This window comes from Paractinoplanes ferrugineus, assembly GCF_016862195.1.
GTDB lineage: Bacteria > Actinomycetota > Actinomycetes > Mycobacteriales > Micromonosporaceae > Actinoplanes > Actinoplanes ferrugineus.
Map to the genome: position 1 here is coordinate 110,662 of NZ_BOMM01000057.1, position 51,577 is coordinate 162,238.

Annotated in this window: 45 protein-coding genes (1 of these 45 cut by a window edge); 13 read left to right on the top strand and 32 right to left on the bottom strand. The window is 70.9% G+C overall.

The features are described from left to right. Positions 1 to 1,312, top strand: the 3' portion of a protein-coding gene (locus Afe05nite_RS32790) for a PAS domain-containing protein (RefSeq protein ID WP_203821141.1). The gene continues 383 nt to the left of window position 1, outside the view; the window shows 1,312 of its 1,695 coding nt (coding positions 384-1,695); its start codon lies beyond the left edge, outside the window; it ends in the stop codon at positions 1,310 to 1,312. 99 nt (positions 1,313 to 1,411) lie between these two features. Here the strand turns inward: Afe05nite_RS32790 and Afe05nite_RS32795 are convergent, their stop codons facing one another. The 4 genes from Afe05nite_RS32795 to Afe05nite_RS32810 all read right to left on the bottom strand — a co-directional run bounded on the left by Afe05nite_RS32795 (position 1,412) and on the right by Afe05nite_RS32810 (position 5,313). Further along, positions 1,412 to 1,687: a GlsB/YeaQ/YmgE family stress response membrane protein gene (locus Afe05nite_RS32795; RefSeq protein ID WP_203821142.1), complete on the bottom strand. Its 276-nt coding sequence runs from the start codon at positions 1,685 to 1,687 to the stop codon at positions 1,412 to 1,414. Positions 1,688 to 1,766: 79 nt separating this feature from the next. Further along, complete coding sequence (gene lepA / locus Afe05nite_RS32800) at positions 1,767 to 3,647, bottom strand: translation elongation factor 4 (RefSeq protein ID WP_203821143.1); 1,881 nt, start codon at positions 3,645 to 3,647, stop codon at positions 1,767 to 1,769. Positions 3,648 to 3,876: 229 nt separating this feature from the next. After that, positions 3,877 to 4,755 carry an MOSC domain-containing protein gene (locus Afe05nite_RS32805; RefSeq protein ID WP_239118360.1) on the bottom strand — a complete coding sequence of 293 codons (879 nt, stop codon included), beginning with the start codon at positions 4,753 to 4,755 and terminating at the stop codon, positions 3,877 to 3,879. 24 nt (positions 4,756 to 4,779) lie between these two features. Continuing rightward, positions 4,780 to 5,313, bottom strand: a complete 534-nt coding sequence (locus tag Afe05nite_RS32810; RefSeq protein ID WP_203821144.1) for a DUF4240 domain-containing protein — start codon at positions 5,311 to 5,313, stop codon at positions 4,780 to 4,782. 150 nt (positions 5,314 to 5,463) lie between these two features. Here Afe05nite_RS32810 and Afe05nite_RS32815 point away from each other — a divergent pair, with 150 nt between their 5' ends. Together Afe05nite_RS32815 and rpsT are read left to right on the top strand one after the other, a co-directional pair. Continuing rightward, positions 5,464 to 6,324: a phosphotransferase family protein gene (locus tag Afe05nite_RS32815; protein ID WP_307835664.1), complete on the top strand. Its 861-nt coding sequence runs from the start codon at positions 5,464 to 5,466 to the stop codon at positions 6,322 to 6,324. 124 nt (positions 6,325 to 6,448) lie between these two features. Further along, positions 6,449 to 6,715, top strand: a complete 267-nt coding sequence (gene rpsT, locus Afe05nite_RS32820) for a 30S ribosomal protein S20 (protein WP_203821146.1) — start codon at positions 6,449 to 6,451, stop codon at positions 6,713 to 6,715. Between the two features lie 200 nt (positions 6,716 to 6,915). Here the strand turns inward: rpsT and Afe05nite_RS44150 are convergent, their stop codons facing one another. The 5 genes from Afe05nite_RS44150 to Afe05nite_RS32845 form a co-directional block, all read right to left on the bottom strand. Next, positions 6,916 to 7,401, bottom strand: a complete 486-nt coding sequence (locus Afe05nite_RS44150) for a hypothetical protein (RefSeq protein WP_239118361.1) — start codon at positions 7,399 to 7,401, stop codon at positions 6,916 to 6,918. Further along, the gene (gene holA, locus Afe05nite_RS32830; protein WP_203821190.1) at positions 7,398 to 8,381 is read right to left on the bottom strand and encodes a DNA polymerase III subunit delta; all 984 of its coding nucleotides are present in this window, start codon (positions 8,379 to 8,381) and stop codon (positions 7,398 to 7,400) included. Before holA ends, Afe05nite_RS44150 begins: the two co-directional genes overlap by 4 nt. 196 nt (positions 8,382 to 8,577) lie before the next feature. Further along, on the bottom strand, positions 8,578 to 9,129 hold the full coding sequence (locus Afe05nite_RS32835; RefSeq protein WP_203821147.1) for a GNAT family N-acetyltransferase: 552 nt from the start codon (positions 9,127 to 9,129) through the stop codon (positions 8,578 to 8,580). Between the two features lie 21 nt (positions 9,130 to 9,150). Further along, positions 9,151 to 11,589: a ComEC/Rec2 family competence protein gene (locus Afe05nite_RS32840; RefSeq protein WP_203821148.1), complete on the bottom strand. Its 2,439-nt coding sequence runs from the start codon at positions 11,587 to 11,589 to the stop codon at positions 9,151 to 9,153. After that, positions 11,586 to 12,473, bottom strand: a complete 888-nt coding sequence (locus Afe05nite_RS32845; RefSeq protein WP_438869306.1) for a ComEA family DNA-binding protein — start codon at positions 12,471 to 12,473, stop codon at positions 11,586 to 11,588. The genes Afe05nite_RS32840 and Afe05nite_RS32845 overlap by 4 nt, the downstream gene beginning before the upstream one ends. Before the next feature lie 861 nt (positions 12,474 to 13,334). Between Afe05nite_RS32845 and Afe05nite_RS32850 the strand changes: the two genes are divergently transcribed. Beyond that, positions 13,335 to 14,129 carry a putative protein N(5)-glutamine methyltransferase gene (locus Afe05nite_RS32850; RefSeq protein ID WP_239118362.1) on the top strand — a complete coding sequence of 265 codons (795 nt, stop codon included), beginning with the start codon at positions 13,335 to 13,337 and terminating at the stop codon, positions 14,127 to 14,129. Between the two features lie 35 nt (positions 14,130 to 14,164). After that, positions 14,165 to 15,334 carry a DUF1444 domain-containing protein gene (locus Afe05nite_RS32855; protein ID WP_203821149.1) on the top strand — a complete coding sequence of 390 codons (1,170 nt, stop codon included), beginning with the start codon at positions 14,165 to 14,167 and terminating at the stop codon, positions 15,332 to 15,334. Positions 15,335 to 15,373: 39 nt separating this feature from the next. Here the strand turns inward: Afe05nite_RS32855 and Afe05nite_RS32860 are convergent, their stop codons facing one another. The 7 genes from Afe05nite_RS32860 to pepN all read right to left on the bottom strand — a co-directional run bounded on the left by Afe05nite_RS32860 (position 15,374) and on the right by pepN (position 22,494). Continuing rightward, positions 15,374 to 16,225, bottom strand: coding sequence for a DegV family protein (locus Afe05nite_RS32860; protein ID WP_203821150.1), 852 nt, complete (start codon positions 16,223 to 16,225; stop codon positions 15,374 to 15,376). A gap of 48 nt (positions 16,226 to 16,273) precedes the next feature. Next, entirely contained in the window at positions 16,274 to 16,699 is a 426-nt protein-coding gene (locus tag Afe05nite_RS32865) for a hypothetical protein (protein WP_203821151.1), read from the bottom strand. A 49-nt stretch (positions 16,700 to 16,748) separates the two neighbouring features. Further along, complete coding sequence (locus tag Afe05nite_RS32870; protein WP_203821152.1) at positions 16,749 to 17,378, bottom strand: histidine phosphatase family protein; 630 nt, start codon at positions 17,376 to 17,378, stop codon at positions 16,749 to 16,751. After that, the gene (gene rsfS / locus Afe05nite_RS32875) at positions 17,375 to 17,764 is read right to left on the bottom strand and encodes a ribosome silencing factor (protein ID WP_203821193.1); all 390 of its coding nucleotides are present in this window, start codon (positions 17,762 to 17,764) and stop codon (positions 17,375 to 17,377) included. The genes Afe05nite_RS32870 and rsfS overlap by 4 nt, the downstream gene beginning before the upstream one ends. 39 nt (positions 17,765 to 17,803) lie before the next feature. Continuing rightward, positions 17,804 to 18,409: a nicotinate-nucleotide adenylyltransferase gene (gene nadD / locus Afe05nite_RS32880; RefSeq protein WP_203821153.1), complete on the bottom strand. Its 606-nt coding sequence runs from the start codon at positions 18,407 to 18,409 to the stop codon at positions 17,804 to 17,806. Positions 18,410 to 18,491: 82 nt separating this feature from the next. After that, a complete protein-coding gene (locus Afe05nite_RS32885; RefSeq protein WP_203821154.1) occupies positions 18,492 to 19,997 on the bottom strand; it encodes an ATP-binding protein in 1,506 nt (501 codons plus the stop codon). Between the two features lie 34 nt (positions 19,998 to 20,031). Beyond that, positions 20,032 to 22,494, bottom strand: a complete 2,463-nt coding sequence (gene pepN / locus Afe05nite_RS32890) for an aminopeptidase N (protein ID WP_239118363.1) — start codon at positions 22,492 to 22,494, stop codon at positions 20,032 to 20,034. A 214-nt stretch (positions 22,495 to 22,708) separates the two neighbouring features. Between pepN and trpS the strand changes: the two genes are divergently transcribed. Next, on the top strand, positions 22,709 to 23,671 hold the full coding sequence (trpS, locus tag Afe05nite_RS32895) for a tryptophan--tRNA ligase (protein WP_203821155.1): 963 nt from the start codon (positions 22,709 to 22,711) through the stop codon (positions 23,669 to 23,671). On the opposite strand, the gene Afe05nite_RS32900 is transcribed toward trpS, so the two are convergent. From Afe05nite_RS32900 to Afe05nite_RS32950, 11 genes are all read right to left on the bottom strand, one after another. Beyond that, on the bottom strand, positions 23,660 to 24,112 hold the full coding sequence (locus Afe05nite_RS32900) for a GNAT family N-acetyltransferase (RefSeq protein ID WP_203821156.1): 453 nt from the start codon (positions 24,110 to 24,112) through the stop codon (positions 23,660 to 23,662). The genes trpS and Afe05nite_RS32900 overlap by 12 nt on opposite strands. 57 nt (positions 24,113 to 24,169) lie before the next feature. Continuing rightward, positions 24,170 to 25,675, bottom strand: a complete 1,506-nt coding sequence (obgE, locus tag Afe05nite_RS32905; protein ID WP_203821157.1) for a GTPase ObgE — start codon at positions 25,673 to 25,675, stop codon at positions 24,170 to 24,172. A gap of 69 nt (positions 25,676 to 25,744) precedes the next feature. Then, entirely contained in the window at positions 25,745 to 26,002 is a 258-nt protein-coding gene (gene rpmA / locus Afe05nite_RS32910; RefSeq protein WP_203821158.1) for a 50S ribosomal protein L27, read from the bottom strand. 14 nt (positions 26,003 to 26,016) lie between these two features. Next, positions 26,017 to 26,331, bottom strand: a complete 315-nt coding sequence (rplU, locus tag Afe05nite_RS32915) for a 50S ribosomal protein L21 (protein ID WP_203821159.1) — start codon at positions 26,329 to 26,331, stop codon at positions 26,017 to 26,019. 149 nt (positions 26,332 to 26,480) lie between these two features. Beyond that, positions 26,481 to 26,987 carry a hypothetical protein gene (locus tag Afe05nite_RS32920; RefSeq protein ID WP_203821160.1) on the bottom strand — a complete coding sequence of 169 codons (507 nt, stop codon included), beginning with the start codon at positions 26,985 to 26,987 and terminating at the stop codon, positions 26,481 to 26,483. A 113-nt stretch (positions 26,988 to 27,100) separates the two neighbouring features. Then, positions 27,101 to 30,361 carry an Rne/Rng family ribonuclease gene (locus Afe05nite_RS32925; RefSeq protein ID WP_239118364.1) on the bottom strand — a complete coding sequence of 1,087 codons (3,261 nt, stop codon included), beginning with the start codon at positions 30,359 to 30,361 and terminating at the stop codon, positions 27,101 to 27,103. A 150-nt stretch (positions 30,362 to 30,511) separates the two neighbouring features. Then, positions 30,512 to 31,249, bottom strand: coding sequence for a TIGR03936 family radical SAM-associated protein (locus Afe05nite_RS32930; protein WP_203821161.1), 738 nt, complete (start codon positions 31,247 to 31,249; stop codon positions 30,512 to 30,514). Positions 31,250 to 31,281: 32 nt separating this feature from the next. Continuing rightward, positions 31,282 to 33,225, bottom strand: coding sequence for a TIGR03960 family B12-binding radical SAM protein (locus tag Afe05nite_RS32935; protein ID WP_203821162.1), 1,944 nt, complete (start codon positions 33,223 to 33,225; stop codon positions 31,282 to 31,284). Between the two features lie 22 nt (positions 33,226 to 33,247). Further along, on the bottom strand, positions 33,248 to 33,589 hold the full coding sequence (locus tag Afe05nite_RS32940; protein WP_203821163.1) for an STAS domain-containing protein: 342 nt from the start codon (positions 33,587 to 33,589) through the stop codon (positions 33,248 to 33,250). Then, positions 33,586 to 36,084 carry a SpoIIE family protein phosphatase gene (locus Afe05nite_RS32945; RefSeq protein ID WP_239118365.1) on the bottom strand — a complete coding sequence of 833 codons (2,499 nt, stop codon included), beginning with the start codon at positions 36,082 to 36,084 and terminating at the stop codon, positions 33,586 to 33,588. Before Afe05nite_RS32945 ends, Afe05nite_RS32940 begins: the two co-directional genes overlap by 4 nt. 15 nt (positions 36,085 to 36,099) lie before the next feature. Further along, a complete protein-coding gene (locus Afe05nite_RS32950; RefSeq protein WP_203821164.1) occupies positions 36,100 to 36,897 on the bottom strand; it encodes an alpha/beta fold hydrolase in 798 nt (265 codons plus the stop codon). A 153-nt stretch (positions 36,898 to 37,050) separates the two neighbouring features. On the opposite strand from Afe05nite_RS32950, the gene Afe05nite_RS32955 reads away from it, so the two are divergent. Next, positions 37,051 to 38,412, top strand: coding sequence for a hypothetical protein (locus Afe05nite_RS32955; protein WP_203821165.1), 1,362 nt, complete (start codon positions 37,051 to 37,053; stop codon positions 38,410 to 38,412). Between the two features lie 17 nt (positions 38,413 to 38,429). Further along, positions 38,430 to 39,881: a cryptochrome/photolyase family protein gene (locus Afe05nite_RS32960; RefSeq protein WP_203821166.1), complete on the top strand. Its 1,452-nt coding sequence runs from the start codon at positions 38,430 to 38,432 to the stop codon at positions 39,879 to 39,881. Here the strand turns inward: Afe05nite_RS32960 and Afe05nite_RS32965 are convergent. Continuing rightward, positions 39,878 to 40,552: a lysophospholipid acyltransferase family protein gene (locus Afe05nite_RS32965; protein ID WP_203821167.1), complete on the bottom strand. Its 675-nt coding sequence runs from the start codon at positions 40,550 to 40,552 to the stop codon at positions 39,878 to 39,880. The two genes, Afe05nite_RS32960 and Afe05nite_RS32965, sit on opposite strands and share 4 nt — an antisense overlap. Before the next feature lie 290 nt (positions 40,553 to 40,842). Here Afe05nite_RS32965 and Afe05nite_RS32970 point away from each other — a divergent pair, with 290 nt between their 5' ends. From Afe05nite_RS32970 to Afe05nite_RS32980, 3 genes are read left to right on the top strand one after another with little or no spacing between them, the layout of a single operon-like run. After that, positions 40,843 to 41,820: an ABC transporter ATP-binding protein gene (locus Afe05nite_RS32970; RefSeq protein ID WP_239118366.1), complete on the top strand. Its 978-nt coding sequence runs from the start codon at positions 40,843 to 40,845 to the stop codon at positions 41,818 to 41,820. Then, a complete protein-coding gene (locus tag Afe05nite_RS32975; protein WP_239118367.1) occupies positions 41,817 to 42,587 on the top strand; it encodes an ABC transporter permease in 771 nt (256 codons plus the stop codon). Before Afe05nite_RS32970 ends, Afe05nite_RS32975 begins: the two co-directional genes overlap by 4 nt. Continuing rightward, positions 42,584 to 43,369 carry an ABC transporter permease gene (locus Afe05nite_RS32980; RefSeq protein ID WP_239118368.1) on the top strand — a complete coding sequence of 262 codons (786 nt, stop codon included), beginning with the start codon at positions 42,584 to 42,586 and terminating at the stop codon, positions 43,367 to 43,369. The genes Afe05nite_RS32975 and Afe05nite_RS32980 overlap by 4 nt, the downstream gene beginning before the upstream one ends. A gap of 1 nt (position 43,370) precedes the next feature. Here the strand turns inward: Afe05nite_RS32980 and ndk are convergent, their stop codons facing one another. Beyond that, complete coding sequence (ndk, locus tag Afe05nite_RS32985; RefSeq protein ID WP_203821168.1) at positions 43,371 to 43,805, bottom strand: nucleoside-diphosphate kinase; 435 nt, start codon at positions 43,803 to 43,805, stop codon at positions 43,371 to 43,373. Positions 43,806 to 43,942: 137 nt separating this feature from the next. Here ndk and Afe05nite_RS44690 point away from each other — a divergent pair, with 137 nt between their 5' ends. Further along, the gene (locus Afe05nite_RS44690) at positions 43,943 to 46,498 is read left to right on the top strand and encodes a VOC family protein (protein WP_275407529.1); all 2,556 of its coding nucleotides are present in this window, start codon (positions 43,943 to 43,945) and stop codon (positions 46,496 to 46,498) included. 1 nt (position 46,499) lies between these two features. On the opposite strand, the gene Afe05nite_RS32995 is transcribed toward Afe05nite_RS44690, so the two are convergent. The 3 genes from Afe05nite_RS32995 to Afe05nite_RS33005 are packed head-to-tail and all read right to left on the bottom strand — an operon-like array spanning position 46,500 to position 50,826. Beyond that, positions 46,500 to 46,853, bottom strand: a complete 354-nt coding sequence (locus tag Afe05nite_RS32995) for a DUF4233 domain-containing protein (RefSeq protein WP_203821169.1) — start codon at positions 46,851 to 46,853, stop codon at positions 46,500 to 46,502. Further along, complete coding sequence (locus tag Afe05nite_RS33000) at positions 46,850 to 48,175, bottom strand: bifunctional folylpolyglutamate synthase/dihydrofolate synthase (RefSeq protein WP_203821170.1); 1,326 nt, start codon at positions 48,173 to 48,175, stop codon at positions 46,850 to 46,852. Before Afe05nite_RS33000 ends, Afe05nite_RS32995 begins: the two co-directional genes overlap by 4 nt. Continuing rightward, complete coding sequence (locus Afe05nite_RS33005) at positions 48,172 to 50,826, bottom strand: valine--tRNA ligase (protein ID WP_203821171.1); 2,655 nt, start codon at positions 50,824 to 50,826, stop codon at positions 48,172 to 48,174. Before Afe05nite_RS33005 ends, Afe05nite_RS33000 begins: the two co-directional genes overlap by 4 nt. Positions 50,827 to 50,903: 77 nt before the next feature. Between Afe05nite_RS33005 and Afe05nite_RS33010 the strand changes: the two genes are divergently transcribed. Next, positions 50,904 to 51,533, top strand: coding sequence for a hypothetical protein (locus Afe05nite_RS33010; RefSeq protein WP_203821172.1), 630 nt, complete (start codon positions 50,904 to 50,906; stop codon positions 51,531 to 51,533). Positions 51,534 to 51,577: the final 44 nt, after the last annotated feature.

Here is a 51,577-nt window from a genome sequence, read left to right on the forward strand (position 1 = left end):
GATCGCCGTCGCGGTCCGCCTGAGCCTGGCGGCCGGCCGCAATGTGTCGGCCGGACTGCTGCTCACCGGCGCGGTCGGCATGCTTGTCGGCGACGTCCTCTACCCGATCTGGCCCAGCGCCCTCTCCGAGCTCGGGTACGCCGTTCTCTACCTGGCCTGGGGCCTGGCCGCGCTGCACCCCTCGATGCGGCGGCTCACCGAGCCGATGCCGCCGAGCCCCTCGCAGTGGCGCGGCCACTGGGCGGCCCTGCTGTGCGCCTCGGTCGCGACCCCGCCCTTCGTGTTGCTCATCGAGGCGCTCAACGGTCAGGTGCGAGACGGCGTGGTGATCGCGATTGTGGGTGGCATCACACTGCTGCTGACGATCACTCGCCTCGGTGACTCGAGCGTGCAGAACAGCCGAGCGGCCGCCCGCGAGCGGGCTCTACGGACAGCCAGTGGTGCCCTCGTCGCCGCTGCCGACCAGCCGGCCGTCGAGGAGGCGGTGCACGCCGCGGTCGCCCGGCTGATCCCGGCCGGCGCCAGGCGTGAGGTGCTTCTCGCCACCGATGATCGCCAGCTGGCCGAGGCCGGCGTGCCGGCTGAAGCGCCGGCCCAGATTCCCCGCCCGCGCGGTCGGGCCGCCGACCCCGGCTCGTCGGCGACCTCGGCGGGCTCGCGCCCGCGCAGCTGGGTCGCCGCCAAGGACGGCGACCACGGCACGCTGGTCTGCCCATTGTGGCTGGAACCGATGGCCGTGGCCCGGCCGAGCGGCGGCGCCCTGATCCTGACCGCCCGCCGTGATGTGCTGGCCGTCACTCGCGACGCCTTGGAGGTGCTGGCCGGCCAAGCCGCCATGGCCCTCGACCGGATCATGCTGGTCGAGGCCGTGGGCCGCCGGGACAGCGACCACTACCTCCGCACTGTGATCAGCAACACAGCCGAACTGATGCTGGTGATCGACGAGGACCAGCGCATCCGCTACGCGAGTCCGGCCCTGCGCGAGGCGCTCGGCGAGGATGAGCTGTCTCCGCTGGCCACGTTCACCGACCTGGTGCACCCCGACGACCAGGGCCCGGTGCGCCGGGCGTTCCTCTCCAGCGGCGACGGCAAGCTCTTCTGCGCGCTGCGCCGCTCCGACGAGACCCAGATCTTGGTCGAGGCCACCTACCGTGACCTGCGTGCGGATCGTCTCGTCCAGGGCTACGTGGTCACCATGCGAAACGTGACCGCCTCGCACGACCCGCACGAGCAGCATCCGCACCGCGACCACGTGGACGAACTGCCGGCCTGGGTCAACCGCCGCAGTGCCCAGCACAAGTTCCGCTACTGACTTCGCGGCGTACCCCACACACGTCGAAACCCCGGACCTGTACAGGTCCGGGGTTTCGCATCCGCGGCATCGCCGGGGATTTCGCTGCGCTCGCGGTAATTACCGCGTGAGGCGGCGACGCGAGCCGACGCCGGCGACCAGGGCGACACCGATCGCGGCCAGAACCACCTGGAACAGGATCTCGATCCAGTCGATGCCCTTGGTGTCGGCAACACCGGTGGCGCGGGCGATGACCGTGCCGAGCAGGGCAGCCACAACACCGATGACCATGGTGAGCCAGATCGGGATGTTCTGCTTGCCGGGGACGACCAGGCGGCCGAGGGCGCCGATGACGAGGCCGACGATGAGCGCCGTGATGATTCCGGTGACAGTCATGGTGTTCCTCCAGGGGGATGAAGCTTCGTTGCGTCCGTCGAACTCCAGATTCCCCAACCTTCGGAAAAACCAAACCGACTTATTTCTTGGTTGCTCCCTTGGTGTCCCCGGAGTCGGATGTCGACAGGGCGGCGATGAAGGCTTCCTGCGGAACTTCGACGCGGCCGACCATCTTCATCCGCTTCTTGCCTTCCTTCTGCTTCTCGAGCAGCTTGCGCTTACGGGTGATGTCACCGCCGTAGCACTTGGCAAGAACGTCCTTGCGGATCGCCCGGATCGTCTCCCGGGCGATGATCCGGCTGCCGATGGCCGCCTGGATCGGCACCTCGAACTGCTGCCGCGGGATGAGTTTCTGCAGCTTGGCGGCGATGGTGACGCCGTAGTTGTACGCCTTGTCCTTGTGCACGATGGCGCTGAACGCGTCGACCGGCTCGCCGTGCAGCAGGATGTCCACCTTGACCAGTTCGGCCATCTGCTCGCCGGAGGTCTCGTAGTCCAGCGACGCGTACCCCTTGGTCTTGCTCTTCAGCTGGTCGAAGAAGTCGAAAATGATCTCGGCGAGCGGCAGCGTGTAGCGCAGCTCCACCCGCTCCGACGACAGGTACTCCATGCCTAGCAGGCTGCCGCGCCGGCTCTGGCACAGCTCCATGACCGCGCCCACGTATTCGTTGGGCACCAGCACGGTCGCCCGCACCACCGGCTCGTGGATCTCCGCGATCTTGCCGGTGGGGAACTCGCTCGGGTTGGTGACGACCCGCTCCTCGGCGTCCTCGGTCAGCACCCGGTAGACCACGTTCGGCGCGGTGGAGATCAGATCCAGGTTGAACTCGCGCTCCAGCCGCTCCCCGATGATCTCCAGGTGCAGCAGGCCGAGGTAGCCGACGCGGAAGCCGAAGCCGAGCGCCAGCGACGTCTCCGGCTCGTAGACCAGGGCGGCGTCGTTGAGCTTCAGCTTGTCGAGCGCGTCCCGCAGCGCCGGGTAGTCCGAGCCGTCGATCGGGTAGAGGCCCGAGTAGACCATCGGCTTCGGGTCTTTGTAGCCGCCCAGCGGCTCGGTGGCGGGCCGGATGTTGCCGGTGACGGTGTCCCCGACCCGGGACTGCCGCACGTCCTTCACGCCGGTGATCAGGTAGCCGACCTCGCCGACGCCGAGCGCGCCGGCCTTCTCCATCTCGGGCGAGACGACGCCGATCTCGAGCAGCTCGTGCACCGCACCGGTGGACATCATCTTGATCCGGTCGCGGGCCTCGATCCGCCCGTCGATCACCCGGACGTAGGTGACCACGCCCCGGTAGACGTCGTACACCGAGTCGAAGATCATCGCGCGGGCCGGCGCCTGCGCGTCCCCGACCGGCGGCTGGAACTGCCGCACGATCTCGTCGAGCAGGTGATCCACGCCGACCCCGGTCTTGCCGGAGACCCGCATGACCGTCTCCGGCTCGACCCCGATCAGTTTCGCCAGTTCCTCGGCGTACTTCTCGGGCTGCGCCGCCGGCAGGTCGATCTTGTTGAGCACCGGGATGATGTGCAGGTCGTTCTCCATCGCCAGGTACAGGTTGGCCAGCGTCTGCGCCTCGATCCCCTGCGCCGCGTCGACCAGCAGAACCGCGCCCTCGCAGGCGGCCAGGCTCCGCGACACCTCATAGGTGAAGTCGACGTGGCCCGGCGTGTCGATCATGTTGAGGACCGCGGACGCGCCCTTCTGGTCCCCCTCCCGAACCGTCCAGGGCATCCGCACGGCCTGCGACTTGATCGTGATGCCGCGTTCCCGCTCGATGTCCATGCGGTCGAGGTATTGGGCGCGCATCTGCCGCGGGTCGACCACGCCGGTGATCTGCAGCATCCGGTCAGCCAGCGTCGACTTGCCGTGGTCGATGTGAGCGATGATGCAGAAGTTACGGATGCGACTGGGGTCGGTAGCCCCGATCACATTCACACCAGGGTCGAGCGGTCCAGGCACGTTCGTCCGTTCTTCTCAAGCGAGGTAAGCGCCGTCACACCGGCCGAAACACCGCCGGCCCGGCGCCAAAGTCCCACCGACAACCGTGCCGGCTACTCCTATCGTCCCACGCCCCCGCGCACAGCCCGCCCACACCCGTTGCGAACCCGCCCCGCGCCGGCCGACAGCCCGCCACCCCCGGCACCCGGCCGCACGGGGCGACCTTCAACCCGGCCGCACGGGGCGACCTTCAGATCGCCTCCAGCGGCGCGTGCGGTAGCGGTGGCAGCTCGACGGTGACCACGTCGCCAGGCCGCACCACGCCGCTTCGCAGCACGACCCCCATCACCCCGGCCTTGCGCACGACGCCGCCCCGCTCGTCCTTTCCGAGCACCTCTTTGAGCAACCCGTCGCGAAACCCGTTGATCTGCCCGCACGGATTCCGCAGCCCAGCCACCACGACCGCCGGCCGCGGGTCGTCTGGCCGATCCCGCGCAACCGCCGCCGCGATCGCAACCGCCGCTCCGGGGTTCCCCCGGTCGGGCTCGGCCGCCGCCGCGACTTCAAGCACCGCCGCCAACGGCCCACCCGCACCAGTGCGAGTCGCCCTGCTCGTCGCGGCCGCCGTCTCCCCAGCGGCCTCAGCACCTTCGCCGCCCGCCGCGGCCGCCGCCTTCGGAGCGGCTTCGGCGCTGTTGCCGTCGGCTACGGCCCCGGCGTCGGTGACTTCGTTCGCGCCCCGGCTCCCGGGCGGCCCGAAGCGCAGGATCGTTCCCCGCGGCAGCGCGAGCAAGTCGATGCCGCTGGTCGTGACGTTCTCGCCGAGGTCGCCGGCCTCGACGTCGTAGCCCTTCTCCCCGACCTGGTCGAAGAGCTCCCGCTGAATCAGGTGCACCTGCCGGAAGTTCGGCTGCGTCGGATCGTTCCGCACCCGTCCGCGGTGCTTCACGTACAGCCCGGCGTGCACGTCGCCTTTCACGCCGATCCCGGCGATCAGATGGATCTGCTCCCGGACCGGCTTGGTGAACGCGTAGGTGTCGACACAACTGACCGACGTGACAGTCCCATGTTCAGACTCCATGCAGTCAGTTAAAACGAGTCGCGCTCGTTGCCGCGACCACGTTCCCATCCCGCGAGCCGGGCCAGGCCGCCGTCAGTCGGGCGGCTCGAGGAACAGAGCGGACAAACGCGGCAGCCGCTTCTGCATCTCCTCCTCGTTGTCGAAATCCCACAGATCGGCCGATTCGGGCCTGGTCGCCGGCGTCTCCCAAGCCGGCAGATCGGACCCGGTCGCCTGCTGATAGGCCTCCGCCGCGACGGACAGCACCTCTTCCGCCTCGAAGACCGCCCCGTTGTCGGCCGCGGCCCGCACCGCCGGCATGTCAGCGAGCGAATCCGGCGACTTCACCGAACGCGCCACGGTCTCCCGTCCGTGCGCGATCAGCCAGCCGCGAAAACTGTCGAAACCCTCCTCGGAGCACCCACCGTGGATCACGTAGGCGGCGGCCCAGAGATCCTCGGTGCCGGAGGCGACCATCACCTTGTCGAGGTGGCGGGCCCACGCGACGATCTCCTCCGGGTCGCGGGTGGCGAGGTCGGCCGCGGCGCGTTTGGCCACCTCGGCCGGGGATGCGGGCCGATCGGCGGTCGCCCGGTCGATGACCGCCCAGAAGTCGTCGGTTCTCATGGGCAGAATCCTGCCAGTCGGGTACGACAAAAACCGGGACGGCAGGATGGTCGGGTGCGGCCGATTTCACTTCCCGATGTCGCGTACGGCGCCACCGCCGTGCGCCCGCAGTGGTCCGACCTGCCGGAAAGCCTGCGGAACGCGATAACCGTGCGCCTCGGCGCGCCGATCGCCGCGGTGCGAAGCGCCGGTGGCGGCTTCACCAGGGCCTTCGCCGCCCTGATCACGACGCAGGAGGGCGCGAAGGTCTTCGTCAAGGCCGCGCCCCGGCAGGATCCGAACTCTCACTGGTATGCCCGCGAGGCTGCGATCACGACCGCCCTCCCCCGCGAGGTCGATGCCGCGCGTCCCCGGTGGACGATGGATCATTCCGGCTATTTCGTGCTTTGTCTTGAGGCGATCGACGGCCACGTGCCGACCCTCCCGTGGCAGCCGGCCGAGCTCGAGGCGACGCTGACGGCCTGGTCGACCGCTGCCGAGGCGCTTCGGACGCCGACCACGCCCGACCTACCGCCGATAGCGGAGATCATCCGAGGGGAAATGTCCTGGTGGTCGGAGATCGCGGCGGGCCGGGAACGAATGCCTCGCACCGCCCGGAACACCGTCGCGCCCGCCCACTTGGGCGAACTCGCTGATCTCGAACAAACCCTTCCCGAACTGGTCAAAGGTCCGGGAATGATGCATGGCGACCTACGCATCGACAACGTCATGATCGACAACGACGGCCGCGCCCACCTTTGCGACTGGACCTGGCCCACCCTGGGCGCCCCCTGGTTCGACGCGATCACGCTGCTGATCAGCGCTTTCGCGAGCGGGCTGGACGCCGACGCGTACCTGGCACCCTGGGGCGCGCCGCCGCCGGGGGTGGACGGCGCCCTGGCCGCGCTGTCGGGATATTGGCTGGTTCGCGCGGATGGCGGTCCGAGCAGCGCCTCCCCGCACAGTCGTCAGCACCAGCGGTTCAGCGGCGAACAGGCGCTGAGCTGGCTCGCGGACCGTCGCGGCTGGTAGCCGTTTTGGCGGGCAGCGGCGGGGCTGGTAGTCTGAATCCTCGCGTGTGGTGATGCGCTGCTGTTCGCTGCCTGCTCCACCGCTAGAGACGGATTCCGAAAACCTAGTTAGGACAGGCTGTCGCGTGGCGAACATCAAGTCTCAGATCAAGCGCAACCGGCAGAACGAGAAGGCTCGGCTGCGCAACAAGTCGGTCAAGTCGTCGCTGAAGACCGTGATCCGCAAGCTCAACGAGGCCAGCGAGGCCGGCAACGTCGAAACGGCCACCACGCTGCTGCGTGACGCCTCGCGCCAGCTCGACCGGGCGGTCAGCAAGGGCGTCATCCACAAGAACCAGGCGGCCAACCGCAAGTCGGCCATCGCCAAGCGGGTCGGCTCGCTTTCTGCCTGATTCAAGGCACGTGGCCAGCACCAAGCGGGCCATGTAAGCAGGTCTTCGACCACCCGGGCACCGCCGGACACATGTCCGCGCCGGTGCCCGAGTCGTTTCCGGGCCCAGCGAATGCGGCAGGCACAGCACGTCTCACGTCTCAAGCCCGGAGGCCTGAACCCCACGGCCTCAGGTGGCGGATTCTGCCCGCTTGGCCGCGTCTACTCGTAGCGACGAGTGGCGGACTGGCGGACCCGCTGCTGCTGCGCCTCGGCCTGCTCGGCCCACGGGCGCATGATGGGCGCGCCCTGGTCCCGCTTGATCATTCCCGGCAGCCGGGTCGTCGCTTCGCCCGACCCGGCCGGCGGGGCAGCTTGGCGGAGCACCTCATGGTCCGGCCGGGAGACGCCTGGGCCGGTTTCGGTGGCCGCGCGCAGGGGCTGAGCCCGGGGGAACGCAGCCGGTGACGACGGGCGGCTCAGGGCACCGGCGATCACGTCGTTGAGCTTGACCATCAGGGCCACGATGGTCGGCAGCACCAGGACACCCCACCAGCTCACCAGCTCGGCCAGGGCCAGCAGGATGCCGAGGGCGATCGCGCCTTCGAGGAACACGAAGCACAGGAAACCGCTGGGCGCCACGTGCCGCAGGCTCAGCATCCGGGCGTAAAGCGGGCGGTGGGCCGCCTCAGAATGTGGAGACCTCATCGCACACCACCCCCGTGACGAGCCGCCGCGACGGCGAAGACGGCCTTTTCCAGGGCGAACCCTCGATCTTCCGCGCCACCTTTGACGGCGGCGTTGCAGTCGGCGGCCGCCCGCATGGCATCGACCAGGCCCTCGGGCGTCCAGCCCCGGCTGCGCTCCTGGGCCCGCTGGATCTTCCAGGCCGGCATGCCCAGCGAACTGGCCAACTGGTAGGGATTGCCCCGGCCGGCCGCGGCGACCTTGGCGACCGTGCGGACGCCGTCGGCGATCGCGTCGGCGATCGGCACCGGGTCGACGCCGACGTGCAGGGCCCAGCGCAGCGCCTCGAGCGCGCCGGGCACGTCGCCGATCATCGCGGCGTCGGCCACGGTGAATCCGCTGACCTCGGCGCGGCCCTTGTAGTAGCGCGCCACCACCGCTTCGGTGATCTTGCCGTCGGTGTCCGCGAGCAACTGGGAACAGGCCGCCGAGATCTCCCGCAGATCGTTTCCGACCGAGGCGAGGAGCGCGGACGCGGCCGCCTCGTCGCACCGGCCGCCGTTGCGCCGGAACTCGTCCCGGACGAACGCGATGCGCTCGCGGTCACCCTTGAGTCTGGCCGCGGCCACCACGGTGGCCCCGGCCGAGCGCAACCCGTCGGCGAGCGCCTTACCCTTGGCGCCACCCAGGTGCGCGACGATCAGCGTCACCTCGGGGTCGGGATTCTTCGCATATGCCAACAGCGCCGTGATCAGGTCTTTCTTCGCATCCTGTCCACTGCGGATCACCAGCACCCGCCGGCCGCCGAACAGCGACGGGCTCAACATCTCGGCGACCTCACCGGCGAAAAGCGCACCGCCCTCGTATTCCCGGATGTCGGCGCCCGGATCGGCCGACCGGGCCGCATCGACCGCCGAGGTGATCGCGCGAGCGGCGAGAAGCTCCTCGTCGCCGAGGACGAGCACTAGCGGATCGGGAGGTGCGGTGTTCACGCCCGATATCGTCGCACGGGGGGCTGACGTTTCCGCGAGGCTCACTCCTTCGCGCAGATGGTCGATCACCGAACGCGAAAGCAGACATATTGGCGCCTCGCCATGTCCGCCGAACCGTAGAGTCGCTCGATCAGGCTGAATGTCTGCGCCGGCCATCGAACACCCGGCAACTACCATTGACCACGCCGAATGCCGACCAATCCGGCTAACCCGGGCGTGTCGGCAGCTCGGCGGGCAGCATCGACCCGATCCACGCGTCCACCCGTACGCCTCGGTGCCGCAGACGCTGCCGCAGCGTCGCCTCCAGACGGAAGCCGGCCTTCTCCGCGACCCGCCGGGAAGCGACGTTGCCGACCTCGGCCCGCCACTCGATCAGCTCCAGCCCGAGCCGCTCGAACCCCCACCCGCACAGCATCAGCACCGCCGCCGTGGCGACACCTCGCCCGCGCGCCGCCGGATCGAGCCAGTACCCGATCTGCGCGACCCCCTGGCCGAGGCCGGCCAGCCCGAACCCGACCCGCCCGAGCCGCTCCCCCGCGCCGTCCTCGATCACGAACTCGGCGCGCGAGTCGTCGTCCCAGCCCGCGATCGCCATCTTCCGGACGAAGTACTCGGCGTCGGCCATCCGGTACGGGTTCGGGATCTCCAGGAACCGCTGCACGGCGGGGTCGAGCGACACCTCGTACACCCATGGGATGTCCTCGGCCTCGAACGGCCGCAGCGTCAGCTCCCCGGCCTTGATCTTCTCTCGTTCCACCCTCGCATTGTGGTCGGCCGGTCAGCGGTCCGGCGGATCGCCTCGGGCCACCACCGCGAGGCCGTGCCCGGTGGCGACCGCGGCCAGGTCGCCCGACTGATCGGTGCGCAGAACCCGTGCCCCGCCACGGGCGAGCCGCGCCAGGAGGGACTCGTTGGGATGTCCGTAGTCGTTGTCCTTCCCCACCGAGACGAGCGCCACCGCCGGATCGATGGCGTCGACGAATTCCGGGGACTGGTAGCTGCTGCCGTGGTGCGAGACCTTCAACACGTCGGCTCGCAGCGCCGCCGGTCCCAGATGCCGCAGCAGTTCGTCCTGTTCCTCGGTCTCCGCGTCGCCCGGCAGCAGCACCGTCTCGCCGCGCACTTCGGCCCGCAGGACCAGTGAGTTGTTGTTCGGATCGGAGTTGGTGCCGTGCAGCGGCTCGAACGGTCCGATCGCGGTCAGCCGCAGCCCGCCCACCTCGTACGACCAGCCCGGACTGATCGTGTGCAGCGGCAACGACCCGGCCGCGGTGGCCACCGCGGCACGCCCGGCGGGCGGTTCGGGCCAACCGGGCCCGGCAACCGCATTCACCGTACGGCCACGGAACACCCCGGCCACCCCGCCGATGTGGTCGATGTGGAAGTGGCTGGCCACGAAGAGCACCACCTGCCGTACGCCCAGTCGCCGCAGACAGTGATCGACCGGTTCCGGCTCGGGCCCGGCGTCGACGACCACGGCCCGGGACGGTCCCGCCGGCAGCACGATCGCGTCGCCCTGCCCGACCGCGCACGCCACCACGATCCAGTCGGCCGGTGGCCACCCCGAGGCGAGCAGCCGGACCGGCATCGCGCCCAGCATCCCGGCCACCGCCACCACCAGGGCGAGCCGCTTGAGCACCGGCCGGCGGGTGGCGAGCAGCAGGGCCACCGTGATCACGGCGAGCAGCAACGCCCCCCACACGCCGTCCGGCCAGGGCAGCGCGCCGGCCGGCACCCGGGCGCCGTACCGTGCGACGACCACCAGCCACCTTGTCGGCCAATCGCCGAGCCAGGCCGCGAACTCGGCGCCGCCCGCCCACACCGGCGACAACACGGCCGCGCCCACGCCGAGCAGCGTGGCCGGGGCGATGGCCGGCACCACCACCAGGTTGGCCGGCACCGCGACCAGGCTGATCGTGCCGGACAGCCCGGCAATGACCGGCCCGCAGGCCACCTGGGCGGCAGCCGGGACGGCCAGCGCCTCGGCCGCCCCGGGAGGCCAGCCCCGCCGGCGCAACGCGTCCCGCCATACCGGTGCCAGCAGGAGCAGTCCGGACGTGGCCAGCACCGACAGCGCGAAGCCCGGGTCGGCCGCGAGCTCCGGGTCGTACAGGATCAGCGCCGCCACCCCGGCCGCCAGCGCCGGCAGAGCGGCCCGGGGTCGCCCGGACGCGAGACCGATCAGGCCGATCGCCCCCATCGCCGCCGCCCGAACCACACTTGGCGACGGTCGAGCCAGGATCACAAAACCGATCAGCACCACCGCGCAGACCACCGCCTGCGTCACCGGCCCGGCCCGCGCCCGCCGCACGAGGAAGAGCACAACCCCCAGGATGATCACGACGTTCGCGCCGCTCACCGCCATCAGATGGGTCATTCCGGTGGTACGGAAGTCGTCGCTCAGCGCCGGGTCGAGGCGACTGGTGTCGCCGACGACCAAGCCCGGAAGTAGCCCGCCGGAGTCGTCGGGCAGCGGCTCGCAGGCACGCTGCAGCCCGGACCGGAGCACGCCGGCGGCCCGCTGCGCCCAGGAGGGACGGCCGAGCAGCTCCGGCGCGTCCTTCACCGAGACGACCGCCGCTCCCAGATCCCCACCCCGCGGTGGCAGCAGCTTGCCCCGCGCGGCCACCCGCTGTCCGGGTAGCAGTCCTCGCCAACCGGGGTCGCTCCCGAGGACGATGGCCCGCGCCTCGAGCCGCAGCGGAACGGAATCCTCCGCCCCGACGACCCGCAGATCCACCGCGACCAGGTAGGTGGGTGGCATGACCGGCGATCCACGGATGGCCCGTGGATCGTCGCGCACGACGGCCTCGACCCGAACCGGATCACCGGCCCGAACGAGCGCCACCAGCGGCCCCGACTCACGCGCTGTGACCCGCACTCCGGTCACCGCGGCACCGCACCCGGCGCCGAGCAGCACCGTGAGCCCGATCCACCGCATCGCCACCGCCCCGGTCCCCGACGCCCGCTTCCCCACGCGGGCGACCACAACTCGCTCCCGTGCGGGCACGGTTCTCCGGCGGACAGCTGGTGTCTTTGCGGCGGTCGGTTCGATCGGGTGACGAGCCGCGATGACGGCGAGCACGGCCGCGCCGGCGAGCGCCGCGACTCCGAGCAGGATGCCGGTCCGGGCCGACAAGTAGAGGGCGGCCAGCGATGACAGCCAGGTAGCCAGCGCGAACCCGGCAAGCCTCAGGTCCGGCGCTCCGCGGCTCACACCGTCACCAGGTCTTTCAGCTGCTCGTAGCGCGCATCCCCGATGCCGTCGACCTTCCGCAGATCGCTCACCGCTTGGAAGCCGCCCTGCGCGTCCCGGGCGTCGAGGATGCGTTGAGCCAGGACCGGACCCACCCCGGGCAGGGTGTCCAGGTCGGCAAGGGTGGCGGTGTTCAGGTTGACCAAGCCGCCCGCGGGCGCCGCCCCGCCCGTCGCGGCAGGACCGGTGGGCAGGACGACACCGGGTGGCGGTGTGACGCCGACCAGGATCAGCTCGCCGTCCACCACCTTGCGGGCCAGGTTGAGCAGGGCCACGTCGACACCGGGATCGGCGCCACCGGCCGCGGTCAGCGCGTCGGCCACCCGGGCGCCCGACGGCAGTCGCACCAGGCCCGGCCGGCGGACCTTGCCGCCGACCGCGACCACCACCTCCCCCGACGCCGGGGCCGACGCACCCGGTGCCGCCGGTGCTCCAGCGCCCGGGCCGCCCCCGTGTTCGGCCGGCCCGGGCGCTGAAACGGTCGTCCCGAACGACGGCGGTGCGACCGTGTCGACCCGCGGTCGCGCCCGCCACGCCAGGAAGGCGGCGATTGCGATCACCACCACGGCCACCGCCGCCAGCGCCTTGACACCGCGGCGCCCCGGATCGAACGCGCCGAAGCCGAACCGCCGCCCCTCCGCTCGATCACCCCCGAAGGCACCCGCCGTGCTGAGGGCCGGCTCGTCCGCATCGGCATAGAGATCCGCATCGGCCGGGCCCGGCGAGACCGGCCAGGACGATTCCCCACTGCCCGGCCAACCCGCCCGGCCCGGTTCCCCACCGCCGAGCCGGGCCGCCCTGACCGACTCCGCACCGGCGGCCCGGTCTGCCCGGGCCGGCCCCACGCCCGCGGATCGGCCCGACCACGCCGGCTCCGAGTCGCCGGACGGAGCGGCTCGGGCCCGCTCCGGGGCGGGCGGCGGTTCGGGCAAGACCCAAGCGGGTGGGGGCAGGGGACGTTGCTCCGGGCCGACGGGCCGGACGGTCGGGGCCCGGTACGGCCGGAACGGCTCGGCGTCGTCCATCAGATCTCCGAGATGAGAGGGGAACGGATCAGTGGCGCTGTCGAGAGGCGTGTCCGGTGGGGCCGTCGAGCGATCGACCGGCAGGACTCCGGCCGTCGATCGGTCGACCGGCACCGTCGCCGGGGTGGGAGCAGCCGGCATGGTGCGGGCCGGCGGCCGGTCGATCGGGACGGCTCCCGGTGGTGACGCCCACGGCGTACCGGGTGGATATCCGCCGGCGACCTCGGATGGGGACGTCCGCGCCGGCGCGCCGGGTCGGGCTCGCGGGGTGTCGCCCAGCACCACGCGGGGCGTTTCGCCGAGCTCGATGCGCAGTGGTGGATCCTCCTCCGCAGGTGGGTCGGGCAACGGGTCGAGGTCGACGTCGTCGGGCCAGCCGGTGACGACGTCCGACCAGTTCAGCGGTTCACCGACCGCGGACAGGTCGCCGAGCGCCGCCTCGTAGCGGGAACTGGCTGCGGAGTCCGGTGGCCGCGCGCGGTCATCGGAGGCGGTGGCGGTCTGGTCGCGTACCCGATGTGGCGTCGCGGCCATGACCGACCGCAGCCTTTCCGCTACGACTTGGTCCTCTCGCACGTCAGGCACGCTAGGGAGTTCGCCGGGCCGGCGCTCCGAGCCCTGTGGACAACCCCCGATTGTGGATAACTCCCACCGTCGGCCCTTCTGTGCTAAAGACTCCGTGTGACAGTGGGGATTCCGGCTTCGGTGATGGCCGAGACGATCATGCGGCTACGTACCGCGGGCTGCGTTTTCGCCGAGGACGAGGCGGCCGTGCTGGCCGGCGCGGCGACCGGCGAGACCGAGCTGACCGCCCTGGTCGAACGGCGTGCGCTGGGCGAGCCGCTCGAGCAGGTCGTCGGCTACGCCGACTTCGCCGGGGTCCGGGTGCGGCTCCGCCCGGGTGTCTTCGTTCCGCGGGTACGCAGTGAGCTCCTGGTCCAGGTCGCGGCAGCGACGAGTCGTCCCGGGGATGTCGTGGTGGATCTCTGCTGCGGCTCGGGGGCGCTCGGCCTGGCCGTTCGGCACCGGCAACCGGCGATCGACTTGTACGCGGCCGACGTCGACCCGGTGGCGGTCGCCTGTGCCCGGGACAATCTGGACAGCCAGGTCTTTCAGGGTGATCTCTTCGACGCGCTCCCCGCCTCACTTCGCGGTCGGATCGCGGTGCTGCTGGCGAACGTGCCGTACGTCGCGACCCGGCACATCCCACTGCTCCCGGCCGAGGCCCGCGACCACGAGCCGCACACCGCGCTGGACGGCGGCGACGACGGACTCGAGATCTTCCGCTCCGTCGTCGCCGGCGCGGCCGACTGGCTGGCCCCGGGCGGGATCATGCTCTCCGAGATCACCGAGGCGCAGTCGGAGCCGGCCAGCAAGGTGATCTTGGACGCGGGACTCGCCCCTGATCTGCGATCCGATGAGGATCTCGAAGCATTGGTCGTCGCGGGGAGGAAACTTGTCACCCGGTTGCGATAAGGTCGGCGGCCTTCAGGGAGAGAAGAGGCGTCGCGGTGGGCCTGCTGCGGAGGGTTGCCCGCGCACGACTGGCCGGTCTGGTCATCCGGCGGTTGCGACGCGCGGGATTCAACGACGCCAAATACGACGCACGCGGTTTCCGGGTTGGCTTCACCGCACCCGGTGACGAGACGCCGACGATTCTGGAGCTTGCTCCGCTGCTGGTCAGGCGGGGTGGGCGCCGGCGGGAGCGGGTCGATCGGTTCGTCGCCGGGCTGGTTCGCACGCCCGAGTTGCCGCTGAACTGGGCGGAAGCGCGGCCGTTGCTGCGCCCGGTGCTACGCGGCGGCACGCCGGGAACGCTGCTCCGCCGTCCGGTCCTACCGTTTTTGTACGAGTTCGTGGTGGTCGACAGCCCGGACACGATGACCTATGTCGGTCCGGAACAGCAGGCGAGTTGGGGGGTGAGTGCGGAGGAGGTCTTCGATGCGGCCCGGGCGAATCTGACCGGGGCGGTGCTTCATGGGGTCGCGAACGAGCCGGTGGTGGTGCGGTTCGTGGACAACGGCGACGCCTACTGGACGTCGCACCTGCTCCTGCAGCACTGGCTCGAACGGCTCGCCGGGCAGGTGGGCGGGGCACCGGTGGCGTTCGCGCCGGAGCGCGGCACCCTGCTGGTCACGGCCGACCGGAGCGATCACCTGGGCAAGTTGTTCGCGCAGGCGGAGGAGATCTACGCGACGTCCTCCCGGGCGATCACCCCAATGGCCTACACGAGCGACGAGAACGGCTGCACCGTGCCCTACGCAGCCCCGCCGGGCCATCCGCTGCACCACGCGGTCGCCCGCGCGGAGCGGATCCTGGCCGTCCAGGAGTACACCCGCCAGGCTGCCCTTGCCACCGCCCAGCCGGACACGGACGGCGCACCCCGAGCAAACGCCCCAGCAAACCCCGGTCCGGCGGGCCCCGGCCTCGCGGACGCCGAAACGACGGGCTTGGGGACAGGGCAGCCGGACTTCGCGGAGCTGCGGCTGGTGGGCTCGGACGAGCACGGGTGGCGCACGCGGGCCATCTGGGATCGGGACGAGCCGACACTGCTGCCTACGGCCGACGAGGTGCAAGTCGGCGCGGATGTGTGCACGTGGACGGAGTTGGGCGCCCGCATGCGGAAGGCACCGGGGCACGAGCCGACCCGCTGGTCTGCCGACAGCTGGCCGCGCCGCTGAAGCAGCGCCACCCACGAAGACATCCGCAAGCCGAGTGGCTCAGGGGCGACGGTGGACGACGACGCCGGCTACGCCGGGGCCGACGTGGGCGGCCACTACGGCGCCTATCTCGGTTACGTAGCAGTCGCGTAGGCGGTCGGGCAGGCGCATGGCTACGGCGTCGGCCAGGGCGTTTGCCCGCTCGGGGGCTTCCAGGTGGTGGACGGCGATGTCGACGGCGCCCTCGCCGGACGCCTCCACAGTCAGGTCGACCAGTTTGGCCAGGGCCCGGCCGGCGGTGCGGACCTTGTCCCGGACCACGAGGGCGCCGTCGACCACGTGCAGGATCGGCTTCACCGACAGGGCGGTTCCCAGCAGGGCCGACGCCGCCCCGATGCGGCCGCCCCGGCGGAGGAACTCCAACGTGTCCACGTAGAAGAGGATGCTCACGCGGGCGGCGTGGTCGGCGGCTTCCGCCCGTACGGCAAGGAGGTCTTTGCCGTCCCTTGCGGCCTTGGCCGCCGCCAGTGCCGCGAAGCCCAGACCCATGCCGATGGTTTTGCTGTCGACCACGTGGATCTTGTCGGCGCCGAACGACGCCGCGGCCAGGCAGGCCGCCTCGAAGGTGCCGGACAGCTTCGCCGACAGGTGCACCGAGACGATGCCGTCGACGCCCTCGTCGAGGAGGCGGCGGTAGGTTTCGGCGAACTGGGTCGGAGCGGGCCGGGACGTGCTGACGGCGGAGCGGCGGGCGGTCAGCGCGCGGGCCACCTCGGCGGGCTGGATCTCCAGGCCCTCCAGGCCCTCGGCACCGTTGATCACCACGGTCAAGGGCACGACGGTCAGGTCATACGAGCCGCTCAGTTCGGCGGGCAGGTACGCGGTGGAGTCGGTGACGACCGCGACGGGCATGCGGGCACGTTAACCGATAAGCGTCCGCCCGGCCGCATGGGAGCCGGATCAGGCCGGCGTGACCGAGGTGACGATGAACGGGACGCCCTGCTGGCAGGTCGACTTCATGGTCGGCTCGGACCGGCCGGTGAGGGTGACTTTCTTGCCGACGGCGGCGGCCGTGTCGGTGCGCATCGCCGCGTCGCCGAAGAGCAGCAGGTGGGTGCCTTTGCTGTCCTGGACGAGCAGGCAACCGGGTTCGACGCCGGCTTCGACAGTGCCGCTGACGGTCTCCGGGCCGGTGGTGCCCGGCGCCGAGGAGGCGGCGGCCGGACCCGAGGAGGCCGGACCCGAGGGGAAGGCCGGACCCGAGGAGGAGGCCGGACCGGCGGCGGAAGCGGAAGCCGCGGCGGAGGCGGACGGGGAGGTCTGGTTGGCGCAGCCGGCGAGGCACACGATGAGGCCCAGCACGGCGGCCGATCGACGGGTCAGCATGATGGTTGGACGCTACCGGATCATGCGCGGTTCCGGGTGGCGGGAAACCTCAGACCGGTGGGGGCACGGGGCGGTCGGTGAACGGGCCGACGTTGTACGCCGCGACCTGCCATCCCCGCTCCCGGTCATGGGTCAGCTCGACCCAGTGACAGTTCTGCAAGGCCCGCAGGGTGCGCAGCTGTTCCAGCGGCCAGCCGAGGAGATGCCCGATGCCCTGCCGGGCGGCCGCACCGTGGGTGGCGACCACAACCGTGCCGCCGGGTGAGGCCAGCGCGGCCGCCGCGTGCAGTGCCTCGGAGACGCGCGAGCCCAGGTCGGCGAGCGACTCGACGTCGCCGCCGACCTCCTGGCCGTGGGTCCACCGGTAGTGCTGATCGGGGTAGAGCTCGGCCACCTCGGTCATGGTGAGGCCCTGCCAGTTGCCGAAGTAACGCTCGCGGAGCCGCTTGTCATGGGTGATCGACAGCCCGGCGAGGGCGGCCAGCGTCGCCGCCGTGTCGGCGGCCCGGTGCAGGTCGCTCGACACGATGGCGTCGGGCTTCATCTTGATCAGCAGCTCGGCCGCGTCGACGGCCTGCTGACGGCCGAGCGCGTTGAGCGCCACGTCGGTCTGCCCCTGGACGCGATGGTTCGCATTCCAGTCGGTGTTGCCGTGGCGCCAGACGATGAGCCTGCTCACGATGCTTCGGCGTCGACCATGTCACGGTCGACGAACGGGATCGTCGGGCAGTCCTTCCACAGCCGGTCGAGACTGTAGAACTCGCGCTCCTCGGCGTGCTGGATGTGCACGACGATGTCAACGTAATCGAGAAGAACCCAGCGACCCTGACGCTCGCCCTCGCGGCGCACGGGTTTCGCCTTTTCCGGCAGGTTGACAAGGGCTTCCTCGACCGCGTCGACGATGGCGATCACCTGCCGCTCGTTCGACGCCGAGGCGATCACGAAGGCGTCGGTGATGTAGAGCTGTTCAGCGACGTCGATGACGACGATGTCTTGCGCCTTCTTGTCGGCGGCGGCCTGGGCGGCCGCCATGGCCAGTTCAAGAGCGCGTTCGGTGACGGGCAAGAGCATCCCCTCGGTTGGTGTCCTGGAGATATAAGCGTCTCACACGGGTGTGTCATTTCCCGAGCCCCGATAGAGGCCTCGCTTGTTGATGTACTGCACGACACCATCGGGCACGAGGTACCACACCGGTTGGCCGTCGGCGACCCGGGTGCGGCAGGCCGAGGACGAGATCGCCATGGCCGGCACCTCGACGAGCGTGACCGAATGGGCCGGCAGATGATCGTCGGTGAGCTCGAACCCCGGCCTGGTGACGCCCACGAAGTGGGCCATCCGGAACATCTCGAGGGCGTCCTTCCACCCGAGGATGCGGTTGAGCGCGTCGGCACCGGTGATGAAGAAGAGGTCGGTCGACGACGAGGGGCCGTAGACGGCACGCATGTCACGCAGGGTGTCGACGGTGTAGGTGGGGCCGTCCCGGTCGATGTCGGCCCGGCTGACGTGGAACCGCGGGTTGGACGCGGTGGCGATCACCGTCATCAGGTAGCGGTCCTCGGCCGGCGAGACACGGCCCTTCTCGTAGGGCTGGCCGGTCGGCACGAAGACGACCTCGTCGAGGTCGAACCGGGCCTGCACCTCGCTGGCCGCCACCAGGTGTCCGTGATGGATCGGGTCGAATGTCCCACCCATGATCCCGATCCGGCGCATCAATGAAATATAGGCCCCGCGCCGATCCCGGGCGGCGGCCGGGCGGAGGTCAGCCGTCGGGGCGGCGGCGGGCGGGCGGAGATCAGCCGTCGAGGCGGCGGCGGACGGCCGCGAGCAGGTCGGCGGCGGTGAACGGCTTCTCCAGCAGCGCCACGCCCGGGTCGAGGGTGCCTTGCGAGTGGAGGACGGGCTGGGCGTACCCCGACATGTAGAGCACCCGGGTGGCGGGCCGCACGACGAGGAGCCGCTCGGCTACCTCCTTGCCCAGCATCCCGGGCATCACCACGTCGCTGACCAGCAGGTCGATCGTCCCGTCATGGCGCCGGGCAAGGTCAAGGGCTTCCGAACCACAGGAGGCGACGAGTACGTGGTAGCCCGCCCCGGACAGCACCCGCCCGGCCACTTCGCGCAGCGCCGCTTCGTCCTCGACCACGAGCAACGTCTCGCCACGACCGGGCGCGGGTACGGCGATGTCTGACAAGTCGGCTGGCGGGACGGTGTCGAGGGCGGCCGGGAGCAGCACCGTGACGGTCGTGCCGGCCCCGGGAGTGGAGGCGATGCTCACCTCTCCCCCGGCCTGCGTGACGATCCCGTAGACGGTGGCGAGGCCCAATCCCGTACCCGAACCGCTGCCTTTGGTCGTGAAGAACGGCTCGAAGGCGCGCTCGAGAACGTCGGGTTCCATCCCGGCACCCGAGTCGCTCACCCGAAGCCGCACCCGAGCACCGAGCCGCGCGGTGTCGATCACCAGCTCACCTCCGCCGGGCATCGCGTCCCGGGCGTTCAACACCAGGTTGACCAGCAGTTGCTCGATCTGGCCGGGATCACACAGAACCGGCGGCAGGTCCGCGGCCGGCCGCAGGAGCAGCTCGATGTGCGAGCCGATGGACCGGTGCAGCATCTCGGAGATGTCGGCGATGGTGGCGTTGAGCGACAGCACCCGCGGCCGCACCACCTCCCGCCGGGCGAACGACAGAAGCTGGTGGGTGAGGTCCGTACCCCGCTTGCCGGCCCGCACGATCTGCGCCGCGTCGGCCGAGATGGCCGACAGGTCGGGCGTCGGCTCGGCGGCCTCCTCGATCACGAAATTGGCGTAGTTGACGACCACGCCGAGCATGTTGTTGAAGTCGTGCGCGATCCCGCCGGCCAGCTGGCCCAGGCTTTCGAGGCGCTGGTGGCGGTGCACCTGCGCCTCGGCCCGCAGCCGCGCCTTGTCCTGCTCGGCCCGTGCGCGCTCGCTGAGATCCCGCACCACCGCGACGGCGAGCCGGCCCTGCGGCGTGTCGACGATCGCGACCGACGACTCCACCGGGACCTCGCCACCGTCGGACCGCCGGATGGTGGTGATGGCCGCGCCGAGCGATCCGGGCACACCTGATTCGATCCGGCGGCGGCGCGACTCGACCATCAGCCGCGCGTCCGGGGTGACGAGCGTTTCGATCGACTTGCCGAGCAACTCGTCCCGGGGCCGGCCGAACAACTCGACCGCCCGGTCGTTGACCAGGACCATGGTCTCCCCGTCCAGGACCAGGATCGCGTCCGGAGCGGCCCGCAACAGACCCCCGGCGAGTTCCTCGGACCACTCCACGCACGAAGGATAATTCCCGGAAAGCGGGAAAACCCTAAAAGCGAGCGTCGAGGGCCCGCCGCATGTCGTCGTCCGCGTCCTGCACGACCCGCCGCAGAATCGGGTCAAGATCTTCGCGTCCCAGCAGCTCAGCGGCGAGGCGCCGGGTCTCGGCGGAGACCGCGAGCTCCGGGTACGCGTAACCGGCCGTCTTCTCCGCACTCATCCCCGACCGGATCCGCATCATGTCCGGCATCTCGGCGAAGTAGCGAGCCACGTACGGCGCCGTCAGCTCGATCTGCTCGAGGTGCCAGAAGCCCGACGCGGTCATCTCGACCAACCGGTTCGACAGTTTGACCTCCGTGACGATCCGCTGCCAGGCCGCGGCCTTGGCGTCGGCGGTCGGCACCGCGGCCCGGGACCGGGCGGCCCACTGTTCGCCGGTGGCACTGCGGTCGCGGGCGTACTCCTCGTCGATCTCGGCGGTCCCGGCGGCGCCCAGCACGACCAGCCGGTAGAGGATCAGCCAGCGCAGGTCGGCGTCGACCGCCAGCCCGTCGGGCACCCCCTCGCCGGCCAGCCAGCCGCGCAGGCGGGCGACGTCGGTGGTGGCCCCGATGAAGCCGCGGGCGGCGGCCAGCCGGCGGGAACCGCCCGGCTCGGAGACGGCGATGAGCCGGTCGGCGGCCTGCGCGACGAGCTCGAGCGCGGCCGGCCGGGTCTCCGGGGTCGAGTAGCGGTCGACCAGGCTGCGGGTGGCCCGCAGCACGTCCTCGATGATCACGACCTCGGACTCCACCGGCAGGGCCGTCAGCACGAGCGTGACCAGCTCGGCGACCGCCCGTTCGCCGTCGACCACGGCGTCGAGGGTGCTGGCCCACAGGACGGCGCGGGCGAGCGAGTCGGAGATCAGCGGCAGGACGGTCGGCACGGCGGCGGCCGAGGTCTCGTCGAGGCGGATCTTCGCGTACGTCAGGTCACCGTCGTTGAGCAGCACCAGGTCGGCCGAGAGGTCGGCGTCGACCGGGGTGGTCTCGGCCGCGTCGACGTCGACGAGCAGCGACGTACGCCGCACCATCGTGCCGTCCGGCGCCCGGTCGAACAGCCCGATGCCGATCTTGTGGGGGCGCAGGGTGGGGAACGAGGCCGGCGCGCTCTGCTGCACCGAGGCCGGCGACCGGGTCAGCCGCAGGGTGTTGACCTGGGGCTGACGCAGCCAGACCTCGGCCCATGCGGCCAGGTCGCGCCCGCTCGCCTTGGTCAGCGCCCGCAACAGGTCGGCGAGCGTGGCGTTGGCGTAGGAGTGGGCGGCGAAGTGGTCGTTGAGCCCGGCCAGGAACGCCTCGTCGCCGACGAACGCGACGAGCTGTTTGAGGGTGGCAGCGCCCTTGGCGTACGAGATGCCGTCGAAGTTGAGCAGCGCCTGGTCGGTGTCGCCGACCTCGGACGGGGCGACCGGATGGGTCGAGGGATGCTGGTCGGCCCGCAGGCCCCAGGCCTTGCGCTGCATCGCGAACGTGGTCCAGGTGCCCTTGAAGCTGGTCGCCTCGGCCGCGACCCGGGTGCCGAGGTACTCCGCGAACGACTCGTTCAGCCACAGGTCGTCCCACCAGGCCATGGTGACGAGGTCGCCGAACCACATGTGCGCCATCTCGTGCGCGATCACGTTGGCGCGGGACTCCCGCTGACTGTCGGTGACCGCCCCGCGGTAGAGCATCTCGTCCCGGAAGATCACCAAGCCCGGGTATTCCATCGCCCCGAAGTTGAACTCGGGGGCGAACGCCTGCTGGTAGTGCCCGAACGGGTACCGGATGTCGAACATCTCGTGGAACCGGTCCAGGCACTGCTTGGTGATCGTGAAGAGCTCCCCGGCCTGCTGGTCCAGCTGCTCGGCGAGCGACGCCCGAGCGTAGAGAGCCAGCGGGATGCCGTCGTGTTCGTCGGTGAGCGCGTGGAACGGCCCGGCGAACACGGTGGCGAGATAGGTCGAGATCGGCTTGGTGGGCGCGAACCGCCACTCGCCGCCGGCCTGGGAGACCAACGCACCGTTGGTGGCGACCTTCCAGTCGGCCGGCGCGGTGACCGAGACCTGCCAGGACGCCTTGAGGTCGGGCTGGTCGAAGCAGGGCAGCACCCGCCCGCCGTTGTTGATGAACAGGTGCTGGTAGAGGTAGACGTTCCCGTCGCCCGGGTCGGTGTACTTGTGCAGCCCCTCGCCGTCGTTGGAATAGCGCATCGTGGCCGCCACGACCAGCTCGTTGTCCTCGGCCAGCCCGGCCAGCGCAAGTCGCCGGCCGTCGGCCGCCGACGGGTCCACCGAGGCCCCGTTGAGCGTGATGGAACCGACCGAGGACGGCTCGAACTCAAGGAACGTGGACGCCCCCACCCGCGCGCCGAACCGCACGACCGTCCGTGACTCGAAGGTGTCCCCCGAGGCGGTGACGTCGAGATGAACCTCGTAGGAGCGGACTTCGACGGTGGCGGCGCGGGCGGTGGCCTCGGCACGGGTCAGCGGCATGACGACCATCATGCCGGTTTGGCGGGTTCGCCACATGACCGCCCCGCGATAGCATGCGGTCATGCGCGTCACGAACCTCTGCTGGTGGCTGCCCTGACGGGCGGCCCACCCAGACGCGCACCACCTCATCGCGGCCGCCCCTCCGGGCGGCCGTTTTCGCATGTCACGGCCGGTTTCCGGCGGGGCGCCACCCCCGTACCGAAAGGAACCAGCCATGATCAAGCAACTCACCGGCTTCCAGTCGACCGGCAACCTGCACCTCGGCAACCTGCTCGGCGCCATGCGACCGCTGGTCGAGGCGCAGGCGACCGCCGACTCGATCGCCATGATCGCCGACCTGCACGCGCTCACCGTGGAGCATGATCCGGCGGCGGTGCGGGCGAACACCCTGGAGGTGGCGACGCTGCTGCTGGCCGCCGGGGTAGACCCGCGCCGCACCGCGCTGATCGCCAACTCGCAGATCCCCGAGCACACCGAACTGCACTACCTGCTGGAGTGCGTGACCGGCTTCGGGGAGGCCGCCCGCATGATCCAGTTCAAGGAGAAGTCGGCGAGCGGCGCGGTGCGGCTCAGCCTGCTCACCTATCCGGTGCTGATGGCCGCCGACATCCTGGTGCACGGCGCCGAGCACGTGCCGGTCGGCAACGATCAGGGTCAGCATCTGGAGCTGGCCCGCACGATCGCGCTACGTTTCAATGCCCGCTACGGGGAGACGTTCACCGTGCCGGCGGGCATCCGTCCGGAGTCGGCCGCGCGGGTCATGGATCTGTCCGACCCGACCCGCAAGATGAGTAAGAGCGCCCCCTCCCCGGCCGGGCGCATCGGGCTGCTCGATCCGCCCGACCGGATCCGCAAGACGATCTCCCGCGCGGTCACCGACACGATCGGCGTGGTGCGTCATGATCCGGAGAAGCAGCCGGGCGTCACCAACCTGCTGGAGATCCTGGCCGCGTGCACCGATGAGAAGCCGACCGGGCTCACCTCTTACGGCGCGCTGAAACGCGAGGTCACCGACGCGGTGGTGGCGCTGCTCGCGCCCATCCAGGCCCGCTTCACCGAGCTCGCCGACGACCCCGGCTTCGTGCACCAGACCTTGGCCGAGGGCAAGGCCCGGGTGCGGCCTGCGGCGCTGGCGACCGTACGGCGTACGCGCGCGGCGATCGGGCTACTGGACTAAGGCCGCGAGCCGCTTCTCGAAGCACACGCTGACGGGATTGCCGACGTACGGCCCGTACGCCGGGATCTGGTGGTAGCCCGACGACTGGTAGAGGGCGATCGCCGCGGGCCGGTAGTTGCCGGTCGCCAGCCGGATGACCGGCCGGTCCGCGGCGAGGGCCTCCTCCTCGACCGCGACGATCAGCTGGCGGGCGATTCCCCGGCCGCGGAAGGCCGGCCGCACGTACATCCGCTTCAGCTCGGCCGCGCCCGGTCCCATGGCCTGCCAGGCAGCGCAGGCCACAGCCCTTCCGTCAACCACCACCACCATGTACGCAGCGTCATCGCCAGGCACGAACACCGTGGTCCTCGTGCCCCCGTCGAACTCCCGGATCTCTCGCTGCTCGGCTGTGACCAGGGCGGCGAGTTCCGGATCCAGGGCGGGTCGCGATTCGATCAGCACGGCGGTAACGCTAAGCGAGCACCATTGCCGGGTGGTTGCGACAAGCTGGACGACGTCCTATTCGCCGGTGTCGTCCTCATCGTCGGAGTCGGTGACCAGAACCGGCCGCTGCGCGTTCGCGAGGCTGGTCACGGTGCCGTCCGGCGCCATGTGCAGCAGCTCCTCGTCGGAGCGGACCCGGCGGGCCTTACGGGCGGCCAGGCGCTGGGAGGCGCTCGCCCGGTGGCTGTCCTCCTCGAGCCGGGCGTCGGTGCCCCGCGGCCCGGCCACGAACTCGCCGGCGTTGGGCTGCCAGTCGAACTCCATCACCCCGATGCGCACCGGGTCGCCGGCTTTGGCGCCCCGCTTGCCGAGTTCGGCCTCGACGCCGAGGCGCTCGAGCCGGTCGGCCAGGTAACCCACAGCCTCTTCGTTGTCGAAGTTCGTCTGCTTGATCCACCGCTCCACCTTGGGGCCGCGCACCACGAAGACACCCTCGTCGTCCTGCTCGACGGTGAAGCCGCTCTCGTCGACCGCCTTGGGACGGACGATCTCCCGGGTCGGCTCGACCGGCGGCTTGGCCAGCCGGTGCTCCGCCACGGTGGCGGCCAGCGCGAACATCAGTTCCTTGAGTCCCTCGCGGGTGACCGCGCTGACCTCGAACACCTGGTGACCGCGAGCTTCCAGGTCGGGGCGAACCATCTCGGCCAGGTCCCGGCCGTCCGGAATGTCGATCTTGTTGAGCACGACCAGCCGGGGGCGATCCTCGAGACCGCCGTACGCGGCCAGCTCGGCCTCGATCGCGTCGAGGTCGGCGAGCGGGTCACGCTCGATCTCCGGCGTCGCCGCGTCGAGCACGTGCACCAGCACCGAGGTGCGCTCGATGTGCCGCAGGAACTGCATGCCGAGGCCCTTGCCGGTGGCCGCGCCGGGGATGAGACCGGGCACGTCGGCGACGGTGAACGTCTGGTCGCCGGCCTGCACCACACCCAGGTTGGGCACGAGCGTGGTGAACGGGTAATCAGCGATCTTGGGCTTGGCCGCGGACATCACCGAGATGAGCGACGACTTGCCGGCCGACGGGAAGCCGACCAGGCCGATGTCGGCCACGCTCTTCAGCTCGAGCACCACGTCGAGCTGGTCACCGGGCTCGCCCAGCTCGGCGAAACCGGGCACCTTGCGCCGGGTGTTCGCCAGCGAGGCGTTGCCCCGGCCACCCCGGCCACCCCGCGCCACCTCGAAGCTGGCGCCGGCGCCGATCAGGTCGGCCAGCACCTCGCCGTTCTCGCCGTGCACGACGGTGCCGTCGGGCACCTGGAGCACGAGGTCCTTGCCGTTGGCCCCGTCGCGGTTGGCACCCGCGCCGCCGCCGCCGTTGCCACCCTTGATGTGCGGGTGGAAGTGGAAGTCGAGCAGGGTGTGCTGCTGCGGGTCGACGACCAGCGTGATGCTGCCGCCGTGCCCGCCGTTGCCTCCGTCGGGGCCGCCGAGCGGCTTGAATTTCTCCCGGCGCACCGAGACGCAGCCGTGTCCGCCGTCACCCGCCTGCAGGTGAAGCACTACCCGGTCGACGAACGTGGTCACTCTTGCTCAACTCCTGTAAACGCAACAGCGGGCCGCGGACCCGGAGGTCCGTGGCCCGCTGAGGAAAAGCTACTCCGAGACCGGCACGATGCTGACGGTCTTGCGACCGCGCAGCTTGCCGAACAGAACATTGCCCGCGGCCAGCGCGAACAGCGTGTCGTCGCCACCACGGCCGACGAGCTCGCCCGGGTGGAACTTCGTGCCGCGCTGGCGGATCAGGATCTCGCCGGCGTTGACCAGCTGGCCACCGAACCGCTTGACACCGAGCCGCTGAGCGGCGGAGTCACGGCCGTTGCGCGAGCTGGACGCACCCTTTTTATGAGCCATGAGTGATCCGCCCCTTACTTCCCGCTCTTGATGCCGGTTACCTTGACGAGGGTCAGCGGCTGGCGGTGACCCTGGCGCTTGTGGTAGCCGGTCTTGTTCTTGAACTTGTGGATCCGGATCTTCGGACCCTTGGTGTGCTCGGCGATCTCGCCGGACACCGTAACGTTGGCAAGCTTGGCCGCGTCGGTCACCAGGTTGTCACCGTCGACGAGGAGGACTGCGGCGAGCGTGAGCGCATCGCCGGGCACGCCCGCGAGCTTCTCGACCTCGATCACGTCGCCCTCGGCAACCTTGTACTGCTTGCCGCCGGTCTTGACGATCGCGTACATCGGACGCGGACTCCCTGAGACTTGCGCAGCGAAAACCGCTGCTGGCGGATGGTGCTATCCCGGCCGGATGATGCACCGGGGCACGACGCATGAAAAGCGCCGTCGGCAAGCGTACTTCATGTAGCGCGCTTGCCCCAAACCGGGGACGGTCAGCCCTTACCGCACGCCTTGTCGAGGGTGGTCGTAAGGTCCGACATCTTGTCCGCATTGAGCTTCGTGACGTCGCCCTTGAGCGCCTTGACCTGCTTGCTCATGTCGGTCAGCGCGCCCTTGAGGGCCTTGTCGTCGGCCAGCTTCGCCATGTCGGCGAGCGCCTCCGAGTAGTTCGTCACGTCCCGGTCGATCTTCTGCTGAGCCTCGCTCTTGGCCGCCGCGTCCTTGCTCTCCGAGTCAATTTTGATCTTGAGATCGGCGATGAAGGTCTGCCCGAAGCTCGTGCTGGTACGCGCGGCCTGATCGCAGATGGCCTTGGTGTTGCTGGACAGCGCCTGGTCGCCGGCCGCCGCCACGGACGGGTCCACCGCCACGGTGGCGCCCGCGGAACCGCCGGCGACCGGAGTCGCGCCACCGGCCGGGGTGACGGCGTCGTCGCTGCCGGAGCAGCCGGCGGCGACGGCGAGGAAGGGCACAACTATGAGCAATGCGAGGGGTCGCATCGGTCTCCTCGGGGGAAAGGCTTATCGATTTCCGCGAGGGTAGCCGACTCGGCGGGGAAGGAGCGGCTCAGCTCTAAGGTTTGTTTACCAATAGAGCCGAGCCGCCCGAAAACCTATGGCCGGGTACGCCGCCGGGCGCCACTGCGCCGCGACCGCCGCCGGCCCGAACCGGCACCCACCGGCTCGTCGTCGTCTTCCTCGTCCTCATCGTCGACCGCGTCCGGGTCGTCCGCGCCGGTCAGCCGCATCGGCTCGGCGGCCGGCCCGGAGTCGGCCGGCCCGGAGTCGGCCGGAGCCTCGTACCGGGACAGGTCGTAGCCGCTGATGTCGTACTCCGCGGCGGAACCGTCGGAGGCCGGCGTGGGAGCCGCGATCGACACGATGCCCGAACCGTGCACCGGCGGGAGATCGGCCGCGATCGCGGCCGGGCTCTCGCGCTCGACCGGGGCCACCCGCTCCACCGGGACCACCCGCTCGACCGGGGCCACCCGCTCCACCGGGGCCTGCAGCGCGGCCGGCACCTCGTCGACCACGACTGCTTCCGCCTCGGCCGCGGCGGCCTCGACCGAGGCCGCCATGGCTCCGCCACGCCGCCGGCGTGAACGGGACGACGTCGGCTGCTCCTGGGGAGCGGCCGGCTGTTCCGTACGCGTAGCCGCCGCCACCGCCTTGACCTGGGTCCCGGCGCCGTTGGAGCCGGAGCCGTTGCCCCCGCCGCCGTTGCTCCGCTTCTCCGCCACCGGCTCGGTGTGGATCAGCAGGCCGCGGCCCTTGCAGTGGTCACAGGTCTCGCTGAACACCTCGAGCAGGCCCGACCCGATCCGCTTGCGGGTCATCTGCACCAGGCCGAGCGAGGTGATCTCGGTGACCTGGTGCTTGGTACGGTCCCGGCCCAGGCACTCGGTGAGCCGCCGCAGCACCAGCTCGCGGTTGCTCTCCAGCACCATGTCGATGAAGTCGATCACGACGATGCCGCCGAGGTCCCGCAGCCGGAGCTGCCGGACGATCTCCTCGGCCGCCTCGAGGTTGTTCCGGGTAACCGTCTCCTCGAGGTTGCCGCCGGCGCCGGTGTACTTACCGGTGTTGACGTCGACGACGGTCATCGCCTCGGTACGGTCGATCACCAGGTGGCCGCCCGAGGGCAGGAACACCTTGCGGTCGAGGCCCTTGAGGATCTGCTCGTCGATGCGCTTGTCGGCGAAGACGTCGGCGACCCCGGTGTACCGGTGCAGGCGCTCGACCAGATCCGGCGACACCGAGTTGAGATAGTTCTCCACCTCGGCGTACGCCTGGTCACCCTGCACCACCAGCTCGCGGAAGTCCTCGTTGAAGAGGTCCCGGACCACCCGCAGGACCAGTTCCGGCTCCTCGGAGAGGGCGGCCGGCGCGTGTCCGTCGGCGGCCCGGCGCTGGATCTCCTCCCACTGCGCCTGCAGCCGCTTGACGTCGCGGGCCAGCTCGTCCTCGCTGGCGCCCTCGGCCGCCGTCCGCACGATGACCCCGGCGCCGTCCGGCACCAGCTTCTTCAGCACGTCCCGCAGCCGCTTGCGCTCGTTGTCGGGCAGCTTGCGGCTGATCCCGGACGCGTTGCCGTTGGGCACGTAGACCAGGTGCCGGCCGGAGAGCGCGATGTGGCTGGACAGCCGCGCGCCCTTGTGCCCGATCGGGTCCTTGGTGACCTGCACCAGCACCGAGTCGCCGGACTTGAGCGCCTGCTCGATCGAGCGGGCGCGACCCTCCAGGCCGGTGGCGTCCCAGTTGACCTCACCGGCGTAGAGCACGGCGTTACGGCCGCGGCCCACGTCGACGAACGCGGCCTCCATGCTCGGCAGGACGTTCTGCACCTTGCCGAGGTAGACGTTGCCGACCATGGTGCCGGAGGTGGCCCGCGCCACGTAGTGCTCGACCAGGATGCCGTCTTCCAGCACCGCGATCTGGGTGCGGTCCGACTTCTGCCGAACGACCATGACCCGGTCGACCGCCTCCCGGCGGGCCAGGAACTCCGACTCGCTCAGGATCGGCGGACGGGTGCGGCGCTGCTCGCGGCCGTCCCGGCGGCGCTGGCGCTTGGCCTCGAGCCGGGTCGACCCGGAGACGCCCTGCACCTCGTCGGTGCGGCGCGGCTCGCGCACCCGCACGACGGTGTGCACGCCGTCCTCGATGCCCCCGGTCTCGGCGTCGCCGGTCGAACCCTTACGACGCCGGCGACGCCGCCGGCGGGTGACGCCGTCGCCCTCGTCGGGCTCGTCCTCACCCTCCTCGGCCTCCTCGGCGTCGGTCGCCTCGATCGGCTCCTCGTCCTCGGCGGTCTCGTCGCCGTCCTCGGCCGGGCCCTTGCCCCGGCCGCGGCCACGACGGCCCCGACGGCGGCGGCGGCGGCCGTTCACAAGTTCGTCGTCCGAATCGTCGTCGACGCCGTCCTCGACGTCGTCGGCGGTCTCGTCGGCCTCGTCGACGACCGGCTCGGCCACCTCGGCGACGGCCTCGACCGGCTCGGCGACCTCGTCGGCGGCCCCCCGGCGGCGGCGCCGGCTGCGGCGGGAGCTCTCGGCCGGCTCCTCGGCGGGCAGTTCGGCAACGGCCTCGGTGATCTCCGGCTCGGCGACCGGCGCCGCGACGGGCGCGACCGCGGCCGTGCGCCGCGACCGGCGGTTGGTCGGCGCCGGCTCCTCGGTCGCCTCCGGCGGCATGAAGAGTACGGCCGGGGGCAGCGCCGCGCGGCGCCCACGCCGTGGCTTGACCTCTTCGACGAAGTCGTCGTCGAGGGGCAGCACACCGATGATCGGAGCCGGCTCCTCAGCCGGCTCCTCGGCTTCCTCCTCGACGACCGGCCCGGCGGCCGGAGCCGTGGTCGGGTCGGCCAGGGAAGCAGCAGTCGGGTCGGCCTGGGAAGCAGCGGCCGGGTCGGCGGCGACGGGCACCGAGGCCCGGCCGATCGCGGGGGCCGTCTCGGTAACCGGTTGGACAGCCGGTTCCTCGACGGCGATCAGGGCGTCGACCGGCGGAAGCGCGGGAGCCGCGGCCTTCTTCCGACGGGTACGGGTGGCCTTCACCGGTGCCGCTGGTTCACCGTCGGCTGACGGCTCGCCCTCGGCCGGCGGCTCGGCGGCCGCGGCCGGCGCGGCTGCCGGAGCGGCGGCCTTGCGGCGGCTCCGGGTGGCCTTCACCGGCCGGGCCGGTGCCTGTTCGCCCTCGGCCGACGGCTCGGCTGAGGGGTCGGCCGAGGCTTCGACAGCCTCGGCGGCAGGGGCGGCCGCTTTACGGCGAGTGGTCCTCGTCCGGCGCGCAGGGGTGGCTGCGGTGCTCTCGGCGGCATCGGCGGGCGGCGTGACCGCTCCGTCCAACTCACCGCCCTGTGGCTCGTTATCGAGCATGGGCGCTCTCCAGTTCTGGCGGCCCCGGGCGCGTTTGAGCGCTGCCACGCAGGATCGCCGCAAGTATTTCGGTCCCGGCCGTTTGTCGGACGGGCGGCCGAAGTCTGCCGACGGGAGCCGGCTGATGTTCAGCTGGCACCCTCCGATGAATCAATCCTCGCGATCCGCGTCCAACGGATCGACGATCTCCCCCTGTGCGGTGAGCGTGCCCTGGGCCAGCCGGATCACCCGAGGGGGCACCGGCGGCTCCAGGCCAGCCACGACACGCAGGCCGGAAAGGACGTCATCGGGCCGTACGGCGGGCGTTACCTGTCGTACGACAAGGTCGATTATCGCACACGGTGCGCCGTCCGCCCCGGAAGGTGGGCCGGACTGCTCCGTCACAGCGATATGCGTCACCGCCGAGCGGGCGTCGAAGGACCGCCGGCCCTGCTTCGTCATGCGCTCCACCTGCACTTCCCCGGCTTCGAGGAAGCTTTTGACGGCGGCCGCGGCCACCGCCGGGTCGACCTCGGGCAGTTCCAGCCGCCACCGGGAGGCGTCGATCCGGTCGGCCAGGCTGCCCTCCCCGGCCACCACCGCCTCGAGCACGTCGAGACCGGGCGAGAGGGCGGCGTCCAGGGCCGCCCGCATCTGCTCCGGGTCGACCTCCCGCTGGAGACCGATCTCCAGGTATTCGGCCTCGCTGCCGACGCCGGTGGGCGCCGCACTGGCGTACGAGATCTTGGGGTGCGGGGTGAAGCCCTGGGAGAAGGCGATCGGCACGGCGGCACGGCGCAGGGCCCGTTCGAAGGCGCGCGCGAAGTCCCGGTGTGAGGTGAAGCGCAGCGGACCACGCTTGGCATACCGGATGCGGATGCGCTGGACGACCGGGGCCTGGCCGCCCACCGGCTGATTCTTGGGAGGAATGGCCTTGTCTCCTAAACCGGGACCCGCGGGCTGTTGACCGGGGTCAGGGGCAGCAGCTTCTTACCGGTCGGGCCGATCTGGATCTCGGTGTCCATCGACGGGCAGACACCGCAGTCGAAGCACGGGGTCCAGCGGCAGTCGTCCTGCTCGTACTCACTGAGCGAGTCCTGCCAGTCCTGCCAGAGCCAGTCCTTGTCGAGGCCGGAGTCGAGGTGGTCCCAGGGCAGCACCTCGGCCTGCTCGCGCTCGCGGGTGGTGTACCAGTCGAGGTCGACACCGAAGCCGGGGAGTACCTCGGTGGCCGACTCGACCCACCGGGCGTACGAGAAATGCTCGCTCCAGCCGTCGAAACGTCCGCCTTTTTCCCAGACACGCCGGATCACTGCCCCGACGCGCCGATCGCCGCGACTCAGCAGTCCCTCGATCAGCGACGGCTCGCCGTCGTGATAGCGGTAGCCGATCGCCCGGCCGAGCGACCGGTCGCTGTTGATCTCGTCCTTGAGCATCTTGAGCCGGGCGTCGATCACCTCGGGCCGCACCATCGGCGCCCACTGGAACGGGGTGTGCGGCTTGGGCACGAACCCGCCGATCGACACCGTGCAGCGGATGTCCTTGGTGCCGGCGGCCGCGCGACCCGCCTTGATCACCTCGTGCGCCATCCGGCCGATCTGGAGCACGTCCTCGTCGGTCTCGGTCGGCAGACCGCACATGAAGTAGAGCTTGACCTGCCGCCAGCCGTTCGAATAAGCGGTGACGACCGTGCGGATCAGGTCTTCCTCGGTCACCATCTTGTTGATGACCTTGCGGATGCGCTCCGAGCCGCCCTCGGGCGCGAAGGTCAGGCCGGTGCGGCGCCCGTTCTTCGACAGCTCCTGGGCCAGGTCGATGTTGAACGCGTCGACCCGGGTCGACGGCAGCGACAGCGAGACGTTGGTGCCCGCGTACTGCTCGGCCAGGCCGGAGCACATGTCGCCGATCTCGGAGTGGTCGGCGGACGACAGCGACAGCAGGCCCACCTCGGAGAAACCGGAGAACTCCAGCCCCTCCCGCACCATCTGGCCCACCGTGGTGATCGACCGCTCCCGGACCGGGCGGGTGATCATGCCGGCCTGGCAGAAGCGGCAGCCCCGGGTGCAGCCGCGGAAGATCTCCACCGCGTAGCGCTCGTGGACCGTCTCGGCCAGCGGGACCAGCGGCTTCTTCGGGTACGGCCAGGCGTCGAGGTCCATCGTCGTGCGCTTGGCCACCCGGAACGGCACGTCCGGCCGGTTGGGCACGACCCGCTGGATGCGGCCGTCGGGCAGGTAGTCGACGTCGTAGAAGCGCGGCACGTAGATGCTCTCCGTGCGGGCGAGACGCAGCAGCAGCTCGTCGCGGCCGCCGGGACTGCCCTCGGCCTTCCACTCGCGGATGATGCCGGTGATCTCGAGGACGGCCTCCTCGCCGTCGCCGAGCACGGCGGCGTCGATGAAGTCGGCGATCGGCTCCGGGTTGAAACTGGCGTGGCCGCCGGCCAGCACGATCGGGTCGTCCACCGTGCGGTCCTTGCTCTCCAGCGGGATGCCGGCCAGCTCGAGGGCGGTGAACATGTTGGTGTAGCCGAGCTCGGTCGAGAACGAGATGCCGAGCACGTCGAAGTCGCCCACCGGGCGGTGGGCGTCGACCGTGAACTGGGGGACGCCGTGCTCGCGCATCAGCGCCTCGAGGTCGGGCCAGACCGCGTACGTACGCTCGGCGAGCACGTCCGGCTGCTCGTTGAGCACCTCGTAGAGAATCTGGACGCCCTGGTTGGGCAGACCGACCTCGTACGCGTCCGGGTACATCAGTGCCCAGCGGACGGTCGTGGCGTCCCAATCCTTGACGACGGCGCCGAGCTCGCCGCCCACGTACTGGATCGGCTTGCTGATCCGGGGCAGCAGCTGCTCGAGCTGTGGGAAGACGGAGCGTGCACTCATGGAAGTCCAGGGTACTCAGGCCCTATTTCAGGTCGGCCGCCGCCCGCTCCAGATCAGTGGTGAGCACATCCTCGCGAAACGCGCAAAGGGTCAAAGTCATCCGCGCGGCCCCCCGCTCCCCCACCACCAGCCGGGTCCGGGCACCGTGCCCCAGCAGGTCGCCGACCAGCGCGTCGAGCAGTCGGACACCGGCGCTGTCCAGGAACGAGACCGTGGTCAGATCGATCAGCACCTTGCCGGATTCCTTGATCCGGCCGACGATCGCCTTGCCGATCTCCCCCGAGTTGGCCAGGTCGATCTCGCCGGTCAGGCTGACGAGTTCGGCGTCGCCGACCTTCGAGAAGCTCACCCACTGATCCGTCATCGGCCCTCCCGGCTTCGCCGCATGATGACCGTAGTGCCGTCGCTGCGGTCGAACATCACCTGGTCCATCGATTCGCGGATCAGCTGGAGCCCCCGGCCGCGGGCCACGTCGGCGACCGCGCCCCGCCAGACGCCGTGGTCGGTGACCCGCACCTCGACCGCGTCGGTGGTGACCGTCGCGACCACGTCGATCGTGCCGAACGGGTTGTCGCGGTAACCGTGCTCGATCGCGTTGGCCACCGCCTCCGAGCACGCCAGCAGGACGGGGTCGCGGCAGTCCGGCTCGACGCCGTGCCCGACCAGCCAGGCCCGCAGGTCGGCGCGTAACAGCGCGATGTGCGCCCGGTCGGCGCCGAGGCTGCGCTCCAGCCGCTCCTCGGTGCCCAGCGACACGCAGAGCAGGCAGACGTCGTCGGTGTGGTCCCGGCTCACCAGCATGTCGGCGAGCCCGCCGGTCAGGCCCTGCATCGGCGCGTCCCGGCGCCGGGCGAACTCCCGGGACAGCACCTCGAAGCCCTTGTCGAGCGGCCGGTTGCGCCGCTCGATCAGCCCGTCGGTGAAGAGCAGCAGACGGCTGCCGGCGGGCAGGCGCACCCGCTGCTCGGTGCGGCGGGTGTCGCCGGCCTTCGAACCGAGCGGGGCGGAGCGCCCGCGCAGCAGAAACTCCGGCGGCCCCACCGGCGGCTGCAGCAGCGGCGGCATGTGACCGGCACAGGTGTACGTGAGTTCGCCGGCGACCAGGTCGATCTCGGCGTACGCCACGGTCGCCATGTGGCCGTTGTGCACCCGCTCGACGAACCGGTCGAGACCCTCGATGAGCTTGGCCGGCCCGACCGGCTCTCCGGCCAGGGCCCGGATCGCGCTGCGCAGCTGACCCATCGAGGTGGCCGCCTCGATGCCCCGGCCGACCACGTCGCCGACCACCACGGCCAGCCGATCCTTGGTGATCAGGAACGCGTCGAACCAGTCACCGCCGACCTCGAGGTCCCGGCCGGCCGCCTGATAGTGGGCCTCCAGGGCGAACCGCGGATCGCCGTGCGGCAGCTCCCCGGCCAGCAGACTGCGCTGCAGCGTCCGGGCGATCTGCCGCTCCTGCTCGTAGAGCCGGGCGTTCTCCAGCGCCAGCCCGGCCCGGTCGGCCAGGTCGATCAGGAAAGCGCGCTCCGCCTCGACCCCGCGCCGGTCGGGAACCATCCGCAGCGACAGCGTGCCGAGCACCCGGCCACGGGCGGTCAGCGGCAGCACCACACAGCCCAGCGGGTCGCCCGGCGCCGGGAAGACCGGCACGCACGCCCCGGTCGCCCGCTGTTCGGTCTCGGCGAGCAGGTCGGCCGCGGGCGGCGGGGCGCCGGCGTCCTCGAGGATGCCGGGCGTGCCGACGGCCAGGCGGAGCTGGGCCCAGTCGGCGATCTGCGGCACCACCCGGTCGACCAGCCGGCGGGCCCGGGGCATCAGCCGGTGCAACTCGTCCAGCTCGCGGGTGGTCTCGGCGAGGAAGGTGGCCCGTTCCTCGCGCAGGCGGGCGTCGTCGTAGAGACGGGCCCGGTCGAGCGCCTGGCCGGCCTGCTGGCCGAGCAGCCGCACCACGCGCAGTTCGCCGTCGGAGAGCTTGCGCTCGCCGGTGAAGCTGAACGCCAGCACGCCCAGGGTCTCGGTGCCGGCCTGCTCGTCGGTCGGGCCGGTGGTCAGCGGAAGCAGCACCACGGTGTTACGGCCCGACTTGCGCATGCTGTCGACCAGGTCGGGGAAGTGCTGCCGGGCCTCGCCGATCGAGCCGACCACGTGCAGGTCGCCACGCTCGGCCACCCGGGCCACCGCCCGCTTCGACGATCGCGGCATGTCGTCCCAGTTGCCGGTGGTCGGGTCGGTCGAGGCCACCGCGACGATCAGGTCGCGTTCCTCGTCGATCAGGTAGATGCTGCTGCTCGCCGCATCGAAGGCGGGCTCCGGGGCACGCACCACGGCCTCGGCGACCTCGGCCTCGGTCGGCGCCGCCGCCAGGTCGGCCACGATCCCCTGGAGCACCTTGACCCGGCGCTCCGCCGCTTCCGCCTGCTTACGGGCGTACAGCAGCTCCTTCTCGTATTTCCGCCGGTCGGTGGCGTTGAAGACGGTGGTGCGGATCGCCCGCGGCTCGTTGGCCGGGCCGCGCGCCAGGACCGAGTTGACGAGCGTGGCGAGCGTGCTGCGGTCCGCGCAGACCACGTCGAAGGCCAGCTCGCGCACCTCGTCCTGCATCCGCAGCAGCGGCGCGTAATGGGTCTCGTGGAAGATCTGGCCGCCGGAACTGAGCAGGTCCCGGAACCGGCGGTGCCCGACCAGCTCCGCCCGGGTGTACCCGGTCCAGGCCAGGAAGGTCTGGTTGACCTTCACGATGGTCCCGTCGGGGAGCGTGGTCAGATACCCGCACGGCGCGTGCTCGTACAGGTCGTCGGGATCGTCGTCCCAGGGCAGCCGCAACTCCTGCGTCACGTCCGGCCCACCAGAGTCACTCACGGTCCGCTCTACGCTCTACAGCCAGGCCTTTATCGCCTCGACGGTCTCGTCGGGCGCACTGAGGTTGGGGCAATGACCGGTCGCGTTCAGATGCACGAGGGTGCTACCCGCGGTGTGCTTGTGCACGTAGTCACCCACGACGGTCGGTGCGATCACATCATCCGTGCACTGCAGAATCAATGCCGGGGTACGCAATTCGAGCAGATCGTCGCGGTTGTCGGCCAGGAACGTGACTCGCGCGAACTTCCTGGCGATCTCCGGATCGGTCCGGCAGAAGCTGTTCGTCAGCTCCGCACCGAGCTCGGGCCGGTCGGGGTTGCCCATGATGACCGGGGCCATCTGGCTGGACCAGCCGAGATAGTTGCTGTCCAGGGCGTCGAGCAGGGAGTCGAGGTCGGACCGGTCGAAGCCGCCGACGTAGTTGTCGGCGGGCTCGTTGAGGTAGCGCGGGGACGGTCCGATCAGGACCAGCCGGGCGAAGCGCTCCGGCTCCTCGATCGCGGCCAGCACCCCGATCATCGCGCTCACCGAGTGCCCGACGAACACCACGTCCCGCAGGTCGTGCTCGTGCACGATCTCGAGGAGGTCGGCGGCATAACCGCCGAGCGTGGCGTAACGCTCGTCGTGATAGGCCGACAGGTCGGATTTACCACTGCCCACGTGGTCGAAGAGGACGAGCCGATGCGTGTCCGCGAAGGCGGGAGCCACGAGCCGCCACATGTTCTGGTCGCAGCCATACCCATGAGCGAACACCATCGGCTGACCGAGGACATTCCCGGCCAAAGTGACGGCGTTTCTCTCTGTCGTTCTCATGTCTCGGTAACCATACGGCTCCAGCGCGTCCGGCACATCGCCCAGGTTGTCCGGCCTGCACGTTCGGAATCCGGAACGCACCGTTCCTGATCGGTGGCGCACCGCATCTAACCTGGCCTGGAGAGCCGGGGCGGGAACGAAGGAGAGCGACGGATGGGCGACCAGCAGCCGGAAGAAATTCAGCCGGCCGCAGAACTTTCCGAACCCACCCGGATCGAGGGCGGCGAGGAGCCGTCGACTGTGGACGCGCCGGCCCGCTGGAGCGGCTCGGCCGCCGTGCCGCCGCCGACCCCCAAGAAGCCCCGCTGGACCCGCCGGCAACCGGAGCCCGAGGACGAACGCGCCGCGATCCCGGCCGTCGACCCGTGGGCCGGTCACGACACCCCGTGGGACCCGTTCCCGGCCGTGGACGCCGTCCCGCTCGAGGACCTGCCCCGGGCCGTGGACACTCTCCGGGACGTACCGGAAATTCCCGGAATCGACCGCACCAAGCCGGACCCCTTCGTGCCCCTGCCCGCCACCCGTATCGAGCCGCCGCCGGCCGCCGCCGCGGCACCGGGCGCCCCGCGCCCACCCGGCACACCCCCGCCCACCGCGCCCCCGGCACAGCGCCCGACCGCGCCGGACAAGCTCAGTCGCCGGGAGCGCAAGGCCCGGGAGCAAGCCGGCCGCGCCGCCCAGGCCGCCGCCGCCCGAGCCGTCGCCACGCAGGCGGCCGCCACGCAGGCCGCCGCCGCCCAGGCCGCCGCCGCCCAGGCCGCCGCCGCCCAGGCCGCCGCTCGGGCCGCCGCCGCGCGGAACGGTCGGCCGCCGGCGGTCAACCGGCTACCAGTGCGGGATCGGCTGCCGGCGCGAGACCGGCAGCCGGCGCGAGACCGGCCGGGCACGCCCGCGCTTCCGCCCGCGCCGCCGTGGGCCGCGCGTCCGCCGCAGCGACCGATGCCGCCGCCGCGGCGCAAACGCCGGTGGGGCCGCCGCCTCGCCGTGCTCACCGTGCTCGGGGTGCTCTGCTGCTGCGGCGGGCCGTTCGCCTATCTGCAGTTTCCGGCGGCGCGGCAATACCCGGTCAGTGCCGCCCTGCCGGCCTCCTTCTCCGACCTGCAGCTGCGCGACGACAACGACAGCCGGGCGGCCGCCGACCGGCTGGCCGAGCAGTTGCGCTCGGCCAAGGCGAGCGACGGCACCCCGTTCGCCGGGGTCTACGGCGACAGCCGGGGCAAGCGGATCACCCTGTTCGGCGTGACCGGCTGGCGGTTCACCCCGAAGTCCGACGTGCGGGTGCAGCTCGACAACCTGACCGACCAGCTCAAGCTCAAGCAGGTGCAGTCGTTCGACCTGGGCGAGTCCGGCGCGCACGAGAGCTGCGGCGTCGGCAAGGTGGACGGCAACTCGGTGGTGGTGTGCGCGTGGGCCGACCACGGCAGCCTGGCCACCGTGCTGCTGACCCGCCGCTCCGTCGGTGACAGCGCCGAGCTGGTGAGTCGGCTGCGGAACGCCGTGCTGAGTCCCGGCTGAGCGGGCACCATGGCGGCATGACCCGCCGCTGGCTGTTCGCCGACCAACTCGGACCGCACTTCCTCGACGAGCCGGGTCAGCCGGTGCTGCTCGTCGAGTCGAAAGCGGTGTTCCGGCGGCGGGCCTTCCACCGGCAGAAGGCGCATCTGATCCTGTCCGCGCTGCGGCACCGGGCCCGCAACGACGGCGTGCGCCTGGTGCGCTCGGAGAGCTACGCGGAGGCGATCACCGAGCCGGTCACGGTGTGCCACCCGACCTCACGGGCCGCGCGTGACCTGGTGCGCCGGCTTCCGGGCGTACACATGCTGCCGCCGCGTGGTTTCGTCACGTCGCCGGAGGATTTCGTGGCGTGGGCGGCGGAACGCCGCTCGCTGCGCCTGGAGGACTTCTACCGGGACGCGCGCACCCGGCACGACGTGCTGATGGACGGCCGTGAACCGGCCGGTGGGAGCTGGAACCTGGATGCCGAGAACCGGGAGCCGCCCCCGCGCGGCGCGACCCGCCTGGACGTGCCGGCGCCGCCCGCGATCGTCGAGGACGAGATCGACGAGGAGGTACGCGCGGACCTGGACCGCTGGGAGCGGGAGGACGGCATCGGGTTCACCGGGCGGGACGGGCCACGGTTGTTCCCGGTGACCCGCCGGGAGGCGCTGGCCCGGTTGCGCCACTTCGTCGAGCATCGGCTGCCGGTCTTCGGGCCGCACGAGGACGCGATGCTCGCGGGCGACCCGTTCATGGCGCACAGCATGCTCAGCGCCCCGCTCAACCTGGGCCTGCTCGACCCGCTGGAGATCGTCGAGAGCGCGGAGCGGGCCTACCGGTCCGGTGCCGCCCCGCTGGCGAGCGTCGAGGGCTTCGTCCGGCAGATCATCGGCTGGCGTGACTTCGTCTGGCATCTGTACTGGTTCCTGGGCCCGGACTACCGGGCCGAGAACGGGCTCGGCGCCCGCAAGCGGCTACCGGCCTGGTTCGACCGGCTCGACGCGGACAAGGTGCGGGCCCGCTGCCTCGCCGACGTGCTGGGCGGGGTTCGCGACCGGGGCTGGGTGCACCACATCCCGCGGCTGATGGTGCTCGGCAACTACGCGATGCAGCGCGGCTGGCAGCCGGGCGCGGTGGCGGACTGGTTCCACCGCAACTTCGTCGACGGGTACGAGTGGGTGATGACGGCGAACGTGATCGGGATGAGCCAGTTCGCCGACGGCGGCCGGATGAGCACCAAGCCGTACGCGGCCGGCGGCGCCTACCTCAACCGGATGAGCGACTACTGCGGGGACTGCGTCTACGACCCGAAGGTGCGCAGCGGCGCCAACGCGTGCCCGTTCACCGCCGGTTACTGGGCGTTCCTGGCCCGCAACGAGACCGCACTGACCGGCAATTACCGGATGCGTCAGCCGTTGCGGGGCCTGAGCCGCCTCGACGACCTCGAGGCGGTCGTCGAACAGGAGGCGACCCGCCGGATCCCTTAGGACTCGGTCGGCTTGGCGGGGGCGTACCGCGGCACGTATTCCTGGCCGGTCAGCTTCTGGATCTCCCCCATCACCTCGTCGGTGAGCGCGCGCAGCGCCGTGCGGTCGTCGGCCCGGTTGGCGGTCTCGATCGGCTTGCCGAACCGCACCGTGATCTTGCCGCGGAACGGCATCGGGTAGGGCTGACCGATGGGCTGCACCTTCTCGGTGCCGAGGGTGCCGACCGGGATGATCGGAACACCGGCGGCAACCGCCAGGCGGGCGACGCCGGTGCGGCCGCGGTAGAGCTTGCCGTCGGGTGACCGGGTGCCCTCGGGGTAGACGACCACGCAGTCACCGGACTTGAGGACCGGGATGGCGCCGTCGAACGCGGCCAGCGCGTCCCGGCCGCCGGCCCGCTGCACGCGGATGGCGCCGAGACCGTTGAGCAGGTTGCGGGTGAACCAGCCGGACAGGCCGGTGCCGTCGAAGTAATCCGACTTGGCCCAGAAGGCCAGGTGGCGCGGCACGACCGCGCCGAGGAACAGTTCGTCGGCGACCGAGAGGTGGTTGCCGGCGAAGATCGCGCCGCCGGTGCGCGGCACGAACTCGAGGCCCTCGACATGCGGCCGCCAGCCGAGCATCAGCGCGTTGCCGACGGTGACTTTGCCGACGGAGTAGAGCAGCGGCAACTTGGGGATCCTTCGGTACAGGTCGTGCACAAAGTGGGGGTGGCAGGGAGAGGTTATCGGACGTCACCCGGGAAGTCCCTGCCGAAGTTGCCGCGCGGCCCGAACAATCATCACGAACACGGCAAAAGCCCGGACCGGGTTAACTGTTTCACACCCTCCGCAAACCCTCGCCGGGCGCCGCCGTTCCCTGGACTCCCCCAGGTGTCGCACTGGTCGGCCTCCTCGGCGGAGATTCGGCCCGCCCCGAATTCGTTTCCTGACTCGTCCTCCTGGCCCTAGCGTTCCGGCGCATGGGGAACGAATACGCCATCGAGGCTGATCAGTTGCGCCGCACCTACCGCGGCCGCACCGGCTGGCTGCGGCCGAAGAAGACCGAGGTGGACGCGGTGCGCGGGGTGTCGTTCACGGTGCGGCGGGGCGAACTGTTCGGCCTGCTCGGACCGAACGGCGCCGGCAAGACCACCACCATCAAGATGCTGAACACCCTGCTCATCCCGACCTCCGGCACGGCCCGGGTGGGCGGCCACGACGTGGTCAAACAGACCAGAGAGGTACGCCGGCGCATCGGTTACGTCTTCGGCGGCGACCGTGGCCTCTACGAACGGCTGTCCGCCCTGGACAACCTGCGTTACTTCGCCGAGCTGTACGGGGTGGCCCCGCGCGAGCAGAAACGGCGCATCGCCGAGTTGCTCGACCTGGTCGGGCTGGCCGGCCGGGAACGCGAACGGGTCGAGGGCTACTCCCGCGGCATGCGTCAGCGCCTGCACATCGCCCGGGGCCTGCTGCACGCCCCCGACGTGCTGTTCCTCGACGAGCCGTCGATCGGGGTCGACCCGGTGGCCGCCCGCGAACTGCGCCGCACGGTCGCCGACCTGGCCGCGAGCGGCACCACCGTGCTGCTCACCACGCACTACATGGTGGAGGCCGACGAGTTGTGCGACCGCATCGCGGTGATCGCCGACGGGCAGATCCAGGCCCTCGGCACCCCGGCCGAGCTGCGGCACCGGGCGGACGGCCGGCGGGTGGTCGAGGTCGAGGCGTACGGCGTTCCGGACAGCGCGGTCGCCGCCCTGCGGGAGCTGCCCGGGGTACGCGAGACCGCGGTCGAGGAGCGCGGCGCCCTGCAACTGCTGACCGTGCAGTCCGACGCGCACGTGGACGTGCAGGGCGAGGTCCTGCGTGAGTTGGCCGGCGTCCGGCTCGGCCGGGTGTCCAGCCGGGAACCCACCCTCGAGGACGCGTACGTCGCGATCGTGAACGCCGCATGAGCACCCTGCGCATGCTGCTGCTGGGCACCCTGCTGCACGTCAAGCAGATCAGCCGGTCCCCGCTCGAGGTGGCGATCGCCATGGTCGTCCCGATCGTGCAGGCCACCCTGGCCGTCTACCTGTTCCGCTCGGGCGGCGAGCAGCACCGCCTGATCGAGGCGGCGGTCGGCGCGGGCCTGATGGGCGTCTGGTCGTCGGTCCTCTTCGGCTCGGGCGGCGCCATCCAGAACCAGCGCTGGCAGGGCACCCTCGAAATGATCATGCTGGCGCCCCGCCGGCCGATGCTCGTGATCCTGCCGATCACCGTGGCCACCGGGCTGACCGGCGCCTACTCCCTGCTCGCCACCCTGACCTGGGGCCGGCTGCTCTACGGCATCCGCCTCGACTTCGCCCACCCGGCCGCCTTCGTGGTCGCGGCCGTGGTCTGCGTGCTCGCGCTCGGCATGTTCGGCCTGCTGCTGGCGTCGACGTTCGTGCTGATGCGCAACGCCAACGCGCTGACCAACGCGCTCGAATACCCGATCTGGCTGGTCTCCGGGATGCTCGTACCGATCACCGTGCTGCCGGCCTGGACCGGCCCGATCGCCGCGGTGCTGCCCACCACCTGGGGCGCCCGCGCGCTGCGCGAGGCCACCACCGGCGGGCCGGTGTGGCCTTCGATAGGCATCTGCCTCGCCATCAGCCTCGGCTGTCTCATTCTCGGGGGCTTCGCCATGACGTACGTCGAACGACGCGCTCGCGCCGCCGCTACTTTGGCGCTCGCGTGAAGACGATCCGATTGATGACCGTGGGCGGCGTGATCGCCTACCGCGCCCTGTTCAACTGGACCAGGCCGAGCATCTTCATCGGTACGCTCCTGGTCGGGCCGCTGTTCCAGCTGCTCTTCTTCGCCTACCTGGGTCGTCAGCTCCAGGTCGCCGACGACCGCTTCTACATCGTCGGCAACGCGGTGCTGTCCGCCACGCTGGCCTGCGTCTTCGGCGGCACCCTCGCGGTCGGCAACGAACGGCGCTACGGAACCCTCGGCCACGTGCTGCTGTCCCCGCGCAGTCGCACCGCGCTGTTCCTGGGCCGGGCCCTGCCGTACGCCGGAAATGGTCTTCTCATCGCCGCGTTCACGCTCAGCGCCAGCGCGCTGATGCTCGGCCTGCGGATTCCGCTGTCGGCCCTGCCCGGACTGATGCTGGCGATGGCGACCGGATCACTGGCGTGCAGCTTCTTCGGCCTCACGCTGGGCGCCCTGGGCCTGCGCCTGCGCGACGTGTGGGTGATCTCGAACGTCGCGGTGGCCCTGCTGATGCTGCTCACCGGCGTGAACGTGCCGAAAGCCGGCCTGCCCGGCTGGATGGTGGCGATCGGGAACTACCTGCCGATCACCCACGCGGCCGAGGCGGCCCGGCGGTTCGCGGCCGGTTCCGACTTCGCGACGGCCGCACCGGAACTGGCCCGCGAAGCCCTGATCGGGCTGGGTTACGCCGTGCTCGCCGCGGCACTCCTCAAGATCTTCGAACTCGAGTCGCGCCGCACGGCGAGCCTGGAGACGCTGTGAGCTAGAGCTTGGGGAACCAGAGGGACAGCTCGCGAGCGGCGCTCTCCGGCGAGTCGGAGGCGTGCACGAGGTTTTCCCGGTTGGACAGGGACAGGTCGCCGCGGATCGTGCCGGCGGCGGCCTTCCGGCCGTCGGTGGAACCGATCATCGCGCGGACCACCTCGATCACCTGGTCGCCGCTGAGCACCAGCGCCGCCAGCGGACCGCTCGTCATGAACTCCTTGAGCGGCGGGTAGAACGCCTTCTCGACGTGATCGGCGTAGTGCTCGTCGGCGAGCGCCGCGTCCATCGTCCGCAGCTCCATTGCCTCGATCACCAGGCCCTTGCGCTCGAAACGCGAGATGATTTCGCCGAGCAGACCACGACGCACCGCGTCAGGCTTGACGAGCACGAGGGAACGCTCAAGTGGGCTGGTTCGCTCAAGTGGGCTGGTCACGGCAGATCCTCCAGAACTCGCTGTAAGCGACACGCGCAGTTCAGCCTATCGGTACCCGGGTGCAGGCAAGCGACTACCGCACTTTCCCTCGGACCGGGCCGGGCAATAACCTGACGGGACAAAGCGGGAGGTCCACATTGGCAAACCAGACCGGCCGTCCTATCGCACCGGCGCGCAAGCTGGTGGCGGCCGTCATGGGCACCATCGCCGTCTTCGTCGTGGCGCTCGGCCTCGGCATGTCCAGCTGGGGGGTGGTGGTCTTCGGCCTGGCCGTGCTCGCCCTCTCCATCGCCCTGGGCATGGTCAACGTGGTGCGCCGAGGCGCCCGCGCCTGGGTCACCGGCACCGCCGAGGTCCGGGCGATCTCACCGCCGCCCACCTCGTCGGCGGTCTACGGGCGCGCCGAGATCCAGGCCGTCGTGGTCGCGCCCGGCCTGCCCACCTCCGAGGTCACCATGCGCGAGCCGCGGGTGCCGGTGGTGAAATGGCCGAGGATCGGCGACACCCTCCCGATCACCGTCGACGTCGACGACATGCGCCGGGTCCGCATCAACTGGGACGAGGCAGCCCCCCATGAGCGCGGCGAGGATCCCCCGCCCCCGCCGCCCCTGGCCTACGGGGACGACCCCGACGACGAGCTGGACAACGACCTGCTGGGCGACCCGGAACCACCACCGTGGGCCGCCCGCGACCGCCAATGGGACGAGGACGACGAGGCCCCACCCCCGCCCCCGCCCGCTTCGTCCGCCGCCCCGTCGGCCGGCTTGTCCTCCGGCAACGCCGAGACCGTCGTGGTGCGGCACACCCCCGAGGGCACGATCCTCGAGGGTGAACTGGTCGACCACGACGACACCCCCCAGCCCCTACCCCGCCGCGCCCCCGCCGCCGGTCCCAGCACCCGCACCGCCGGTCCCAGCACCCCCACCGCCGGTCCGACCACCCCCACCGCGGGTCCGGGTGCTCCCACCGCGGATCCGGGCACCGCGGGTACCGGCGGGCCTACCGCTGGTCCGGGCGCGCCCACCGCCACCGCCGCGGCGGCCGTCCCGAACCGCCCGCGCGGCACCCCGCCGAGCCCGCACCGCCGCGGCGGCAGCGCGACAGCCACCGCCGAACCGATGACCGTGACCGCGGTGCCGCTCGTCGACGAGCCGTTGACCGCCCCGTCCCAGCGCAAGGCACCCTGGGAGCCGGCCCCCAGCACGCGTTCCGCCGAGGAGCCGGTCGACCTACCGCTCGACGAGCCCGAGCCCGAGCCCGCCCCGGACCCCGGCACGGACCGGATCCCCCACAGTCGTCAGGCCCGGCACCCGTCCGCGCCGGATCACGACCGGAACCGGGATCCTCTCCGGGAGCACGGCCCTCTCCTGGACCCGGACCCGTTCCTGGACCCGGACCCGTTCCTGAACCCGCTCCACGATCCGCTCCACGACCCCTTCCTGAACCCGGACACCGAGTTCGACGCCGATCCGAACCGCCGGTACCGCCGGCCCGAACCGACCGCCACCGCGGCAACCGCGACACCGTCGCCGACCGGCACGTTCCCGACGGCGCCCACTCCGGTGACCCCGCCACCCGCCACGCCGGCACCGACCGGCACGTTCCCGACCGCCCCCGACCCGGTGTCCCCGCCGGACCCGAAGCACCAGGCCGCGGGCCCGCAGCCGGTGCCCTTCGACGAGATCGACCTGCCTCTCGACGGCGATCCCGAACCGGCCCCGGAAACCACCGATCCGGCCGCGATCCACGCCGTCGACGAGGGCCTGATCGCCCCACCCGTCGAGGACGAGCCGCGGGGCACCGGAGGCGACCGCCCGGCACGCGACACCGACGAGAGCTCGACCCGGGCCGTGGCGGCGGAACCGCCCCCACCGGTCGCGCACAGCATTGTGGACTCCAGCGAACGACCGACCACGCAGTTCCGCACGAATCCCGCCCACGACGAGGAGTCAGCGGCCGCCGCGGCCCGGCCGGCGGAGACCAAGCCGAGCGTCGTGGCCGGCGCTGCCGCCGTCGTCGGTGCCGCTGCCGCCTCGGTCTTCGCCGCCGTCAAGAAGGTCGGCCGCGACCACCACGAGGACACCACACCTTCCTCGGTCGAGGCCGACCCGACCGGTCCCGCGCCCTCGTCCCCCGCCGAGCCGCCCTCGTCCCCCGCCACGCCGGCGGCCGAGACGCGGCCGGACCCGGCGCCCGCGCCCGCACCGGGGGCGGCGAGCGGCGGTGGGCCGTGGGCGGAACCGCCGTCCTTCGCCGCGGTGCCCGATGAGCGTGCGGACGACGTCATCACGGCCTACCCGAGTGCGCGGCCCGGTCCGGCCGGGGCGATCTACGGGGTGGGCATCACCGTGCTGGTCACTGACCTGGCTCGGTCGATCTCGTTCTACCGGGACACGCTCGGGTTCTACGAGATCGACAACGGCGAGGGCAGCGCGGTGCTGGCCTCCGGGGACACCCGGCTGGTGTTGCGTACGGTGAACGACATGTCCGCCGCGGCGGCCCGGCTGATCTACCTCAACCTGGAGGTGGGGGACGTCGAGGCGGTCTATGCCGAGCTGACCGCGAAGGGCGTGCCGTTCGAGCACCCGCCGCAGCCGGTCAACCGGGGTGAACGCCTGGAGCTGTGGTCGGCCACGTTCAGCGACCCGGACGGCCACCACATCGCGATCACCCAGTGGCGGGCGATCAGGTAGGTCAGCCCAGGATCCGGCGGCGTACGTAAGCGGCGTACGCCCACGCCGCGCCGAAGATGATGCCGAGGACGGCCAGGGACCAGTGCAGCAGGCCGCAGGCGACGAGCAGCACCTGCAGCACGGCCCCGGCCGCCCACGCCCACGGGTGCTTCATCATGCCCGCGAGCAGGAACGCCACGACCGCCAGCGCGACCACCGCGCCGACACCCCAACCGCTCAGGTGACCGCCCATGATGCGGATCGGCTGGATGCCCAGGAGCAGCACGATCGCCTCGAGAACAAGGGTGCCGGCCCCCAGACCTCGTACCGCCGCCTGTGGGTTCCGAAGTCCTGACCTCGGGGTTTGCTCGGTCATCGCTTGAGCAGTTTCCGCGCGTCGGCGACCGTCACGACCGAGCCGGTGATGAGCACCGCGACCCCGCTGAGCTCGCCGGACGTGTCCTCCTCGGCAAGCACCACGGCTTCCTCGATCGCGTCCGGCATGGTGTGCGCCACGGTCACCCGGTCCTCACCGAAGATGCCGGCCGCGATCTGGGCGAGCTCCTCGACCGGCATCGAACGCGGCGAGCTGTTCTGCGTCACCACGATCCGCGCCGCCACCGGTTCGAGCAGGTCGAGCAGCCCGGACACGTCCTTGTCGGCGAGCACCGCGACCACCGCGACGAGGTGGCGGAAGGTGAACTCCTCCTCGAGCGCGGCCACCGTGGCCGCCATGCCGTGCGGGTTGTGGGCGCCGTCGAGCAGGATCGTCGGGGCGCTGCGCACCCGCTCCAGCCGGCCCGGCGAGTCGACCTGGGCGAAACCCTCCCGCACCAGCTCGGCGTCGAGCTGCTTGTCCTTGCCCGCGCCGAGGAACGCCTCGACCGCCGCGAGCGCCGCCACCGCGTTCTGCGCCTGATGCGCGCCGAACAGCGGCAGGAAGATCTCGTCGTAGATCCCGCCCAGGCCCTGCAGGGTGAGCAGTTGCCCACCGATGGCCTGGGTGCGCTCGACCACGCCGAACTCGCTGCCCTCCCGGGCCAGGGTCGCGCCCATCTCGGCGCAGCGCTCGACGATCGGCCGCATCGCCTCCTCGGTCTGCAGCGCGCTGATCACGGTGGCGCCCTTGTGGATGATGCCGGCCTTGGCCCAGGCGATGTCCTCGATGGTGTCGCCGAGCCATTCGGTGTGGTCGAGGCCGATCGGGGTCAGCACGCAGACGCCGGCGTCGATGACGTTGGTGGCGTCCTCCTCGCCGCCGAGCCCGACCTCGACCACCGCGATGTCCACCGGCGCGTCGGCGAACGCCGCGTAGGCCATCGCGGTCGTCATGTCGAAGTAGGTCAACGGCTCGGTGTTGCGCGCGTCGATCAGCTCGGCGAGCGGCGCGACCTCGCCGTAGATGTCGACCAGCCGTTCCTCGCTTACCGGCTCGCCGTCCAGGCTGATCCGCTCACGGACCGTCTCCAGGTGCGGGCTGGTGTAGCGGCCGGTGTGCAGACCGTGCGCCCGCAGCAGCGCGTCGATCATCCGGGCCGTGCTGGTCTTGCCGTTGGTGCCGGTCAGGTGGATCGCCGGGTAGGCCCGCTGCGGGCTGCCCAGCACGTCCATCAGGTCCCGGATCTTGCGCATGTCGAAAACCATCCGGGTGAAGCCGCGCTCTTCCAGCCCGGCCACTACCTCGTCGTACTCGCTCATGCTGTAGGCAACGTCGAGAGGGCGGCGGCAATTCGCGTGAGATCCGCCTCGGCCGTGGCGAGGCGGTCCTTGATCTTCGCCACCACCTGTTCGGGGGCCTTGCCGACGAAGGACTCGTTGCCGAGCTTCGCGCGGCACTGGGCCGCCTCCTTCTCCGCGACTGCCTGGTCCTTCGCCAGCCGGGCCCGCTCGGCCGCCACGTCGATCGTGCCCCGGGTGTCGAGGTCGACCGAGATGCCGCCGGTGATCGCCAGCGTGGCGGTGGTGGCGAAGCCGTCGGCCGGCCGGTCGAGCCGGGCCAACGAGCGGATCAGCGGTTCGTGCGTGTCGATGCCGACGTTGCCGAGACCCGTGAGCGCGGCGGTGACCCGCTGGGTCGGCTTGAGGCCCTGATCCGAGCGGAAGCGCCGGACCTCGGTCACGACTTTCTGCAGGGCGGCCAGCTCTTCCTCGGCGGCGTCGTCGATCAGCTCCTTGTCGGCGACCGGCCACGAGGCCTTGACGAGCGACTCGCCACCGGTGAGCGCGATCCAAAGCTCCTCGGTGACGAACGGGATGACCGGGTGCAGCAGGCGCAGCAGCTGGTCGAGCACGTGGCCGAGGACGCGCCGGCTGTTGGCGGCCGCGGCGTCGTCCGAGGCGAGCACCGGCTTGCTCAGCTCCAGGTACCAGTCGCAGACGTCGTCCCACGCGAAGTGGTAGAGGGTGTCACAGACCTTCGCGTACTCGTAGGTCGCGAACTGCTCGTCGACCTCGCCGATCACGTGCTGCAGGCGGGACAGCATCCACTTGTCGATGGCTGACAGTTCGCTCGTCCCGGGCAGCGGTCCCTCGATCGTGGCGCCGTTCATCAGTGCGAACCGAGTGGCGTTCCAGAGCTTGTTGCAGAAGTTGCGGGAGCCCTGGCACCACTCCTCGCTGATCGGCACGTCCGAGCCCGGGTTGGCGCCGCGAGTCAGGGTGAAGCGAGTGGCGTCGGCGCCGTAGCGGTCGATCCAGTCGAGCGGGTCGACCACGTTGCCGAACGACTTCGACATCTTCTTGCCGTGTCCGTCACGCACCATGCCGTGCAGGTTGACCACGTCGAACGGCTGCACGCCGGCCCCATTTGAATCCCGCACCGCGTACAACCCGAACATCATCATCCGGGCCACCCAGAAGAACAGGATGTCGTAACCGGTGACCAGCACACTCGTCGGGTAGAACTTGGCGAGTTCGGCGGTCTGCTCGGGCCAGCCCATCGTCGAGAAAGGCCAAAGAGCGGAGGAGAACCAGGTGTCGAGTACGTCTTCGTCCTGGTGCCAGCCGTCACCCGTGGGCGGCTGCTCGTCCGGACCGACACAGACCACCTCGCCCGCCGGTCCGTACCAGACCGGGATGCGGTGCCCCCACCACAGCTGACGCGAGATGCACCAGTCGTGCATGTTGTCGACCCAGGCGAAATAGCGCTTGGACAGCTCGGCCGGCTCGATCCTGACCCGGCCGTCACGCACCGCGTCACCGGCCGCCTTGGCCAGCGGCCCGGTGTTGACGAACCACTGCAGCGACAGCCGCGGCTCGACCGTCGTCTTGCAGCGCGAGCAGTGCCCCACCGAGTGCAGGTAGGGCCGCTTCTCGGCGACGATCCGGCCGTCCTCCCGCAGCGCCGCGACGATCGCCGGCCGCGCCTCGTAACGGTCCAAGCCCTCGAACGGTCCCGGCACCGTCACCACCGCGCGCTCGTCCATGATCGTGATGCTCGGCAGGTTGTGTCGCTGCCCGATCTCGAAGTCGTTCGGGTCGTGCGCCGGCGTCACCTTGACCGCACCCGTGCCGAACGACGGGTCGACGTGCTCGTCGGCCACGATCGGGATGCGCCGCCCGGTCAGCGGCAGCTCCACCTCGGTGCCGACCAGGTGCTTGTAGCGCTCGTCGTCGGGGTGGACGGCCACCGCGGTGTCACCCAGCATCGTCTCGGCCCGGGTGGTGGCCACCACGATCGCGTCGGCACCGTCGCCGTACCGGATCGAGACGAGCTCACCCTCGTCGTCGGAGTGCTCCACCTCGATGTCGCTGAGCGCGGTCAGACAACGCGGACACCAGTTGATGATCCGGTTGGCCCGGTAGATCAGCTCGTCCTCGTACAACCGCTTGAAGATCGTCTGCACGGCCCGGGACAGGCCCTCGTCCATCGTGAACCGCTCGCGGCTCCAGTCGACCGAGTCGCCGAGCCGACGCATCTGGCCGAGGATCGCGCCGCCGGACTCCGCTTTCCACTCCCAGACCTTCGCCACGAACTTCTCGCGGCCCAGGTCGTGCCGGGACAGCTGCTGAGCGGCCAGCTGCCGCTCCACGACGTTCTGCGTGGCGATGCCGGCGTGGTCCATGCCGGGCAGCCACAGCACCTCGTAGCCCTGCATCCGCTTGAGGCGGGAAAGGGTGTCCTGGATGGTGTGATCGAGGGCGTGGCCGACGTGCAGGGAGCCGGTCACGTTGGGCGGCGGGATGACGATCGAGAAGGCGGGCTTGTCACTTGCCGGGTCGGCGGTGAAGTAGCCGGCCGATACCCACGTCTCGTACCGCCGCTGCTCTACCTCGCCCGGTTGGTACTGGGCGGCGAGGCCACCGGTGGGCCGGCTGTCGGGGGTGCGGGTCTGGGTCGTATCGGTCACCCGACAAGTCTACGGAGCCCGGTGTCGAACTCGAATTCGCACCTCCTCCGCCGGTGGCGGATTGCTACGCTCGCGCAATGTCCGACGCCCCGATCGATATCGGCCCCATCGAGCTCGCCGAGGAACAACCCGAGCCGGCCCCTCGACCGAGGTCGAAGGTACGCACGGTGGTCCTCTCGTCCCTGCTTGTCGTCGCTCTCGGCGGGGCCGGGGTGCTGGGCTGGACGGCGTGGCAGATCTCGTCGCAGAAGGACGTGAAGCTGACCGCGCCCGAGACGGTCGGCACCCTGACCCAGAACAAGTCCGAGGACGCGCGGTCCACCGCCGACTATCTCCAGACGGCACTCGCCGCCGAGATCGACCTGGACAAGACCGTCGCCGCCGTTTACTCCGACCCGAACGGCCAGGACAAGAATGTTCTCTTCTTCGGCGGCACCACGCTCTTGTGGACGCCGGAGGACGACCTCGACACGGCATTCAATCTGATCGCCGACAACCAGGGCGCGGTCACCGGTGTGCACGACGTCGACGCCGGCGAACTGGGTGGCACAGCGAAGTGCGGAACGACGAAGTCCGACACCGGCGAACTGCCGGTCTGTGGCTGGGCCGATCACGGCAGTCTCGCTCTGGCGATGTTCCCGAACCGTACGGTCGACGAAGCCGCCCCGATGTTCCGACAACTCCGCGAAGCCTCGGAAAGCCGCTGAAAAGCAATTAGCCCGCCCACGTGAGTGGGCGGGCTAATTGTTAA

Bases quoted from the DNA above. Each gene is read 5' to 3' on its own strand.
- Afe05nite_RS32935 (WP_203821162.1), bottom strand. From the start codon at position 33,225: ATGAGTGCACGCTCCGTCTTCCCACAGCTCGAGCAGCTGCTGCCCCGG.
- Afe05nite_RS33010 (WP_203821172.1), top strand. From the start codon at position 50,904: ATGTCCGACGCCCCGATCGATATCGGCCCCATCGAGCTCGCCGAGGAA.
- rplU (WP_203821159.1), bottom strand. From the start codon at position 26,331: ATGTACGCGATCGTCAAGACCGGCGGCAAGCAGTACAAGGTTGCCGAG.
- pepN (WP_239118363.1), bottom strand. From the start codon at position 22,494: ATGCCGCTGACCCGTGCCGAGGCCACCGCCCGCGCCGCCACCGTCGAA.
- Afe05nite_RS32995 (WP_203821169.1), bottom strand. From the start codon at position 46,853: ATGACCGAGCAAACCCCGAGGTCAGGACTTCGGAACCCACAGGCGGCG.
- Afe05nite_RS32960 (WP_203821166.1), top strand. From the start codon at position 38,430: ATGACCCGCCGCTGGCTGTTCGCCGACCAACTCGGACCGCACTTCCTC.
- Afe05nite_RS44150 (WP_239118361.1), bottom strand. From the start codon at position 7,401: ATGAGGTCTCCACATTCTGAGGCGGCCCACCGCCCGCTTTACGCCCGG.
- Afe05nite_RS32920 (WP_203821160.1), bottom strand. From the start codon at position 26,987: ATGCGACCCCTCGCATTGCTCATAGTTGTGCCCTTCCTCGCCGTCGCC.
- Afe05nite_RS32865 (WP_203821151.1), bottom strand. From the start codon at position 16,699: ATGCTGACCCGTCGATCGGCCGCCGTGCTGGGCCTCATCGTGTGCCTC.
- Afe05nite_RS32805 (WP_239118360.1), bottom strand. From the start codon at position 4,755: ATGGGAACGTGGTCGCGGCAACGAGCGCGACTCGTTTTAACTGACTGC.
- Afe05nite_RS32955 (WP_203821165.1), top strand. From the start codon at position 37,051: ATGGGCGACCAGCAGCCGGAAGAAATTCAGCCGGCCGCAGAACTTTCC.
- Afe05nite_RS32975 (WP_239118367.1), top strand. From the start codon at position 41,817: ATGAGCACCCTGCGCATGCTGCTGCTGGGCACCCTGCTGCACGTCAAG.
- Afe05nite_RS32940 (WP_203821163.1), bottom strand. From the start codon at position 33,589: ATGACGGATCAGTGGGTGAGCTTCTCGAAGGTCGGCGACGCCGAACTC.
- Afe05nite_RS32950 (WP_203821164.1), bottom strand. From the start codon at position 36,897: ATGAGAACGACAGAGAGAAACGCCGTCACTTTGGCCGGGAATGTCCTC.
- trpS (WP_203821155.1), top strand. From the start codon at position 22,709: ATGATCAAGCAACTCACCGGCTTCCAGTCGACCGGCAACCTGCACCTC.
- Afe05nite_RS32860 (WP_203821150.1), bottom strand. From the start codon at position 16,225: ATGCCCGTCGCGGTCGTCACCGACTCCACCGCGTACCTGCCCGCCGAA.
- rpmA (WP_203821158.1), bottom strand. From the start codon at position 26,002: ATGGCTCATAAAAAGGGTGCGTCCAGCTCGCGCAACGGCCGTGACTCC.
- Afe05nite_RS32795 (WP_203821142.1), bottom strand. From the start codon at position 1,687: ATGACTGTCACCGGAATCATCACGGCGCTCATCGTCGGCCTCGTCATC.
- Afe05nite_RS32810 (WP_203821144.1), bottom strand. From the start codon at position 5,313: ATGAGAACCGACGACTTCTGGGCGGTCATCGACCGGGCGACCGCCGAT.
- Afe05nite_RS33000 (WP_203821170.1), bottom strand. From the start codon at position 48,175: ATGAGCGAGTACGACGAGGTAGTGGCCGGGCTGGAAGAGCGCGGCTTC.
- Afe05nite_RS32970 (WP_239118366.1), top strand. From the start codon at position 40,843: ATGGGGAACGAATACGCCATCGAGGCTGATCAGTTGCGCCGCACCTAC.
- Afe05nite_RS32925 (WP_239118364.1), bottom strand. From the start codon at position 30,361: ATGCTCGATAACGAGCCACAGGGCGGTGAGTTGGACGGAGCGGTCACG.
- nadD (WP_203821153.1), bottom strand. From the start codon at position 18,409: ATGCGCCGGATCGGGATCATGGGTGGGACATTCGACCCGATCCATCAC.